Annotated in this window: 44 protein-coding genes and 2 tRNA genes (1 of these 46 running past the window's edge); 21 read left to right on the forward strand and 25 right to left on the reverse strand. The window is 37.5% G+C overall.

Annotated features, from left to right (window positions below; all coding sequences use genetic code 11):
• On the reverse strand, window positions 1-3,718 hold a 3,718-nt coding region (locus ACFQO1_RS11185; protein ID WP_380218162.1), incomplete at its 3' end, for an HYR domain-containing protein.
• A gap of 287 nt (window positions 3,719-4,005) precedes the next feature.
• Here ACFQO1_RS11185 and ACFQO1_RS11190 point away from each other — a divergent pair.
• Window positions 4,006-4,647, forward strand: a complete 642-nt coding sequence (locus ACFQO1_RS11190) for a protein-L-isoaspartate(D-aspartate) O-methyltransferase (RefSeq protein WP_380218164.1) — start codon at window positions 4,006-4,008, stop codon at window positions 4,645-4,647.
• Window positions 4,648-4,783: 136 nt separating this feature from the next.
• On the opposite strand, the gene ACFQO1_RS11195 is transcribed toward ACFQO1_RS11190, so the two are convergent.
• From ACFQO1_RS11195 to ACFQO1_RS11275, 17 genes are all read right to left on the reverse strand, one after another.
• On the reverse strand, window positions 4,784-5,419 hold the full coding sequence (locus ACFQO1_RS11195; protein WP_380218166.1) for a WbqC family protein: 636 nt from the start codon (window positions 5,417-5,419) through the stop codon (window positions 4,784-4,786).
• A 116-nt stretch (window positions 5,420-5,535) separates the two neighbouring features.
• Window positions 5,536-7,110: a signal peptidase I gene (gene lepB, locus ACFQO1_RS11200; RefSeq protein ID WP_380218168.1), complete on the reverse strand. Its 1,575-nt coding sequence runs from the start codon at window positions 7,108-7,110 to the stop codon at window positions 5,536-5,538.
• A 15-nt stretch (window positions 7,111-7,125) separates the two neighbouring features.
• The gene (gene dapB / locus ACFQO1_RS11205) at window positions 7,126-7,824 is read right to left on the reverse strand and encodes a 4-hydroxy-tetrahydrodipicolinate reductase (RefSeq protein ID WP_380218170.1); all 699 of its coding nucleotides are present in this window, start codon (window positions 7,822-7,824) and stop codon (window positions 7,126-7,128) included.
• Entirely contained in the window at window positions 7,821-8,417 is a 597-nt protein-coding gene (locus ACFQO1_RS11210) for a DUF5683 domain-containing protein (RefSeq protein WP_380218172.1), read from the reverse strand. Before ACFQO1_RS11210 ends, dapB begins: the two co-directional genes overlap by 4 nt.
• Window positions 8,407-9,306 (reverse strand): ParB/RepB/Spo0J family partition protein, encoded by a 900-nt coding sequence (locus ACFQO1_RS11215; protein ID WP_380218174.1) that lies wholly within the window; start codon window positions 9,304-9,306, stop codon window positions 8,407-8,409. Before ACFQO1_RS11215 ends, ACFQO1_RS11210 begins: the two co-directional genes overlap by 11 nt.
• A 78-nt stretch (window positions 9,307-9,384) precedes the next feature.
• Entirely contained in the window at window positions 9,385-10,152 is a 768-nt protein-coding gene (locus ACFQO1_RS11220) for a ParA family protein (RefSeq protein WP_380218176.1), read from the reverse strand.
• Between the two features lie 128 nt (window positions 10,153-10,280).
• Window positions 10,281-11,249 (reverse strand): NAD(P)H-dependent flavin oxidoreductase, encoded by a 969-nt coding sequence (locus ACFQO1_RS11225; RefSeq protein ID WP_380218177.1) that lies wholly within the window; start codon window positions 11,247-11,249, stop codon window positions 10,281-10,283.
• 79 nt (window positions 11,250-11,328) lie between these two features.
• Entirely contained in the window at window positions 11,329-11,865 is a 537-nt protein-coding gene (locus tag ACFQO1_RS11230; RefSeq protein WP_380218178.1) for a GNAT family N-acetyltransferase, read from the reverse strand.
• A 15-nt stretch (window positions 11,866-11,880) separates the two neighbouring features.
• On the reverse strand, window positions 11,881-14,016 hold the full coding sequence (gene scpA / locus ACFQO1_RS11235) for a methylmalonyl-CoA mutase (RefSeq protein WP_380218180.1): 2,136 nt from the start codon (window positions 14,014-14,016) through the stop codon (window positions 11,881-11,883).
• Entirely contained in the window at window positions 14,016-14,666 is a 651-nt protein-coding gene (locus ACFQO1_RS11240; RefSeq protein WP_380218182.1) for a hypothetical protein, read from the reverse strand. The genes scpA and ACFQO1_RS11240 overlap by 1 nt, the downstream gene beginning before the upstream one ends.
• Window positions 14,659-16,023, reverse strand: coding sequence for a methylmalonyl-CoA mutase subunit beta (locus ACFQO1_RS11245; protein WP_380218183.1), 1,365 nt, complete (start codon window positions 16,021-16,023; stop codon window positions 14,659-14,661). Before ACFQO1_RS11245 ends, ACFQO1_RS11240 begins: the two co-directional genes overlap by 8 nt.
• Window positions 16,020-16,349, reverse strand: coding sequence for an FtsB family cell division protein (locus tag ACFQO1_RS11250; RefSeq protein WP_380218184.1), 330 nt, complete (start codon window positions 16,347-16,349; stop codon window positions 16,020-16,022). The genes ACFQO1_RS11245 and ACFQO1_RS11250 overlap by 4 nt, the downstream gene beginning before the upstream one ends.
• Window positions 16,349-16,966 (reverse strand): uridine kinase, encoded by a 618-nt coding sequence (udk, locus tag ACFQO1_RS11255; protein WP_380218185.1) that lies wholly within the window; start codon window positions 16,964-16,966, stop codon window positions 16,349-16,351. The genes ACFQO1_RS11250 and udk overlap by 1 nt, the downstream gene beginning before the upstream one ends.
• Window positions 16,967-17,057: 91 nt before the next feature.
• Window positions 17,058-17,516 carry a c-type cytochrome gene (locus ACFQO1_RS11260; protein WP_380218186.1) on the reverse strand — a complete coding sequence of 153 codons (459 nt, stop codon included), beginning with the start codon at window positions 17,514-17,516 and terminating at the stop codon, window positions 17,058-17,060.
• A 6-nt stretch (window positions 17,517-17,522) separates the two neighbouring features.
• A complete protein-coding gene (locus ACFQO1_RS11265) occupies window positions 17,523-18,644 on the reverse strand; it encodes a PQQ-dependent sugar dehydrogenase (RefSeq protein ID WP_380218188.1) in 1,122 nt (373 codons plus the stop codon).
• A 380-nt stretch (window positions 18,645-19,024) separates the two neighbouring features.
• A tRNA-Pro gene (locus tag ACFQO1_RS11270) sits at window positions 19,025-19,099 on the reverse strand.
• A 52-nt stretch (window positions 19,100-19,151) separates the two neighbouring features.
• A tRNA-Pro gene (locus tag ACFQO1_RS11275) sits at window positions 19,152-19,226 on the reverse strand.
• A gap of 294 nt (window positions 19,227-19,520) precedes the next feature.
• On the opposite strand from ACFQO1_RS11275, the gene ACFQO1_RS11280 reads away from it, so the two are divergent.
• From ACFQO1_RS11280 to ACFQO1_RS11300, 5 genes are read left to right on the forward strand one after another with little or no spacing between them, the layout of a single operon-like run.
• Window positions 19,521-20,075, forward strand: a complete 555-nt coding sequence (locus ACFQO1_RS11280; RefSeq protein WP_380218190.1) for a twin-arginine translocation signal domain-containing protein — start codon at window positions 19,521-19,523, stop codon at window positions 20,073-20,075.
• Between the two features lie 12 nt (window positions 20,076-20,087).
• Window positions 20,088-20,612, forward strand: a complete 525-nt coding sequence (locus ACFQO1_RS11285) for a phage tail protein (protein WP_380218192.1) — start codon at window positions 20,088-20,090, stop codon at window positions 20,610-20,612.
• 37 nt (window positions 20,613-20,649) lie between these two features.
• Window positions 20,650-21,171, forward strand: coding sequence for a phage tail protein (locus ACFQO1_RS11290; RefSeq protein ID WP_380218194.1), 522 nt, complete (start codon window positions 20,650-20,652; stop codon window positions 21,169-21,171).
• 42 nt (window positions 21,172-21,213) lie between these two features.
• The gene (locus ACFQO1_RS11295) at window positions 21,214-21,735 is read left to right on the forward strand and encodes a phage tail protein (RefSeq protein ID WP_380218196.1); all 522 of its coding nucleotides are present in this window, start codon (window positions 21,214-21,216) and stop codon (window positions 21,733-21,735) included.
• Window positions 21,736-21,741: 6 nt separating this feature from the next.
• On the forward strand, window positions 21,742-22,878 hold the full coding sequence (locus ACFQO1_RS11300) for an ABC transporter substrate-binding protein (protein WP_380218198.1): 1,137 nt from the start codon (window positions 21,742-21,744) through the stop codon (window positions 22,876-22,878).
• 17 nt (window positions 22,879-22,895) lie between these two features.
• Here the strand turns inward: ACFQO1_RS11300 and ACFQO1_RS11305 are convergent, their stop codons facing one another.
• The gene (locus ACFQO1_RS11305; RefSeq protein ID WP_380218200.1) at window positions 22,896-23,198 is read right to left on the reverse strand and encodes a hypothetical protein; all 303 of its coding nucleotides are present in this window, start codon (window positions 23,196-23,198) and stop codon (window positions 22,896-22,898) included.
• A 232-nt stretch (window positions 23,199-23,430) separates the two neighbouring features.
• Here ACFQO1_RS11305 and trxB point away from each other — a divergent pair, with 232 nt between their 5' ends.
• Window positions 23,431-24,393, forward strand: coding sequence for a thioredoxin-disulfide reductase (gene trxB, locus ACFQO1_RS11310; protein WP_380218202.1), 963 nt, complete (start codon window positions 23,431-23,433; stop codon window positions 24,391-24,393).
• Between the two features lie 74 nt (window positions 24,394-24,467).
• Here trxB and ACFQO1_RS11315 read toward each other — a convergent pair whose 3' ends face one another.
• Window positions 24,468-24,896: an organic hydroperoxide resistance protein gene (locus ACFQO1_RS11315; protein WP_380218204.1), complete on the reverse strand. Its 429-nt coding sequence runs from the start codon at window positions 24,894-24,896 to the stop codon at window positions 24,468-24,470.
• Between the two features lie 90 nt (window positions 24,897-24,986).
• Here ACFQO1_RS11315 and meaB point away from each other — a divergent pair, with 90 nt between their 5' ends.
• Entirely contained in the window at window positions 24,987-26,066 is a 1,080-nt protein-coding gene (meaB, locus tag ACFQO1_RS11320) for a methylmalonyl Co-A mutase-associated GTPase MeaB (RefSeq protein WP_380218206.1), read from the forward strand.
• Here the strand turns inward: meaB and ACFQO1_RS11325 are convergent, their stop codons facing one another.
• Window positions 26,067-27,008 carry an NAD-dependent epimerase/dehydratase family protein gene (locus ACFQO1_RS11325; RefSeq protein WP_380218208.1) on the reverse strand — a complete coding sequence of 314 codons (942 nt, stop codon included), beginning with the start codon at window positions 27,006-27,008 and terminating at the stop codon, window positions 26,067-26,069. It lies immediately after the preceding gene.
• Window positions 27,009-27,115: 107 nt separating this feature from the next.
• On the opposite strand from ACFQO1_RS11325, the gene ACFQO1_RS11330 reads away from it, so the two are divergent.
• Genes ACFQO1_RS11330 through ACFQO1_RS11340 form a run of 3 tightly spaced genes read left to right on the forward strand, consistent with a single transcriptional unit; the run spans window position 27,116 to window position 30,079 of the window.
• The gene (locus ACFQO1_RS11330) at window positions 27,116-27,826 is read left to right on the forward strand and encodes a glycosyltransferase family 2 protein (RefSeq protein ID WP_380218210.1); all 711 of its coding nucleotides are present in this window, start codon (window positions 27,116-27,118) and stop codon (window positions 27,824-27,826) included.
• Window positions 27,823-28,455 (forward strand): lipid-A-disaccharide synthase N-terminal domain-containing protein, encoded by a 633-nt coding sequence (locus ACFQO1_RS11335; protein ID WP_380218212.1) that lies wholly within the window; start codon window positions 27,823-27,825, stop codon window positions 28,453-28,455. The genes ACFQO1_RS11330 and ACFQO1_RS11335 overlap by 4 nt, the downstream gene beginning before the upstream one ends.
• Window positions 28,442-30,079 carry an ArnT family glycosyltransferase gene (locus tag ACFQO1_RS11340; protein ID WP_380218214.1) on the forward strand — a complete coding sequence of 546 codons (1,638 nt, stop codon included), beginning with the start codon at window positions 28,442-28,444 and terminating at the stop codon, window positions 30,077-30,079. The genes ACFQO1_RS11335 and ACFQO1_RS11340 overlap by 14 nt, the downstream gene beginning before the upstream one ends.
• 19 nt (window positions 30,080-30,098) lie before the next feature.
• Here the strand turns inward: ACFQO1_RS11340 and ACFQO1_RS11345 are convergent, their stop codons facing one another.
• From ACFQO1_RS11345 to ACFQO1_RS11355, 3 genes are all read right to left on the reverse strand, one after another.
• Window positions 30,099-30,665 carry a phosphatase PAP2 family protein gene (locus ACFQO1_RS11345; protein ID WP_380218216.1) on the reverse strand — a complete coding sequence of 189 codons (567 nt, stop codon included), beginning with the start codon at window positions 30,663-30,665 and terminating at the stop codon, window positions 30,099-30,101.
• On the reverse strand, window positions 30,658-30,888 hold the full coding sequence (locus ACFQO1_RS11350; protein WP_380218218.1) for a hypothetical protein: 231 nt from the start codon (window positions 30,886-30,888) through the stop codon (window positions 30,658-30,660). Before ACFQO1_RS11350 ends, ACFQO1_RS11345 begins: the two co-directional genes overlap by 8 nt.
• Before the next feature lie 68 nt (window positions 30,889-30,956).
• Window positions 30,957-31,412, reverse strand: coding sequence for a DUF4442 domain-containing protein (locus tag ACFQO1_RS11355; RefSeq protein ID WP_380218220.1), 456 nt, complete (start codon window positions 31,410-31,412; stop codon window positions 30,957-30,959).
• A 132-nt stretch (window positions 31,413-31,544) separates the two neighbouring features.
• Here ACFQO1_RS11355 and ACFQO1_RS11360 point away from each other — a divergent pair, with 132 nt between their 5' ends.
• From ACFQO1_RS11360 to ACFQO1_RS11400, 9 genes are all read left to right on the forward strand, one after another.
• The gene (locus tag ACFQO1_RS11360; protein WP_380218222.1) at window positions 31,545-32,042 is read left to right on the forward strand and encodes a DUF4870 domain-containing protein; all 498 of its coding nucleotides are present in this window, start codon (window positions 31,545-31,547) and stop codon (window positions 32,040-32,042) included.
• 6 nt (window positions 32,043-32,048) lie between these two features.
• Entirely contained in the window at window positions 32,049-32,240 is a 192-nt protein-coding gene (locus tag ACFQO1_RS11365; protein ID WP_380218224.1) for a hypothetical protein, read from the forward strand.
• A 10-nt stretch (window positions 32,241-32,250) separates the two neighbouring features.
• Complete coding sequence (locus ACFQO1_RS11370) at window positions 32,251-32,589, forward strand: PadR family transcriptional regulator (protein ID WP_380218226.1); 339 nt, start codon at window positions 32,251-32,253, stop codon at window positions 32,587-32,589.
• The gene (locus ACFQO1_RS11375; RefSeq protein WP_380218228.1) at window positions 32,586-34,349 is read left to right on the forward strand and encodes a PspC domain-containing protein; all 1,764 of its coding nucleotides are present in this window, start codon (window positions 32,586-32,588) and stop codon (window positions 34,347-34,349) included. The genes ACFQO1_RS11370 and ACFQO1_RS11375 overlap by 4 nt, the downstream gene beginning before the upstream one ends.
• On the forward strand, window positions 34,336-35,058 hold the full coding sequence (locus ACFQO1_RS11380; protein WP_380218230.1) for a head GIN domain-containing protein: 723 nt from the start codon (window positions 34,336-34,338) through the stop codon (window positions 35,056-35,058). Before ACFQO1_RS11375 ends, ACFQO1_RS11380 begins: the two co-directional genes overlap by 14 nt.
• Window positions 35,059-35,215: 157 nt before the next feature.
• The gene (locus tag ACFQO1_RS11385; RefSeq protein ID WP_380218232.1) at window positions 35,216-38,233 is read left to right on the forward strand and encodes a sensor histidine kinase; all 3,018 of its coding nucleotides are present in this window, start codon (window positions 35,216-35,218) and stop codon (window positions 38,231-38,233) included.
• Window positions 38,230-38,871 carry a response regulator gene (locus ACFQO1_RS11390; protein ID WP_380218234.1) on the forward strand — a complete coding sequence of 214 codons (642 nt, stop codon included), beginning with the start codon at window positions 38,230-38,232 and terminating at the stop codon, window positions 38,869-38,871. The genes ACFQO1_RS11385 and ACFQO1_RS11390 overlap by 4 nt, the downstream gene beginning before the upstream one ends.
• 241 nt (window positions 38,872-39,112) lie before the next feature.
• Complete coding sequence (locus ACFQO1_RS11395) at window positions 39,113-50,251, forward strand: HYR domain-containing protein (protein WP_380218236.1); 11,139 nt, start codon at window positions 39,113-39,115, stop codon at window positions 50,249-50,251.
• 144 nt (window positions 50,252-50,395) lie between these two features.
• Window positions 50,396-50,818, forward strand: coding sequence for a hypothetical protein (locus ACFQO1_RS11400; protein ID WP_380218238.1), 423 nt, complete (start codon window positions 50,396-50,398; stop codon window positions 50,816-50,818).
• A gap of 111 nt (window positions 50,819-50,929) precedes the next feature.
• Here ACFQO1_RS11400 and ACFQO1_RS11405 read toward each other — a convergent pair whose 3' ends face one another.
• On the reverse strand, window positions 50,930-53,467 hold the full coding sequence (locus ACFQO1_RS11405; protein WP_380218240.1) for a hypothetical protein: 2,538 nt from the start codon (window positions 53,465-53,467) through the stop codon (window positions 50,930-50,932).
• Window positions 53,468-53,686: 219 nt separating this feature from the next.
• On the opposite strand from ACFQO1_RS11405, the gene ACFQO1_RS11410 reads away from it, so the two are divergent.
• Window positions 53,687-57,671 carry the 5' portion of a S8 family serine peptidase gene (locus ACFQO1_RS11410; RefSeq protein WP_380218242.1) on the forward strand. The gene runs 836 nt beyond the window's last position, so the window shows 3,985 of its 4,821 coding nt (coding positions 1-3,985); the start codon lies at window positions 53,687-53,689; the stop codon falls past the right edge of the window.

Consider the following 57,671-nt stretch of genomic DNA (forward strand, 5'->3'; position numbering starts at 1 on the left):
TTACAAAGATGTCAACCATTACTGGTGTTCCTATGTCTGCACAACTGAAGTCTGTACGAGAAGCAGTTGCTTCGTATCCACAAGCTTCTACAGTAGCATCTTCATCGATAGCATCATTAGGATCTAACGTTGCTACACCGTTGTCATCAAGCTCTAATGTAAAGTCCATACACGCTACCTCTGGAGCAGTATCATCAATTACATTAATCATGGCAGAACACGTAGAAGAGTTCCCCGCTGTATCTGTTACAGTAACATCAATCATATTTTCACCGACGTCATCACACGTAAAGTCTAACATGGTTAGAACCGCTGCTGGATCCACGCAACTTACACTGCCTGGTCCTGTTATCGAATTTGTAAAGTTTCCGAAGTTAGCTGCAGCAAAAGCCGAAGTCACTAGGAAATACTCTGTACCTGTCACAAGCGGCTGATCTACAATTTGAGAAGTACCTATTCCCCCAGGTCCATCGTCATTACCTGCTAAAAGATTGGTAAGTTGATCGGTTGGGTCAAATGCAATTTCATATAGGTGAATATAGCCATCATAATCCTGTGTACTATCAATAGTATAATTCCCATCTGAACTAACCATAAAAGGACCGTAAACGTGATAGGATACAGGGCCTAGGCCAGAGATAGTAGGACCAGTGCCAACTGGTCTGTCCCAGATAGTAGTGCTTGTTGCAGGATCTTCAATATTTGTATCAAGATCGCAGGGACCATCTTCTACCGGAGGTGCCACTGTGGTAATTGTAGTAGCTCCACAATTATCTAGGATATTTGAAGGTAAAGCGACAAGAGATTTTATATCTGCATCAAATCCATTTGGTTGTAATAACAGGTTTGTCGTTCCCATTGATACATCAATTGTGTAAATTAAATTACATCCAAAGGTAGAACTGGCTAAAATTTTATCATTACCTACATAAGCAAGTGCTTGTCCTGTACAATCATCATTTGTTCCTGGTGTTCTATAATTAAATAAAAACGTAACATCTCCAGTTGATGCATCAATTGCAGAAAGATCATTAGAACTGTCGACAGAGCCTAAATTGGTACTGTGAATAATTCTATTGTTATCATAATCAAAGGTAATACCAACACCGCCATCAGTTGGTACGTTTGCAAATGCAGTAGCTGTTTGAGTTGCGATATCATAGGTGTCTATGCTACCATCCTGAAAGCTTAAGTACATAGTGCCATCTGGCCCAAAAGTCATTGCCTGCACTCTATTGTTTCCACTTGCTGCTTCTATTGGAGATGCAATTAAAGTAGATGCTCCAGTAAGTAGATCATATTCAAATAATTCTCTTGGTGCACTTCCGCCATTACTTCTAATAAAGTAAGCAGTTTGTGTTACAGGATTATAAGCCAGATCATGGTGGCTATCAAAACCCGTACTACTTACTGCTGCGTTTTCAAGTGTTATTTCATCTGTTAGTGGATTATATGAGTACAGCCCTACATTATCAGTGTCATCAAATGCTTTTAAAGCATATACATTTAAGTTTGTATCACTTAAGATATTTAGAGTAGAAAGATCAAACGTTGCCATTCCATTAGCATCTAATACAAGATCAGTGTTTGCCTGACTACAGTCAATTACTGGTGCTTCTGTATCTTCCACAGTTACATCAAAACTACACGAAGTTGAATTACCGCCTATATCTGTATACATAAATGAAACTGTTGTTGTTCCAACAGGAAATTCTTCTCCTGAAGCAGGTCCTGCTGTTTGCTCAAGACCTCCAGGAATTTCTAAAACATATTGTCTTAAAGCTCCGGCACTATCTGGTAGGTCATTCCACATACCATTAAAACCACGTAATTCTCCATAATCTTCACCACCAACATTATTTGGTTCACCTGCATTCCAATTTGTATAGGTAGACGAGTCACCACTTTGCCACACAAAACTACCTTCTGTAGCCACATCATTGTATCCAATCCAAAAACTCGTAGGCGTGCCTTCCGCAGTATTTACAGCATCATTTAAGAAAGCATTTTGTGTAGCATCTGTTATGGTAACTACAAATCCGCCATGTGCCAATGCATCTGCATAGGCTTCAGAAGCCTGAAATGCAGTATCACTTAAATAATATGTTTTTCCATTAACTACACCCAAGGTTGTAAATCCAGCAAGTTCTCCAGGAGCTGGGCAGTTGTCCATTATTTCTGGTAAATCAAAAATTACCTCGGCACCACAGATACCCATATCATTTTCAACCATAATATCTGCTGGGCAGGTAAGTTCAGGTGCATCCACATCATTTACAACTATTGTAAAATCACAAGATACAGTATTTCCATCACTATCTGTAGCTTCAAAAGTAAGTACGGTTGTTCCTACTGGAAATTCATCATCTGAATTAAGTCCAGTCATATCTGTTCTTGTTACGGTAAGTGGTCCGTCTTCAGCATCTACTGCAGAAGCATCAGAGAAAGAGATCACAGCACCACATTGTCCTGGATCGTTATCTACAGTTAAAGTACCATCTGGTCCCATTCCTGGAACAGCTTCTGGACAAGAGATTACAGGAACAGTTCCTACTAGGCCATTGTTGGTAAATTCAAGGCAGAAACCCTGTAATGAACCACCAGAGTTTCCTCCGTTAGTAATAGTTAATGTCCAATCACCTTGAATAGAAACTCCTTCAAACGCACCGTCCACTTCACCATTTAATGGACCACCTTGTGCTTCATAAGGATCATTAAAAGTCGCATCACTAGTCCATGTCGTAATATCATTTGTACCGTCTTCAAAAGTAATGTCTTTTGCAACTGTTAAACCATCAATGCCACCTACATTACTAAATAGTGTATGAGTTACTGTTCCAGAAGGATCTGTAAGTTCAACAGTTAGTGTATTTGCTTCGTCATGTTGAAACGTGTCTAAAAATACATTGTCAAGTCTAAAATCGTTTGTGTCTTCTCCTATTTCTCCTGTACCTGCAATGTTGACAGTCGCAGTAACTACAGCACCAGGCATTGCTGGGCTTATAGTCGCCGGAGTATCATTTGCACATACTTGCCCATCTGGTTGCACTCCTGTAACACCAGTGATAACTCCACCATTTGGTGCAAACGCAAATTGTACGTTACAGTTAGCTGTTGGTGAGCTACTTCCGGCTCCTGTTGTAGAAAATACTACTTCAAAAAAGCCGGGTTCAACTGTAAATGAATAAGACACTGTAGCAGAAATACCTGAATCTCCTAAATAATTAGTACCACGATCAGATGGATCAAAAGGCATTTCATTTGCTCCTCCTGCTTCTTGATAAATATGAGCATGACCATTAACACCGCATGGAGAACTTCCTGAATTTGGATCGAAATTAATAGTTACACACTCTGAGGTACTACTTGTATTTATGAATTGAATAGCGGTATAATTATAAGTCGTAGTAGTGTTGAAGGCTCCTGGATATACTTTAGAAGGGCAGGCGCTGGCCACCCCATTTCTATTAATTCTTCCTAATTGTGTGCCTGATCTCACTGTAAAACCTGCTGGTTCTGTGTCTAGGCCGATAGCTACTTCTATAGGCTGCGTTGGATCAATTGGATCTCCAATAAATGAAGGATTTGAGAAACCATAAAATGAATTTTGATTTCCATTTACAACGTTTTCAAATCCCTCAATATCTGTTGAGTTATTTCGCTCTTGAGCAAAAATTGCGCCAGCGAATAGTATTAATAATAATGTAATTTTTTTCATGATAAAATTTATTTGTTAAATTAATTAGTAGGATAAATGTAGTTTAATAGTATATATGACAATAAATTTTTAGACTAACTACCTGAAAATTAGTTAAAATGCTGTTTCATATTTTTTTATACGTATATATACGTAGGGATTTTAAGCTAGTTTCGTGAATTGTAAAACGTGATTCGTGAATGGAGAATTCTGAAAACTAATGTAATCCTAATAGGCTTTTAATTTTTCTCTTGAAATTTTTGATGTGCATTTTCACATTTAGTACCTTGTGATCATAAAATTAATAAGTGAAAGATACATTTACTCATAAAGGAATGCGCCAAAAGCTGGTGCGAACGCTTCAGAAAAAAGGGATTAAAAATAAAGAAGTACTAGCAGCCATCAATACCATTCCCAGACATCTGTTTATGGACAGTGGATTTATTGATCATGCGTATGTAGATAAGGCTTTTCCCATAGGAGCAGAGCAGACTATTTCGCAACCCTATACTGTTGCTCGTCAAACCGAATTACTTTCCGCAGAAAAAGGGCATAAAATTCTAGAAATTGGTACGGGTAGTGGCTATCAAACTGCTGTATTACTCGAATTGGGTTGCCAGGTATACACCATTGAACGGCAAAATGTACTTTTTAAAAAAACAACAATATTTCTCCCTAAACTTGGATATCGTCCTAAGAAATTCATTTTTGGAGACGGATACATAGGTTTAGAAACTGAAGCACCTTTTGACGGTATCATTGTTACTGCGGGTGCACCTTATGTGCCTAACCCCCTTTTAGCTCAGTTAAAAATAGGAGGGAAGTTGGTAATTCCTGTGGGAGATGAAGTACAAAAAATGCATGTGTTTACGAGAACTTCAGAAACTGAGTTCGAAAAAGAAACCTATGGCGAGTTTCGTTTTGTGCCGTTGTTGGAAAAGAAAAATTAAAATTTAGTTGACAGTTGACAGTTGACAGTTGACAGTTGACAGTTGACAGTTGACAGTTAATAGAGAGATGTTAAAAATTGATTTTTATTACTCATTACTCATTACTCATTACTCACTACTCACTACTCACTACTCACTACTCACTACTCACCACTTTTAAATCAAGCTTCTCAAGATAGTTTAGCGTATTAGGCCCTTCACTAAAGAATAGATCCAATATTGAGAGATTATGAAGAAATCCGTGTTTTGCTTCAAATACCTGATGGTAATGTGGCACCTTGATTTTTTTTTCACGTTTTGCATTGGCCATATACCGAAGGTCTGTAGCTTCTGGTGTTTTTACATACCTTTCAGAATAGGAGAAATCAATATCTGCACCTAATGTCTCGAGTAAAAAATGAATGATTTTTATGTTGTGCTCCCATAAACCTGAAACACTTTCAGTAAAAAGAGGAGTCATCTCATCTTCATAGTATTCAAAAAAAGGAGAAGTGCGATAAGCAGATTGCAAGGATTTTAAATGGTGTGATTGCCAGGGAAAATCATTCTCTATAGCGACTTCCTTGTATTGTAACCGAGTACCGTCATGACTATGCTTTACAGGAATTGAAAGCAGTAATTTTCCGTTGCTATGAGCGATATAGGCTCTATTACGATAACTTTGTTTTTGGTAAGTTCCTTCTTTTTCAAAAATCACATGTGTTGCCTGAACCATCGCCGCCATTTGAGCAATGGATGGGAAATAGGTAGGATGAAGCAAAATTGTATCCAATTTTATTGATAGTTTACAATAGTTTGTTGATGGCGTTCGGTTTAATACAAGAGGCTTTAATAGAAATAATTTTTAACTTACCTTATATTCACTTTTCACCACTCACGATTCACTAACTACTTTTTCGCCGATTTCTTTCTTTTTCTGAAATAATTAAATCCGAACCAACCCACTAAAGCAATCAGGAAATATTTAAAGTACGAAACTGGTGCTCCGCTACCACCAACAGTGGTGAATAATCGTTCCCAACGGATTTTGTTTGCAAGTCCCTGCGCATTGCTGTTCCAGCTCATAAAGACAAAAACCGGTTTTCCAACGACATGATTAAAAGGGACGTACCCCCAGGTTCTAGCATCTTCACTATTATTTCGGTTGTCACCCATCATCCAGTAATAATCCATTTTAAAGGTATATTCTGAAATAGGTTCTCCATTTAAAAGTACCTGTGTTCCCGACTGCGAAATGGTATGGTCATAGCCTAATTCACTCCCTTCATACACTTCAATAATTCGTTTGTAAAATGGAATGCTTTCTGGAGTGATCGCTACAGTTTTTCCAGCTTCAGGAATATAGATAGGACCAAAGAAATCTGTGTTAAACTCATATTCTGGACTATTAGGAAACGTTCCTGGATTGTATTTCCCTTCTTCTCCTTTCAACGGGATCACTTGTGCAACTGCAGGAAGATTTTTGAAGCGATCTCGAGCCTCGTCTGTCATGTGCATCACAAAGGCAGTCATTTCATTATTTAGTGGCTGAATGTCTGTGATGTCATATCGCTCCATTACCTGACGAATATTAAGCCGTTGAGAAGTGATGACCTGATACGAAAATTGAAGCTTTGCTCTATCTGGGAGTTCATTTTTCTTTCCGTTGATATAAACATATCCATCTTTAACCGAAAGTGAGTCACCTGGTAGTCCAACACATCGTTTTACATAGTTAGACTTCTTGTCAATAGGTTTGTAGTAATACTTTCCGTCACCCCATTGCTGAAAGGCATTCACCGTATCTACCGGCCAATTAAAAACGACAATATCATTTCGTTTGATATCCTGGAAACCAGGAAATCTAAAATACGGTATTTGTGGTTTTGTAAGGTAGGATTTCGATCGTATTACCGGAATGGTATCGTGCACCATAGGAAAAGCAACTGCTGTATTGGGAGTTCTTGCACCATAATGGTATTTACTTACCAAAAGAAAATCTCCCACCAATAATGTTTTTTCTAGCGATGATGTTGGGATGGTAAACGGTTGCATAAAATAGGTATGCACTATGGTTGCCGCGACTACCGCAAATAGAATAGAACTTGTCCATTCACCTGCCGAAGTCCGTGGACGAAGACTTCTGTCTTCAATATACGTGACGTCCTGCGTATAATTGATATAATAGATATAGAGTCCGAAAGTGAGTAACACCAGAATTGTATCTGTCGTATTATTTCGGCCAAAACTGCGAATGGTTTCCACCCAAACTACTGGAAACATGATAAGGTTGACAATGGGAACAAACAGTAAGATAGTCCACCACCAAGGCCTATTAATGATCTTCATTAAAATAACCGCATTGTACACGGGTACTGCAGCTTCCCAGGGGTGTCTGCCAGCTTTAATATATAATTTCCACGTTCCTAAAAAGTGAATTACTTGCACAATGGCAATAAATAGTAACCAACCTGTCCAACTCATACTTGTAATATTTCTTTAAATTCCTAACACGTCTTTCATGGTAAAAACGCCTTTTTTTTGCTGAAGCCACTCTGCAGCGAGAATGGCTCCTTTTGCAAAACCATCTCTACTGTGCGCTTCATGTGTAATTTTTATAGTATCTATGGCTGAAGTATACGAAACTGTATGAGTTCCTTTTACATCATCGATACGCTTTGGTATAATTTTAATCGCTTCTTCGGAAGCTTCTTCCAATGTCCAACCTGTCTTATTTTGAAAAGGCACTATACCTTCAGCAATTGTAATAGCCGTCCCACTGGGAGCATCTTTCTTCTCGGTATGATGAATTTCTTCAATAGCTACCTCATATGTTTCCCACGGCTGCATTAATTTTGCCAACTCGCTATTTAGCTTAAAAAATAAATTGACACCCACACTGAAGTTGGACGCATAGATAAAGCTTCCGTTACGTCTCTTACATAATTTAATCACTTCATCGTAGTCCGAAAGCCAACCTGTAGTACCGCAAACCACAGGAATATCCTGATCAAAACATTTTGTAATATTAGAAACGGCACTTTCAGGATTAGAGAATTCTATAGCGACATCTGCTTCCGTTAGAATTCCTTCTGAAGCACTACTCATACTTTTATATACAATTGTATGCCCTTTTGAAAGTGCTAATTTTTCAATGGTTTTACCCATCTTTCCGAAGCCTAACAATGCGAGTTTCATTTTAATTTTAGTCTTAATGAGAGTCCGTAATGAGGTTGCGATTGTATGGCATTGATATCTATGCCAGTTTCAAGCGATAGATCTTCACCAATATTAAATTGCTGTAAATGAGCATCTACATTGGCATCAATAATATTTAAAACATAGACCAGCAAGGTTGCAATAATACTGTAGTCTTTATTTCTGCTTGTAGATCGTTGGGCATCAATAAGTCTTGCATTAGATACTTGGGGTGTTGCTCCGTCTCCATAGAATTCATCATCTGTAAACCCAGCAAGCCTTCGCTTGTAGGCATCACGAAATCTGTTATAATCATTGTTTTGGTCGATATAAAAGTAAATCCCTGTTGCCATTCCTGCATAAATGATAGGAATTTTCCAGTATTTTTTATTATAAGCCTGCCCTAATCCTGGTACAACCGCCGAGTAGAAGGCTGCACGCGAAGGAGCCAAAGGGTCGTATTCACCAGCAGTACTTTCTTCGACCAACAGCACGGGTTTTTTTGTTTTCTCTGCGGAAAGTGAATCGGTTTCCTGAGCAAAAAAAGGTGCTGAAATGAATAAAAATAGTATATAGAGACCCTTATTTTTCACTTGTAAGGGTATTGAGAATTCGCTCAAAATCGTCTTTGTCTGTAAACGGAATTACAAATTGCCCTTTTCCAGATTTTGAAACTTTTACATCTACTTTGCTTTCGAGTAAATCACTTAATTCCTTTCTGGCTTTATTGGCATACTGCGGAATTGACTTTTTAGCAGCTTTCTTTTTTTCGTTTGGAGCTTTCAGGTTTCGTACTATAGCTTCGGTATCCCGAACTGATAATTTTTGACCTAAGATTTTTTCATAGATTGTAAGTTGATCTTCGGTATCTTCTACATTGATCAATGCACGTCCATGACCCATAGAGATAAAACCGTCCCGCATACCTGTTTGGATAATAGGATCGAGTTTTAATAATCGTAAATAATTTGCAATGGTGGATCTGTTCTTCCCAACACGGTCACTCAATTCTTCTTGTGTAATGTCAATTTCTTCAATAAGACGCTGGTAGGATAAGGCAATTTCGATAGGATCAAGATCCTGTCGTTGGATGTTTTCAACGAGCGCCATTTCCAGTGACTCCTGGTCGTTAGCGATACGAATATATGCCGGAATGGTTTGTAAACCGATGAGTTTTGAAGCTCTAAAACGACGTTCTCCACTTACTAGTTGGTATTCGTTAAATCCTAATTTTCGAACGGTAATAGGCTGAATAACGCCCAACTCTTTAATTGACGAAGCCAGCTCTCTAAGTGATTCTTCATTAAAACTGGTTCTTGGCTGAAAAGGATTAACTTCGATTGCACCTAATTCCAATTCGACAATACTTCCTACTACTTTGTCTGCATTTTTATCTTTTGCAGATTGTATATCATTATCTGGATCTTTCAGTAGTGCTGAAAGACCTCTTCCTAACGCTTGTTTTTTTGTTGCTTTTGCCATGGTAACTTCCCGCGCATGCAGGAATTATTTTTATTTTCCACAGTTTTACTTTTGTGGACAATTCAATTTTTAGCAGAATTACTTGCTATTCTTTTCAATTAATTCTTGCGCCAAACTTAAGTAATTATTAGCTCCTTTACTATCGGCATCGTAACTAATAATACTTTCGCCATAACTGGGCGCTTCACTTAAACGAACATTTCGTTGAATGATTGTTTTAAATACCATGGTATCGAAGTGTTTTTTAACTTCTTCTACCACCTGATTTGAAAGGCGTAATCTTGAATCGTACATGGTTAATAAGAGCCCTTCGATGTCCAGTTCTTTATTGTGTATTTTCTGAACACTTTTAATGGTATTTAGTAGTTTTCCTAACCCTTCTAACGCAAAATATTCACATTGTATAGGAATCATTACCGAATGTGCTGCCGTAAGCGCATTCAATGTTAACAATCCTAAAGAAGGAGCACAGTCAATAAGAATGTAATCGTATAATGGAATAACATCTTTTAATGCTTTTTTAAGCATATACTCTCGCGAATCCTTATCAACCAATTCAATTTCTATAGCGACCAGATCAATGTGAGAAGGGATAAGATCGAGATTGGGAGAGTTGGTTTTTAAGATGGCATCTTTTGCTGAAGCACTATGTTCTAGCAACTGATACGTACCTATTTCAACAGCTTCAACATCAATTCCTAAACCAGAGGTGGCATTGGCTTGCGGATCGGCATCTATCAATAACACTTTTTTTTCTAAAACACCTAAAGAAGCCGCTAGGTTAACCGACGTTGTTGTCTTTCCAACTCCGCCTTTCTGATTTGCAATTGCAATTATTTTGCCCATTAATTTGATAAAAGATTAAGCTATAAAATTACGACTAATTCCTTTCATAGAAAATTGAATTTGTCAACATGTAGTAAACAATTCAAATACTGAAAAATAAAATTAATTCACTCAGTATCAATTTTATCCTATGAGTACTTAGTAAGAAGTTTAGTTTGTTTAGCAATCGCATCTTTGAATTCAGACTTCAACGTATTGACCAGATCTTCCGTAGGAAGTGTATTGTGGATGCTTGTGACTCCTTGACCAGCACTCCAGATCGTTTTCCAGGCTTTGGCTTCGGTATCCAGTTCTTTACCAAAATCAACTTTTTTTGTACTTTTTAGTTGTTCTTCGGTAACACCAGCTTTGTCCAGACTTTTCTGTAAAAAATTTGCGGCAACACCGCTTATCGCTGCGGTATAAGTAACATCCTTCGTTTCACTGTTAATGATCATATCTTGATATTCTTCAGGAGCCCTACTTTCAGCTGTATTTATAAATCGAGTCCCCATATAGGCAAGATCTGCTCCCATTTGCATGGCGCTGGCCACATCCTGCCCCGTACTCAAAGTGCCAGAAAGTAGAATGAATCCATTAAAAATTGATTTAATTTCATTGATAAATGGTACTGGGTTTAAAGTTCCAGCATGCCCTCCCGCTCCGGCACAGACAAGGATCAATCCGTCTACTCCAGCTTTAATGGCTTTCTCTGCATGGCGTCTTTTAATAACATCGTGAAAGATTAAACCGCCATAGCTATGTACGGCATCTACTACCATAGATATTGCACCCAGCGATGTAATGATCAATGGTACCTTATGTTTAACACACACCCTCAAATCTGCTTCCACACGTGGGTTGCTCATGTGAACAATTAAGTTTACGCCAAACGGAGCTGCTTTTTTACCGGTTTCCTTTTCCCAAGCTTCCAGTTCAGATTTGATCTGAACTACCCACTCTTCAAAACCTTCGGTGGTGCGCTGATTTAAGGCAGGGAACGTTCCAACAATACCACTTTTACAAGCAGCGATGACAAGTTCAGGCCCCGAAATTAGAAACATAGGAGCGGCTACGACCGGTAATGTTAAGTTCTCTGTAAACTGATCTTTATTCATGGGATAGGTGTTTGTAGATTTACTATTCTGATGTAAAAATACTAAAAGAGTTTGGAAGTACTATGCTTGCATAATAAAATTATAGATTTTCTATTTTATACGCAAAACAGTATGGAAATCGTGGGTCGTCTTTTATTTTAGGATGTATAAAATTACCCTGAAAAGTCATCCCGAGTTTTTTCATTACTTGTTCTGAAGCTATATTTCCTTTGGCAGCAAATGCATAGAGTTCTTTGAGTTTTAATTCTGAAAAAGCGTAGTCAATACAAGCTTTTGCAGCTTCGGTTGCAATTCCTTTTCCCCAAGCGCTTTGTTTAAGACGCCAGCCCAGATCTACACAGGGTGTAAATTCACTCTCCCAGGTTTGTTTCATCAATCCTGTAAAACCCAAAAATTCTTGATTTTCTAGGGCTTCAATAGCAAAATAAGTAAAACGATACTCTTCAAAATGATTTTGTAGACGTGAAACAAGTTGTTTTGTTTCTGTTTCTGAAAGCACAGACGGAAAATACTTCATCACCTTAGGATCTGCACACATTTCAGCAAAGGGTTCGATGTCATTTTCCTTCCAGTTTCGAAGTCCGAAACGCTTGGTGGTAATGATATAGTCACCCATCTTTCCGAAGAAATTTTAATTTACCGAATCTATCAGAACTTCCAAAATCTGAATCGCTGCGTCGCTAATTTTAGTTCCAGGACCAAAAACAGCAACCGCTCCAGCATCAAATAAAAACTGATAATCCTGAGCGGGGATCACGCCTCCAACGATGACCATAATATCCTCACGGCCCATGGCTTTCATTTCTTCGATCACTTGCGGAACCAAGGTTTTATGACCCGCCGCCAGACTTGAGATGCCTAAAATATGGACATCATTCTCTACGGCCTGTTTTGCAGCCTCTTTGGGTGTTTGAAACAACGGCCCTATATCGACATCAAATCCAACATCTGCATAGCCGGTAGCGACCACTTTAGCACCTCTATCATGACCATCTTGTCCCATTTTTGCGATCATAATACGAGGACGTCGTCCTTCCAATGTAGCAAATTGGTCTGCCAGTTGCCGTGCTTTTTCAAAGCTCGGATCTTTTTTTATCTCTTTACTATACACGCCGCTAAAGGATTTGATTTGTGCTTTATGTCTTCCAAAGGCAACTTCGAGTGCGTCACTAATTTCTCCAAGTGTTGCGCGTTCGCGAGCTGCTTCCACAGCTAAAGATAATAAGTTTCCATCGCCTGTCTTAGCGCAAGTTGTTAATTTCTCTAAACAATTTTTTACTTTATCCGAGTCTCTTTCAGCTTTAATACGTTCTAACCGTTCGATTTGGGACAAACGTACCTTCTGATTATCTACATCCAGAATTTGCAACGGATCCTCTTTTTCCAATCGGTATTCGTTTACACCCACAATAATGTCCTGCTTGCTATCAATACGCGCCTGCTTTCTTGCTGCAGCTTCTTCAATGCGGAGTTTTGGGATGCCCGATTCAATTGCTTTGGTCATACCGCCCAGTTCTTCTACTTCTTCAATTAGTTTCCAGGCTTTTTTGGCTATGTCATGCGTTAATTTTTCTACATAATAGCTTCCTGCCCATGGATCAACGGTTCGGGTGATCTGAGTTTCAGTTTGAAGGTAAATCTGCGTGTTTCTCGCTATTCTTGCTGAAAAATCGGTAGGTAGCGCAATGGCTTCATCCAACGCATTGGTATGTAGGGATTGGGTGCCGCCAAAGGCTGCTGCCGATGCTTCAATACAGGTTCTTGCTACGTTGTTAAAAGGATCCTGTTCTGTTAAACTCCAACCGCTGGTCTGGCAGTGAGTTCTTAGTGAAAGTGATTTCTGATTTTTTGGATTAAACTGCTTGACAATTTTTGCCCAAAGCATTCTGGCAGCTCTTAATTTTGCAATTTCCATAAAATGGTTCATGCCAATCGCCCAAAAAAATGAGAGACGAGGGGCAAAGGTGTCAATATCCATTCCGGCTTCAATTCCGGTGCGAATGTATTCCAATCCGTCTGCCAAAGTATATGCCAACTCAATATCACAAGTAGCGCCGGCTTCCTGCATGTGATAGCCGGAGATCGAAATACTATTAAATTTGGGCATTTTTTCCGAAGTAAACTCAAAAATATCACTAATGATCTTCATCGAAGGTGTAGGAGGGTAGATATAAGTATTTCGCACCATAAACTCCTTTAAAATGTCATTCTGAATCGTTCCTGCCAAAGCTTCTGGCGAGACTCCCTGCTCTTCTGCAGCAACGATATAAAAAGCCATAATAGGTAACACAGCACCATTCATGGTCATAGAAACACTCATCTTGTCTAACGGAATTTGATCAAACAAAATTTTCATGTCCTCCACACTGTCAATCGCAACTCCGGCCTTCCCAACATCGCCTACCACGCGTTCATGGTCACTGTCGTAACCTCTATGCGTTGCAAGGTCGAAAGCGACCGAGAGTCCTTTTTGACCTGCAGCGAGATTTCGTCTGTAAAAAGCGTTACTGTCTTCGGCAGTAGAAAAACCTGCGTACTGGCGGATGGTCCAGGGTCTTCGGACATACATTGTAGAATAGGGTCCCCGAAGGTTAGGGGAAATTCCGGCGACAAAATCGAGATGCTTCAAGGAAGAGATATCTTCAATCGCATATTGAGACTTTACTTTAATATCTTCTGCAGTTACTTCTTCAGCTACTTTAGTTGGTCGTCTATCACTCGTAGCGCTATTATTTAAAGTGATATGTTGTATATCCTTTCTAGCCATTAAAAAATTGTTTTTAATATATACGAATCGTAATCGTTTAATTGGGCTTCTGTGAATTCCAGTAAAATTGTTTTTTTATTGGAAGACATGGTATAGTTTGTTTGATACCAAGTATTCTTAGTTTTCTTTTCAGAAAATTTATAGACTGTTTTAAACACTTGCTGATTGACAGTTCCATTAAACTTCGCTGACACTTTTTCAATCTCCAATTTGTTTCTGTCGGGTAGATTTTGGTTATCGTATGATATGCTGTTTAACAATTCTTGCGCATCTTCTCTGGTAAAGGCAATATGTGGTGTTGCTTTAATAGAAACACTTGCTTTTTTATCTTGATCATAAAAAAGGTATAGTTTTCCGTCCATTTCGGTTAATTGATTGAGACGATAACTTTCCATTTTATATTCCTGTTTTGTCAATAACGAATCGATTAAAGACTGGTATTTTACGTACGAATACAGCTCGTAACGAGAAGGTAAATAGATTTTAACTCCGTTATACTCCAAAAAATGTGTGGTGGTTGCTGAAGGTTCCGAAGAAGTTTCAATAGCATCTGTCTTGTTTATGTCTTGGGTTTCATTAGCTATCTCTTTACAGGCAACTATTGAAATGATAAAAAGAGCTAGGATACTGTATGTTGTGAATTTATTCATTTTCTATTCGTTCTTTTTCAATTTTTTCTGAAAGTCTTACAGGCACAATAGGCGCTAGCAATGTTTTATGATTTTTAATTTTTACAAATGGATATAATTCAAGCTCATGCTTCATTACATCATTTTTGTTTATATGGTAATTGGTACCCACCAGTTTTAGCTTTCCTTCATCAAAAAGTGCTTGTTCTTTGGCAGCACTTTCTTTTATCTTTTTCTGAATGATCCCTTCTTTTAATTGATGTAAAAAACCTCCTCCGGCCTCTATGTTTTTAAAAAGAGCGAGTGCTTTTTCTGTAAGTTCTTGGGTCAAGCTTTCGATATAGTAGCTTCCGTCTGCCGGATTGCTTACCATGTCAAAATAACTTTCGGCTTTAAGAATAAGTAATTGGTTGCGGGAAATTCGCTCACCAAATTCATTACTTTTATGATACAACCCGTCGTAGGCAAGATTCGCGATGGTATCTGCCCCACCTAGAACGGCACTCATACATTCGGTAGTCGTGCGAAGCATATTGACATTGTAATCGTACAAAGTTTTATTGCGAAGGGAAGGAGTAGCAACAATATGGCAATCTGTTGGCATACCATATTCGCTAGCCAGCGCTGCATAAAGGATTCTGAGGGCTCTTATCTTTGCAATTTCAAAAAAGTAATTCCCGCCTACAGAAATCTTGAAAGTAATTTTTAGTTCTTTATTTTCTGAAAAATGATTTAAATATTCATTGACATGTGCGAGGGCATACGCTAATTGTTGCATACAATTCGCACCTGCATTCTGATAGGTTGAGGTGTTAATTTGTAGAATGTTTTCTGAAGGCGATTGCTTCAGAATAGTCTCCAAAATAGAATGATCTTCTTTTAAGTTATGAAACCAGTTCCCTGTCGTTCCCAAAGTACCAATGAGATCGATATTGTAGAAGACAGTAGCGTTCTTTTCTGAAAGAAATTGGTTCAATTGAAGGGAAAAAGCTTCAGCTAAAAAACTGAAATCAAAATAGACAGGAACTTTCGAAAAAGGAAAATTCTGAAACACTTTTTTGACATCAAATTCACTTTCCGAAGAAAAATAAATAGCTTCGGCACCTCTTTCAATGGCATCCAGTGCCAGCGAATTGGCTATGGTCTCATCATCTATAAAGATATGTTGCCCAATCTTCCAGTCTGTTGGCTGCCCGGGAATGGGTTTAAACGCTTCATTAAAATCATCACGATGATAAAAAGGCTTCACATGAATCCCCTCCAGCGATTGCCAAATCAACGTATCATTATAATCTGCCCCTTTTAAATCTACCTGTATTTTTTGTTTCCATTGTTTGGCAGAAACGGGTTCAAATTCATTAAATAACTGACTGCTCATTTTTTATTTAGTTTAAGGCTGTCTTCATTTTCTATAATGTAGATATCCTCATTTTCTTTTTTTAAAAAATATTTTTCACGTGCAAATTTCTCCATCTCTGTACTGTCTTTCATCTTTTCGAGAAATTTTTTGTCTTTTTCAATCTCACCTTTATAGAATTCTTTGTTTTGCTCCAGGGCATTGATATCCTCATTTAATTCTTTGTGAATCAAAAAAGAATTAGTATCGAAAAAAAGCATCCAAACTAAAAAACAGATAAGGATAATGACGTAGGTGTTTGCTACCCATTTAACCCATTTTTTATTTTTTAATTCTTTGAGCTTCACTAGTCTGTATGTTCTAATTTTTGGTGAATAATGGTGCGTATTACATCCACTGCAACAGTATTATAACGGTTGGTTGGGATTATTATGTCTGCAAATTCTTTGGTTGGTTCAATAAATTGCTGGTGCATCGGTTTTAGCGTCGTCTGATAACGGGTTAATACCTCTTCAAGATCTCTTCCTCGTTCGGCAATATCGCGTTTTAATCTGCGAATCAAACGTTCGTCACTATCGGCATGTACATAAATCTTAATATCGAACAACTCCCGAATTTCCGGATGTGTTAAAATAAGAATTCCTTCTATAATTACTACTTTTCTAGGATGCGTAGTAATGGTTTCTTTGGTTCGATTATGTGCTACAAATGAATAGACAGGTTGCTCAAAAGATACTCCTCTTCTAAGCTCGTTTATATGAGCTACTAATAGGTCAAAATCTATAGAGTTAGGGTGGTCAAAATTTATTTTTACACGTTCATCGTAAGTTAGATGACTGGTATCCTTGTAATACGAATCCTGTGAAATAATACAAACTTCATCAGGAGGTAATTCTGAAACGATTTGATCTACAACAGTTGTTTTTCCACTTCCGGTACCACCGGCAATACCAATAATGAGCATAGAATTATTGTTTTGAGCAAAGGTAGGAAATTGTTAAGAAGGGAAATAGTTGAAATGATAATTACTTAAAGGTAGGTTTTGATCCCTTGATTTATTCCTTTTCTATAGCAGTCACCTCTTCTAGCGTGGTTATTTTATCACTTTTATTGCCCCAGCTATTTGTAATATAGTTCATTACATCTACGACTTCCTGATCGCTTAATCCCATGGGAGTCATGACGCCATTATAAATTTTGCCATTCACAGTAATTTCGCCTTGTTGTCCGTATTTAATTCCACGAATACTAGCTTCTCTGTGTTCAAATAAATAATCTGAATTTGCTAATGGAGGAAAGCTTCTACCAACGCCTTTTCCGTTGGGTCTGTGGCACTGGTTGCAGAAATCTTTGTATACAATGGCACCGCGTTCGATGCTTTTTTCTAGTTCAGATTGAGGTTTTCTTATTTCGGTAGTAGTTTGACCGATTTTAATCTGTTCTTTTTCTTTTTTGTTTTCCGAACAACTACAAATTGCTACGGAAAGTATAATCAATAGGATGCTCTTTCTCATGTATGTTTATTTATTCGGAACAATTTTTACTATCCCTTTGCCTTCAATTCCAATATAGATATAGCCATCAGGACCTTGTTTCACGTTGCGAACACGACCCACATCTTCGGCTATTTTTTCACGTCCCGTTACTTTATCCCCATCCAGCTTCAGTAGTTCTAAGTAATTAAATTTTAAAGATCCAACGAGTAAACCACCTTTCCAATCTGGATACACATCTCCGGTTACGAAGGTCATTCCGCAGGGAGCTATAGAAGGAACCCAATAATAGATTGGCTGCTCCATTCCTTCTTTTTTAGTGATCTCTGTGAACTTGGTGCCGCTGTAATTGACTCCGTATGAAATGACAGGCCAGCCGTAGTTTACGCCTGGTTTTACGATATTCACCTCATCCCCACCTTTAGGGCCGTGTTCATGAATCCAAATCTTACCTGTGGTAGGATGTTTGTCCATTCCTTGTGGGTTTCTGTTTCCGTAGGTATAAATAGCTTTTTTCGCATTAGGCTCGTTTACAAACGGATTATCCTCTGGGATTCGACCATCATCATGTAAGCGATAGATTTTTCCGCCGTCACGGGTAATATCCTGCGGATTCGTATCTCGGTCACCACGCTCGCCAATAGAGAAGAACAAATAACCTTCGTTATCAAATTCGATACGCGACCCAAAATGTTGCCCTCGAGTGGTGTTGGGAGTTGCTTTATAAAGATCTTCAATGGCTACAAGCGAATCACCTTCAAGTTTTGCTCTAGAAAGTTTTGTATTTCCGCCATCGCCCTCACCTTCGGTTGACGCATAGGTAAAATAGATCCATCCATTGGTTGCATAGTCTGGATGAATTTCAATATCTAATAAGCCTCCTTGACCACGGTTGTATACTTCGGGTACATTTTTGATAAGTGTTTTAGTTCCGTCTTTAAAATGAATGAGCTCACCGCTTTTTTCAGTAATTAATAAAGTGCCATCTGGAAGCCAGGTCATTCCCCAGGGGTTATTTAATCCGTCGACCACAGTTTCAATTGTATAGGTTCTTTTTTCTGAAACTAGGGCAACATCCTTTTCTTTTTGGGGAGGAGGACAAGCCGTTAAGACTAGAAGAAAACTTGATAAAATGAGTAGTTTGTGCATGGTTTGAAAATTTAGTTAAAAGTACGAAATGTTTCAGGGACTGAATGATAAAGTTTTTATAAAGTAGGGATGAGAGGGTATATAGAATCCTAATAAACCCTTATTGCAAATGGAAAGGATGCATCTTCGATGCTACGTTTATAGTTCATCCGAATCTTTTGGAGCAAGCTCAAAATTCTTCTAAAATATAAAAGCAACGCTTTCACGTTGCTTTCTTATTCAGTCGGGATGACAGGGTTTAGAGAATCCTTCTAAACCCTTATTGCAAAAAGAAATTAAGGTTACTTTGTATTGCTTTTCAGTTTATCCAAACACGTACAAGCAAGCTTTAGTGTTTTCCTAAACTAAAAAGAAACGCAAGTGCGTTTCTTTCATTTCAGTCGGGATGACAGGATTTGAACCTGCGACCACACGGCCCCCAGCCGTGTACGCTAACCGGACTGCGCCACATCCCGAAAATTTCTAGTAAAACTAAAAAATCTTCAGCAATAACTGAAGATTTTTTAGTCGGGGTAGCAAGATTCGAACTTGCGACCTCCTGCTCCCAAAGCAGGCGCGATAACCGGGCTACGCTATACCCCGAAAAATATAAAACAGTATGGTTTTATAATTGGACTGCAAAAATATGATAAATCTATTGTATGACAAATTCAATGCAACTAAAATTTAAAAAATTTTTATGTTAAAATTCTAACGCATTAATTCAATTTAATTCATGTTTATTCGATAAAAAGAAAATTAAAAAGACAAAATGTTGTTTTTTAGTAGTTTTAACAAAAAGGTATCTAAATATCAGTATATATACTTATAGAATAATCATTATTTTATTCTTATCTTGCCTATGTATTCATTTACAACCAACTAAACTAACCCACTATGAAACAAAATACCTCACGCAGATCGTTTTTGCGTAATTCTGCAATAGCAACGACAGGTCTTGCATTACTTTCTTCTACTCAAACAGTTTCAGCATTTACAGAATTTGATTCCCCTTTTAGTGGATACAATCCTTATATAGATGAAAAGACTGATTTGAGAAGTTATTTATCAAATGAAGAATCAATAGAAATAAATGGTACTATTTATGATGTTTCTGGAGAAAACACACTTGCTGGTGCTTTGGTTGAGGTGTGGCATCTATCACCAAATTCTTTAAAATACAGGCACAGAGGTAAGACCACTACCAATGATAAGGGTAATTATCAATTTATTACAGACAAGCCAAATCGTGAAGCGGGGAAGACTCCTCGAGTTTACTTCAAGGTAACTCATGGTGATCGTTCTTATTTTACAGAGTTGCTAATAGGAATTACTGGAGCACATATTACAGGTAAACACTGGGAGGAGAATAAACTTAATGATGAGAGGCTGTTTCCTACTACCCAAAAACAATTAGATAAAACAATAATCAACTTTAATATCACTAATTAAAAAATAACAATTATGCCAAGTACTCCATTTGTAGGACAAATTATGGCAGTTGGTTTTAACTTTGCTCCAAGAGGTTGGGCATTTTGTAATGGACAACTGCTTGCAATTTCTCAGAATGACGCACTATTTTCACTTTTAGGAACCATTTATGGCGGTGATGGTCGTACCACTTTTGGTTTGCCCGATCTTAGGGGGAGGAGCGCTATAGGAATAGGGACTGGGCCAGGGTTAGATGCCATTAGTGTTGGAGATAGAGGAGGAGTAGAGAATCGCACTAACACAAATAGTAATTTAGTTTCGCATAACCATTCTGGAATTTTTCAGATAAGTACCGATCCTGGTCAAGGAAATACCGGCAATGGTCAATATATTGCGGCTCATTCAGGTGCATTTAGTAATAATAATACCTCTGGTGATCTTTTAAGTGGTGTTAGTATCAATAATTCTGGAGGGGGTCAATCCTATAGCATTAGAAACCCATATCTGGCGATGCATTATTGCATCGCTCTAGTTGGAGTTTATCCTTCAAGGAATTAATAATGATAAATAAATTAGTTAACTAAAAATCAATACTATGCCATCAGATCCATTTATCGGTGAAATTATGCCAGTTGGGTTTAATTTTGCTCCCAGATCCTGGACAACATGCGAAGGACAATTATTACCAATTGCACAAAATACAGCATTATTTTCACTTTTAGGTACTATTTATGGTGGTGACGGTAGGACCACGATGGGCTTGCCCGATCTTCGAGGACGCTCCATCATTAGTTCAGGTAATGGTCCTGGTTTAAGTACATTTAGGATAGGCCAAAAAGGAGGTTCTGAAACTCATACAAATACAGTCACAGAGATGACCTCCCATAGTCATGCAAGTGCAGTACAAATAAGTACTGCTACAGGTGATGAGGATACTGGAAACGGAAAATATATAGCATCTCACGCAAATGCATTTAATGAAAGTTCAAGTACTGGAAGCGTAAATGGAATTGCTTTGAACAATACTGGTGGGGCTCAGCCTTATAACATTAGAAACCCTTATGTAGGAATAGTGTACTGTATTTGTTTACAGGGTATCTATCCTTCAAGAAGTTAATTTTTTTAATTTAAGCTAAACTATATTTAAAAAATATAAATTATGGAACCACTTTTAGGAGAAATTATGTTGGTAGGTTTTAACTTTGCTCCCAGAGGATGGGCAATGTGTGAGGGTCAGATATTGTCAATTAATCAGAATCAATCTTTATACTCTTTATTAGGCACAACCTATGGCGGAGATGGGAGAACTACGTTTGCATTACCAGATTTGCGTAGTAGAGTGATGGTTGGTGTCGGTAATGGTCCAGGATTGGATTCTGTGACTCTAGGAGAAAAAGCAGGTGCCATTACACATACAGATACCTTAGCTGAAATGGCAAGTCATAATCATGGTGGCGTTTTACAAATTAGTAGTGAAGATGGCTTGCAACCCAGTGGGAATGAAAATTATATTGCTTCTCATCCTGCTGCATTTCATACAGCTCCTACATCTGGCGCTAGTTTAGGTGGATTAGCTACTGGAAATCAAGGAGGAAATAACCAACCGTATTCTATTCGGAATCCTTATTTAGGAATTAATCATTGTATTGCACTTACAGGATTATTTCCTTCAAGAAACTAAGTTTTAATGACAAAAAAAATTGCTGTATTACTTCCTAGGTCAGATATGTTCCCAAGACTGGCGTTAGATTTTTTAAACGGATTAAAACTATCATTACAACAAAAAGTCGCACAAGATGAGATTGAATTTATTATAGAAAGTATTGGTACAGCCACAGATGCAAGTGTACTCAAAACAACAGAAAAACTACTACTACAAAATCACATCGATTTAACGATTGGTTTCTGTGGATCAAATATATTACCCGAATTTACTACTCTTTTTAAAAATTATAAAAAACCTTTAATACACGTTGGGTTAGGGGCATCTGTTTTAAAAGACGAAAACGTAAATCCCTATGTATTACACCACACTTTAAATGTATGGCAATCTGCCTACACAGCAGCATCCTTTGCTGTACGTAAATTTGGTAAGAAAGTAGCGATTTTATCTTCAGCGTATGATGGGGGCTATCATATATCTGCTTCTTTTGTAGAAGGTCTTACTGCCGAAGGAGGTGAGGTTGTAGGTTATTTTGTAAACCCTATGGATTACAAACAAATGAACTTTTCCGAAAGAATTTCTGAAATTGAAAAAGTAGAACCCGATGTAATTTTAGCTGCTTTTAGTTATAAAGAAGGGGGTACAATGTTTAAAGCTCTTTCAAAAAGTAGCCTTAATGGGAATGTTCCAATATTAACCATTCCTTTAATGACGGATGAAAGCTTTAATACTGAAAATTACAATATCCAATTAGTACAATCTTTTGCAACTTGGTCTTTTGCAGATGAAACAGAAGAAATGCAATATTTTAATTCAGAGTATTATACTTCCTATGACGAGCAACCTACTGTTATTTCATTATTAGGTTTTGAAGTTGGACTCACAATACTTAAAGTGTTAGAGGACGAAGAAAAAATTCCTAGAAACCTTTCCGAAGCTTTAAAAAATAAAAAAATAAAAACACCCAGAGGTCAAATTCAGTATGATGAGATGAATCAGGCAATTGCACCAAATATGCTACTTCGTGATTTTAAGTATGAAAACTCTAAATATGTAAATAAAGTTTCTAAAAAAGTAGAATTCTCGATTCCTAAAGAGGTTATTCACAAATTTAAAACACTACCTGATCCAGGTTGGCATAATCCATATATCTGCACTTAATTGTATAAGGGCTAGTTTTAGAAATTAACGCTCACAGATGCATCGTATGTATCTTTTTTAATAACTTTAGAAGCTTTAATTGTAAAAGTTGAACCTACATAATCGCCCTCTCTTAATTTTGAAGCTTTAATTGGGAGTTCATCTCTTTCAGTTAACTGAATGGCCTTAAAATTTTTATCACTAAAAAAATAATACTCTCCTTCATAGCCATCAAAAGTAACAGTAATGGTATCTTTTTCTGAAAGTGAGCCAGATTTAGGAAGCAATATGCCTACAGTAAGGGCTATACCCAATAGAATTAAAGATAGTATCGTTTTCATCTTTTCTAGATTTTAAATACACACTATGTGTGGTAAGTTTTAATTGTTATTTAAAAATACGAAAGAATAGTGCTGGTCATATTGTAATTAGCAATACTTTGTGACGAACTAAAAACAGTATGTTAAAATCAATTGCAGGTGTTGATAGAAGCATTAGAAAACTTAATAACTTTTTTACATTGCTTCGATTCAAAGTTCCTATTTTTACAATTTAATATTTACACTAGTTATTATGTCTGAAACCATCGAAAGAATAAAATGTTTAATTATAGGTTCTGGTCCCGCAGGATATACGGCGGCTATATACGCAGCAAGAGCAGATCTTAAGCCTATTATGTATACGGGAATGGAACCAGGGGGACAATTGACAACGACTACAGAAGTCGATAATTTTCCAGGGTATCCTGAAGGAATTGACGGTCCAACAATGATGATTCAGTTGCAACAACAAGCCGAACGTTTTGGAACGGAGGTAAGAATTGGAATGGTCACCGCAGTAGATTTTAGTGATGAAGTAGGAGGGCTCCACAAAATAACGGTAGATAATAATACACAGTTGGAAGCTGAAACGGTAATCATTTCAACAGGGGCAACAGCAAAATATTTGGGATTACCGAGTGAGCAAAAATTACGTGGTGGCGGAGTATCAGCATGTGCTGTTTGTGATGGGTTTTTTTACAAAGGTCAGGATGTCGCAATTGTTGGTGGAGGAGATACTGCAGCCGAAGAAGCTACTTACCTTGCCAATATCTGTAATAAAGTAACTATGTTGGTTCGAAAAGATGAAATGAAAGCTTCTAAAGCAATGCAACATCGCGTTACTGGTACAAAAAATATTGATCTACGCTACAATACCGAAGTTGATGAAGTATTAGGTGATATGGTGGTAGAAGGCCTTAGAATGAAGAATAATCAGACGGGAGAGAAAGAAGAAATTGAAATCACCGGACTTTTTATTGCCATTGGTCATAAACCCAATACGGATATTTTTAAAGGTCAATTAAAAATGGATGCTACCGGATATTTAATAACCGAAGGTAAATCTACTAAAACAAACAAACCAGGTGTTTTCGCAAGCGGAGATGTACAGGATAAAGAATACCGTCAGGCTGTAACTGCTGCAGGTACAGGTTGTATGGCTGCACTGGATGCAGAGCGTTATTTGGCGACCATAGAAACTGAAGTAGAAGCGTAATTTTCACTATAAATCTTCAATTAAAAAAGGGTCTTATTTAAATAAGACCCTTTTTTAATAGTTAAATTGACCGATTATTCATCCAATAATAAATTGAGTGTTACAGTAATGTTGTCTCGGGTTGCTTTACTGAAAGGGCAAACTTCATGCGCCTTTTCAACAAGGTCTTCACCTGTTTCAAGATCAACTCCAGGAATATAACAATCCAATGTGGCTTCTAGGCAAAATCCTTCATCATCTTTACAAAAACCAATAGTTGCAGTCACACTAATATCTTTAGTATCAATCTTAATTTTTTCTGCTTTTGCTACAGCTTCAATAGCACTTCCAAAACATGCTGCATAGGCGCATCCAAATAATTGCTCCGGATTGGTTCCATCACCACCTTCGCCTCCCATAGATTTTGGCGTAGATAAGTTCATATCTATAGGACCATCTGGCGTATGTACGTGTCCTTTTCTAGCTCCTTCTGCAACACAGGTTGCTTCATATAACGTTTTCATTTTCTGTTTTTTTAAGTTGAGAGATTAAAGATACTAGGATTAACAAGCAATCTAAAACCTAGATTCATAAATTTGTCATAAATTCACATAGTGGGAAAACAATCAAAACATAAAAGTGCCTTGCAGAATAAAGAAGGCGTTGATGCTCCAGATACCATAAGTAAAACTGCGGCTTCTCATCTCAAGGAACAACGAAAAAAATCAATTGATATTAATACTTTAATTGCTGCGGTTCTTGAGGGTAACAAAGTAGCGCTTAGTCGCGCCATTACCATTATTGAAAGTATGGCTTCGAAACATCAAGAACAGGCTAAACAACTTATTAAAGGCTGCTTGCCTAAAGCCAATCAAAGTATTCGCATAGGGATTACAGGAGTTCCTGGTGTAGGAAAAAGTACGTTTATTGAAAGTTTTGGAACCCTTCTTATTAAGCGAGGTAAAAAAGTGGCTGTACTGGCAGTAGACCCAAGTAGCACGCTAAGTAAAGGGAGTATTCTGGGAGATAAAACCAGAATGGAATCGCTTGTAAAAGAAGAAAATGCCTTTATTAGGCCTTCGGCTTCTGGTGATTCTCTTGGCGGTGTAGCGCGTAAGACCCGCGAAGCAATAATTTTGTGCGAAGCTGCAGGCTTTGATACCATTTTAATCGAAACGGTAGGCGTTGGACAAAGTGAAACTGCAGTGCATTCGATGACCGATTTCTTTTTATTGCTGAAACTAGCCGGAGCAGGTGATGAGTTACAAGGAATTAAACGTGGTATTATGGAAATGGCAGATGCTATTGTGATCAATAAAGCCGATGGCGAAAACCTAAAAGCTGCAAAAATCGCCAAAACAGAATTTAACAGAGCGCTGCATCTCTATCCACCTAAAGATGGCGGATGGGTACCAAAAACACTGCTGTGTTCTGCTATTCAAAATGAAGGTATCGATAAAATACAAGAGTTAATTTCTGATTTTATTGCTGAAGGAACTACAAAAGGAAATTTTCAGAAAAAGAGAAATGACCAGAATAAATTTTGGTTGCTTCAGACGATCGAAAACCGATTAAAAAGTGATTTTTTTTCTTCCGAAGTTATTCAGAAGGAATTAAAAATTCAGGTAGCAAAAATCGAATCCCAAGAGACAACTCCATTTGAAGCTGCAGAAACTATTTTAGAGCTTCGATAATTATTTAAAAGTATCTTGAAACCAAGCTACCTGAGCTTTAAGACCTTCTTCCAAGGTGGTTTGAGGACTATACCCTAGCAATTTTCTAGCTTTATCAATATTTGCTTTTGTTCTGGACTGGTCGCCAGGTCTTGCTGGTTTTCGCTCCATTGTTATTTTGGTTTGTAGAATAGTTTCTACTACTTCAATACCTTTTTGCGTGGTGTTTTCAGTTTCGGAACCAAGGTTAAAGATCTCACCGTTGCAAATGGTTTCTTTTCCAATCACACTAACTACACCATCCACAATGTCTTGTACGTAGGTAAAACTGCGAAGATGTGTGGTGCTTCCTTCAAAAAGAGGGAAAGGTTTATTATTAATGCCACAATCTATTAAACGCGTATATAATTTATCTGGACGCTCCCGTGGGCCATATACAGAATACAATCGTAAGGAGGTTCCTTTTAAAAACCCACGGCGTACATAAGCCAATACTAATTGTTCTGCCGCTAATTTTGTAACTCCATACCAAGAAGCTGGCTTAGGCGGTTCGGTTTCTGGAAATGTAGCTTCCAGACCATAAATGGAGGAAGTGGCAATATTCACAAAAAACGGCTTGTTGTCAAGAGTCTCTATTACATCCAGCATTCGCTGGGTGCCTATAAAATTATTGGTAAAATAATCCTCAAACGTGCTTTTAACAGCAATTCCGGGTTGTGCAGCGAAGTGAAATATATAGTCGATATCTTCCGTAATATGGATGGAAAGATCGTCGTTCCGAAGGTCTAGATTTGCTACTACAACACCCACATCCTGCAATGCTTTGGCATTTAACTGTTTTAAATATACATCGTAATAAGAAGAAAAATTATCTACCCCTACTACCTCGTGTCCCATCTTTGCTAAACGTTCACATGTGTGTGAGCCAATGAAACCTGCAGCTCCTGTGATAAGAATTTTCATACATCTAATTTGCGACTACAAAGTAACATCTTTTTAAGTGATTTTTTAAATTGGGTTTCATTGATAAAAAAAGAAATACTTTTGCAGCAGAAACCTATACCAACTTTATGTACGATTTCACCATTATAGTTCCCGTGTACAACGAAGAGGAAAATCTAGAACGTGTTGAAAAAGAATTACTTGCCTATATTGCTATTGCAACTAAGAAAACTTCGATTCTTTTTGTCAATGATGGCTCCAAAGATAAAAGTCAGGAATTGATCGAAGCAATTTGTCAGCGTAATGAAGCATTTAATTTTATAAATTTTGAAGCAAATAGAGGGCTAAGTGCAGCTATAAAAGCAGGATTTGATCATGTAGAAGCTCCATTAGTTGGGTATATTGATAGTGATCTTCAAACGGCTCCCGAAGACTTCAATTTATTGCTACAGCATATAGGGGAATACGATCTGGTTACAGGAGTTCGTGCCAATAGAAAAGATAGTTTTGTAAAAAATATATCATCTACTATCGCCAACGGAATTCGTCGTGCTTTTACCAGTGATGGAATGGACGATACAGGTTGCCCGCTAAAAGTAATTAAGTCCGACTATGCAAAGCGCATCCCAATGTTTAAGGGGTTGCATCGGTTTTTACCAGCGATGATCTTATTACAGGAAGGAAAAGTGTTACAAGTGCCAGTACAGCATTTTCCACGGGTGGCAGGCACTGCAAAGTTTGGAGTCTGGAACCGATTGTTAGGCCCTTTGATGGATTGTTTTGCGTACCTCTGGATGAAAAAAAAATATATTAACTATACTGTGAAAAGTAAAGGATGAGTGACTGGATGGTCTATAGTATTGGGTTCTTAGCTCAAATTCTGTTTTCCGGGAGATTGTTATTACAGTGGATTCTTTCAGAAAAAAATAAACGGGTCATTACCCCTAGTGTTTTTTGGAAATTAAGTCTGCTGGCTTCATTTTTGTTGTTTGTGTATGGATACCTTAGAGATGATTTTGCCATAATGTTAGGGCAGGCATTGACCTATTATATCTACATTAGGAATTTACAGTTACAGGGAGAGTGGCAAAAAGCACATAAAATCATACAGGTATTCTTATTGGTTTTCCCAGTGATCATTGTGATTTACGGATTTAATAACGGTGCCTACGATGCTCAAGAACTTTTTAACAATGCGAGTATTCCTATGTGGCTATTTTTGTTGGGAATAATCTCACAGGTACTTTTTACGCTTCGGTTTATCTACCAATGGATGTATTCTGAAAAAACAAAAACCTCTCAATTGCCTGTCGGTTTCTGGCGGATGAGCGTATTAGGAGCCTCATTGATCTTGACCTATGCTATCTTTAGAGAAGATCCTGTGTTGTTCATAGGGCACGTTTCTGGACTCATTATTTATATCCGGAATATCTTTATCTGGAAAAAACAACACAATGCAGGCACTTAAACATAATCATTGGTTCTGGCTAATCCTGGCATGCATCGCAATCTTTTGTATGCATTTAGATGTGTTGCACGTAAACATCATGGAAGCACGTAATTTTATAACTGCCCGTGAAATGCTACAGGACGATCACTGGTTGTTGACAACTATGAACGGCGAGCCGCGCTATAACAAACCACCACTTCCAACCTGGATAACAGCAATTTCGGGGATGCTTTTCGGGCTAAACTCTATAGCGGGCTTACGACTTCCTGCTGCTCTTATGGGAATGCTACTTGTACTTACAACCTATAGGTTTGCTAAAAAAGTTTTTAATAATGCAAAACTTGCTTTTGTAGGTGGCTTAATTCTGGCAACTTCTTTTTATGTTGTTTCGGCAAGTAGGGATGCCAATTGGGACATATTTACGCATGCTTTTATGATGGTGTGTATTTATCAATTGTTTCTTTTTTTTACCGAAGATGCTAAAAAATACCTACGGGCTCTTATCGCCGGACTGTTTTTTGGTCTTGCGTTTATGAGTAAAGGACCAGTTTCGTTATATGCATTATTACTACCCTTTATAATCGCTTTTGGAGTGGTTTTTAAGTACACGAATTTAAAATCACGCCTACTTCCATTGCTTTTATTTTTGGTCGTTGGAAGTATAGTATCAGGCTGGTGGTATGGGTATACCTATTTGTATGATGCCGAAACGGTAGCAGCTATCAATGCCAAAGAAGCAGCTAACTGGACGGGGTATAATGTACGACCCTTTTACTATTACTGGAGTTTCTTTACACAAAGTGGAATCTGGACAATTCCAGCTTTTGTCAGTTTACTATATCCGTATCTCAAAAACAGAGTGAGTGATAAAAAAGGATATCTTTTTACGTTTTTATGGACTATGGCTTCGGTTGTGTTATTGTCTTTAATTCCTGAAAAAAAATCAAGATACTTATTGCCAGTGCTCATTCCGTTGGCTTTAAATACAGCCTATTATATGGATTATATATTCCGAAGATTTTCTGAAATAACTAATAAAAAAGAAACTGTTCCTATCTATATTCACTTCGGAATTGTTGCTGCTATCGGGATTGGTTTTCCTGTAGGAGGTTACTTTTTTCTAAAAGAACATCTTGCTGGAAATATTATTTGGTTCGTCTTACTATGCGCTAGTTTGCTGATTATTGGTAGTTATATTCTGATCTATTTACGTCGAAAACAAATAGAGCCTGTCTTCTATTTGACCATCTGTTTTATTGCGGCTATTGTCACTTTTGGAATGCCTATGGCGAGAGCTTTTACGGTAAATCCTGAGTACACCTCATTTTCAGCATTAAGTACTTGGCAAACCGCAGAAGCAGTTAAGGTTTTTGAATTTACAGATATGTCGCCAGAGTTGGTGTGGGAATATGGGAAACCACTTCCTATAATAAAAAATGACGTCACTCAAGTGCTAGAAATACCTTCAGAAAATAGGTTTGGCGTATTAGTAGCCGAACGGGATCAAGAACTATTTGAAGAAACATTTAAAGAATTTTCCGTAGAAAAAATAAGGCGCTACGATATGAATCCACAGCCGGCTTCAAGCAATTCACATAAAACTAGATTGTGGCGGGACTTGTTTCTGGTCGAAAGGAAATAGGTTCCATATAAAGGAAACCTTAGCCAATAAACTTTCGTTGTGCCCAACGATTTAGAAGAAAAACCAGAAAACCAAAAATGGCTCCAAAAAACATTCCTGTGATGACATCCAACGGATAATGAACCCCTAAGTAAATACGACTGTATCCGATTACTACAGCCCAGAAAAGGAGTAGGAAAGGGAGATATTTATACCTGGATTTTAAAAGTAAACCTATAAAAACGGCTGCTGCCATCGAACTTGCGGCATGTGCAGAAAAATAACCGAAACGTCCGCAACGCTCAGCTACAAAACGGATTGTAGTCTGTAAACTTTCTACTCTGCAAGGGCGCGGTCTTGCGATACCGTATTTAAATAGATTGGCTAGCTGATCTGTAGCTGTAATCATAAAGGCAGCTACAACCATAACAATAAGAGTTCCTTTTACTCCAAATTTTTTATACACCAGATAAAGTAACATAGCATATAGTGGAATAGAAGAGAGTTTGTGGGTCACTACGTTCCAAAATCCGTCCCAGGATGTGTTTCCTAATCCGTTGAGGAATAAAAAAAGTTGTTCGTCATATTTGAGTAATTCCTCAATCATCTTCGTAGCGTGCTACTTCTCTGTCGTAAAAATCTGTGGCTTCCTTGATATAATTTTCGGTCTCACTTTCCAGTTCTTTCTGGTCGTGATTGTCAAATTCTTCCAACCATTCTACTTCATCATTTTGAAGATTAATAATAAAACGAGGAAATTCGGTATGAATCACAAAAACCGCATCTGGGAAATCTGTATTGTCGCCTAATAAATATTTTGGAAAATCCATTAAAGAAGTTTAAAATTTAAAGGTTGTAAGTTACAAGTTAATTTGTAATATTTTTCACGTTTCACGTTTCACGACTTTTTCTTCACCGTCCACTCAAACTCAAATGTGGAAACCACATCACCTTGCTCATCGACTCCTTGAGATTTCATCCAGCAAGTTTGTCCGTCGCCGGTCTCAATGGTCCTGTCAATAGCTTCTTTAATTGCAAGTCCGTCATGACAACTAAAAGTAATCCTACCTGTTGCTTTTTTAGAAAAATTAGCTTTATTATTGGCAACCAACATAGAAACTTTCGCATTCTTTTCTTTTATACAAGACATGACCAGAGCCCCTGTAGATAGTTCTGCAGCCATCGCTTGTACAGCAAAATATAAGGAATTAAATGGATTTTGATTGATCCATTTGTGTTTTACGGAAGTAGTGCAAGTAATTTCAGAAATGGTTTTTACCCGTACTCCAGAAAAATAACAAGAGGGTAACTTAAATAATAGAAAACTATTGATTTTGCTTACTGGTATTGGCATAAGAGCGATTTTTTGGCGAAGATACATCAAGATAGAACACCATCCAATTCTTAAATAAATGTTAAATTTTAGTACTATGCGTAACATAATACCTTTTAAAAGACATATATTTGTATAAGCAATTAATCAATCATGGAAAACCAATCAATCAAAACACCCTTAGAGATTTCAGAAAATGAAAAGAATGTGAGTGCCTTTATTCATCTTTCTACTTTTTTAAAATATTTTATTCCCTTAGGGAATTTTATGGGTCCAATCATTCTTTGGCAAGTAAATAAGGATAAAGATTTTATAGATACCAATGGACGTGCAGCGATTAATTTTCAGCTAAGCATTTTTGTATATACACTTATTATATGCTTTTTGTGTTTGCCGTTCTTCGCTATTTTCGTTACAGACTTTGTTTCACTTATTGAATCAATAGAACACCATACGGATGCTATTAGAGTAAATGAGATCGAAAATTTGGCAGGATATATTATGGTAGCAGTAGTTGTCGCCTTGTTGTTCTTCGGGCTTTTTCTTTTAGAACTCTATGCTGTTATTAATGCTGCAATGCACGCCTCAAAAGGAAAAGAATATCGCTATCCTTTTTGTATCAACTTTTTTAAACGAGCCACATTAAATTAATTAACTATGACCACCATTATAAAATTTATTATTGCTACGGTTCTTGGCATCCTTGGAAAAGAAGTGCCTCCAGACTATCACACTGAGCAGTCTTCAGAGATAGTGAATTGCATACAGCAAACAGAACATGCGTACCTTATCAATACGCTGGATTTTATCAATCAATCAAAAAGCGAACATGACGTTCAAAAAAATTAATACACACTAAATGAAAATTGAAAACACAAAAGCGCAAATGCGTAAAGGGGTGCTGGAGTACTGTATTCTTTCTATTTTAAAAGATGGAGAGGCCTATACTAGTGATATCCTAGACACTTTAAAGGACGCAAAAATGCTTGTCGTAGAAGGAACTATATATCCGCTATTGACCCGCTTAAAAAATGCTGGATTACTATCTTATAGATGGGAAGAAAGCACTAGCGGGCCGCCACGCAAGTATTATGACCTTACCGAAACCGGAAAACTATTTTTAAAAGAATTAGACACTACCTGGAGTGATTTGCAAAAGGCAGTAAACAGAGTAACAAGCGAAACAACTAAAAAATGAAAAAGACAGTAAATATAAATCTGGCAGGGACATTTTTCCACATCGATGAAGATGCCTTCGGAAAATTACAAAGGTACCTTCAAGCCATCAAACGATCCTTAACCGAACCTCAGGGAAGTGATGAGATTATGCGGGATATAGAAGCTCGTATTGCAGAACTTTTTTCAGAGAAGGTAGAAACAACATCACAGGTGATTAGTCTTAAAGAACTGGATGAAGTGATTGCAGTCATGGGACAACCTGAAGACTATTCGGTAGATGAAGAATTATTTGAAGAAACTCCTCCGGCAGCATCGCATCATAGAAGATATGATACTTCGTATAAGCAACTCTTCAGAGACGTTGACAATAAGTTCATCTCAGGAGTATCATCAGGATTAGCACACTATTTACGTATTGATGCTTTATGGGTACGATTAATCTGGATCCTCTTAACTTTTATTACGAGCGGTCTAGCTATACCAGTCTATATCCTTATGTGGATTTTAGTGCCAGCAGCGGTAACGACCTCAGATAAGTTAAAAATGACAGGAGAACCAATTAATATCTCTAACATTGAAAAAAAGTTTAAAGAAGGATATGAAAGTGTTGCAGACAAGGTAAAGAATGCAGACTATGACAAATACGGGCAAAAAGTAAAAAGCGGAGCATCTGGTTTTTTTAGTGGGCTTGGTAATGTCCTTCTAGTAGTATTAAAAATATTTGTCAAATTATTTGGACTCTTTTTAATTTTCGTAGCAATTAGCGTCTTACTTGGTCTTGTAGTTGGTCTATTTACACTAGGATCGTTAGATTTATGGGGAAGTGGCGAAGTGATGGATTATGTTTCAGCCGTTATAGAAACGAGCACGACTCCTGTCTGGCTCATCTCACTATTAGCCTTTCTTGCTATAAGTATTCCGTTTTTTGCACTCTTAATTCTGGGATTAAAAATTATGTTCAATAATTTAAAATCTATTGGGACACCTGCTAAAATAATATTGGCTGTGCTTTGGTTCTTAAGTATCATAGGGATCCTCATTTTTGGAGTGAGAATGACCACAGAGAAAGCGTATGATAATTCGGTAATTTCAGAAAGAACGCTAAATATAAAAGCAGGTGATACGCTTACCTTGTATATGAATGCTAATAAATTGTATGACAATGAGGTATATCGCAATAGCGGATTCGAAATTAAATACAATGATGCTGAAGATAAAGTCATTTACTCAAACGATATTAGGCTAATTGTAAAATCAACACGTGATAGCATTGCAAAACTTTCCGTAGAGAAATTAGCCGAAGGCAACAGCTTTTTAAATGCTAAGAAGAGAGCCGAAGCTATTGATTATACCTATAGTTTTGAGAATAATTCCTTACGTCTTGACGGCTACTTTATTACCGATCTGGAAAATAGATTTCGCGATCAAGAAGTTGAAATAATAGTGTACTTGCCTATTGGGACGGTTCTATTTGCCGACAGTACTACAAAGTCCTTTCATAGAAATTACAGTAGTTCTGGAGATATTTTAAATGTGGGCGATGAAGAGTACCATTTATTAATTCTCGATAAGGAAACTCAGTGTCTGGATTGCCCCGAATCTGAAGAAGTTGAAGAGAATACAGAGGCTTCGGAAAGCGATGCAGACCCTGAAAATACAACTCAAAATCAAACCTGGGAGCAAGAAGTAGAATCTAGCTTTGACGATGACACTACTTCGGAAGCTTCCGCAGTAAAAGATACCTTAACCATAAAAACTGAAACCAATGAGAACATATAGCATCCTTATTGCCTTTGTAGCTATTGCTACGTTAAGTAGTTGCAACTTTGATATAAATTTGGGAAGTGTAGATGGCGACGGAAACGTTACCACAGAAACCAGAATCCAAGGAGAAGCATTTGACGAAATAAAATCCGCAGCCGGCATAGAAGTTTTTCTTGTAGAAGGAACTGAAACCAAAGTGGAAATAGAGGCAGATCAGAATCTGCAAGAAATTATTTCTACCCGAATAGAAAACGGAAAACTTACGATTAAAGCCGAAGAAAACATAGGAAGATCAAAAGCTAAAAAGGCGTATGTAACGTTTACTTCCTTACGAGGTATTTATGCCTCTAGCGGAAGTGAAATTTCCAGCAATAGTGTCATGAAAGCTGAAACACTAGATATTGACGCTTCCAGTGGAGCCGACATTGAACTGGAAGTATTTTCTAAAACGATACGTGCAGAAGCGAGTAGTGGTGCAGACATAGTTCTAACAGGGAAAGCTAGTGACCTCGATGCAGACGCGTCCAGTGGCAGTGATATCGATGCAAAAGAATTAGTTGTCATTTCCTGCGTGGCTGAAGCTTCTAGCGGAGCAGACATTACTGTTAACGTAAAAGATAAATTAAATGCCAGAGCCAGTAGTGGTGGGGATATTAATTACTACGGAAACCCAACTGCGGTTACTAATAATAGCAGTAGGTCTGGCAATGTAGAAAAGATGTAAAAAGAGTACAACGAAGCTATCGGCTAACCAACCTTTACAACCCAAAACATTTGTTTTGGGTTTTTTATTACATAATTTTAAATAAAAAAGTTGCTTTACCATTTAATCCTAAGATTTTTTGATGCCGACTTTTCATGCTGTATCTTTCTAGCATCTTATGAACAAATTTTTACTTTGTAACAGAGTTGTCCTACCCATTTTCTTACTGATGATGATTTTTTCGTATGCTCAAAACAATAAAATTTATCATGAAAGTATCACAAGCCGTGACGGTCTGGAGATAGATATTGTTCGGAGTATGGAATTTGATAACGATGGCTTTCTCTGGCTAGGAGGGGAGAGTTTAGCGGTACGAACGATTATTAATTCGACAAAGAAAAATAGGCTGCAACGCTATAATGGAAATACTTTTCATACGATAGATTTTCCAGCCGAATATGAAAGAATAAGAAAAGTAAATCATTTTTTTAAAAGAAGCGATGGTAAATTTTATATTCACACAAATGAAGCTATAAATTTTTTATTTGATCCGGTTACGACAAAATTTACTAAGATTAGTTTCACTGGATTTAATAAAAAAGTGACCGGAAGCTCCTTAGTTTTTGCCTATAAAGGAAACAATTATCTACTGCTTCAGAGTGATAGAGAAATTTATATGTGTGTACTAAAGGATGACCTCAGTGTAGAAATACTGTATAGTTTTAATAGCGACGTGACTAATTATTTGGTAGGGCCTAAAACGGCTATTATTCCCTTTAGGGATTTTTGCCTTATTTCAGACACGAGTTTTCCAATTCACTATATTGACTGGAACGGCAGGGTTTTAAAAAAATTTTCAGGAGAGAAATTTATTAAAAAAATTGGCAACACTTATGAAAAATATTTTATTGACTCGTACTTCAAAAACAATGATCAGCATTATGTGTTTTTAGGTAATAATCCTACCTTACATTATGTCGATTCTATAGCTATGGAGGTTCGGCCAGCTCCTTTTCGAAACAATAGGTTGTTGCATCAAAATCTTTCAAATTTTGTGGACAAGTTTGATAACGAAATGATCCTAACTGCGACAAACGAAGATTTAGAGATAGCAACGATAGAAAACAATACAATCAATTCTAAAACCTATGCTGGTGTTTTTTCAAAAAGTTCGCCCATGCGGATTGCTTCAAAAAACTGTACAGAAGAAGTATGGGTGGGAACTGGTACAGGCGAATTGCATTATTTTAAATTTCCTTCTACAACAGTACAAACATTTTTGAAAGATCATAGCATTCGCACCATTTTCAGAAAACAAAAAAACACATACCTCATTGCTACAGAAACCAAAGGTTGGTTTGAATTCGACACAAAATCAAAAACGGTAAAACCTTATACGATACTCAGGGACAGAGAAAATTTTAAACCTGCCTCTGCACGAAATATTTTTTCGATAAAAGATAAACTATGGAGCAATAGTTCTGGAAGAATCATTGAGATTGATACGATAACGAGAGCCACAAATCTATACAGATATTATCCGGTAATTTCTTTGGAAAAATTAAATGATTCGATTCTAATTTACGGCACCCACAATTTTAATGTTGTCAAATTTAATACACATACAAAAAGGCATACTCCTTTTATAAGTTCAGATTCTCTAAACGTCTACGATCTTGCAATCCATAAAAATAAATTGGTAGGCGCAACAGATAAAGGGATTTTGAAATATGACTTTAAAAGTAAACAAACTCGTTTTATAAATGATTCTACAACACTTTTTAAGGATCCATTTTTTTTAATGGTAGATTACAATGAGGATCATGGCTTTATGTTGGGAAGTCGTACGGGTAATATAATTACACATAATTTTGATACAGAGAGCTTTGAGCTCTTTTATGAGGATTCTTTTAAGGCAGGGATTGCTACAATTTTACCTACTTCTACATCATGGTGGATTAACACCTTTAACGGGTTTGTGTCTTACAATCCTGAAACAAAAGAAGCGCAACGCTTTTCTGTCGAAGACGGATTTAGCGATAATGAATCAAATAGGTATAGTGCAATAAATACCGAAGATGGCATGCTAGTGGGAACTCTTAACGGGCTCAACTATTTTAATGGCCAAGCATTGCAACGTGACATTAGCGAAACATCATTAGTTCTCTTAAAAAGAAAATCCTATAATACAAAGCTCGATAAAATAGAAACCGTATATGATCGAACTCTTTTAGCCAAAAATACTACCATTACTTTACCAGCAGAATTTAAAGATTTAGAAGTAGAGTTTTCACTCACAGATATGGTGACCAAGAATGAGAATTCATATTATTATAAACTCAATAATGCTTCATGGATTTCATTAAACAAAAGACCTCAAATCCGTTTTCAAAATTTAGCTCCTGGAACCTATACACTTACCATTGAAGCTAGAGATTTTTCAGAAAGAGTAGTTGGTAAACCACTTCAATTAAAAATTATTTCTAACAACTTTTTTTATAAAACCTGGTGGTTCATTTGCCTGGTCGTTTTAGGTTTGATCTTATTCACGGCCTATTTAATAAAACAAACACGTTTACGAATTAAGTTGCAAGAGCATTTTTCTGAAGGCCTACTAGACTCTCAAGAAGAAGAGCGCACACGAATCGCAAAAGAGTTGCACGACAGTTTAGGACAGCAACTAACACTGATTAAAAAGACGGCTCAAAAAAATCAACAAGAAGATATTTCAACCCTTTCAAATCTCGCTCTTGAAGAAGTACGTAGCATTTCTCGTGGTTTATATCCTTCAGTTTTAAAACAATTAGGTTTAACCGAAAGTATTGAACAATTGGTGTATGATATTGACGAACAAACTAATCTAAATTTTTATACTGAAATTGCCGATATAGATTCGTATTTTTCAGAAAAAGAAACACTTAGTTACTATCGATTTATACAAGAGAGTTTACATAATATTGTAAAACATGCCGAAGCTTCTTCGGTTTCTATTTTCATTACGAAAAGCAATAGAATGCTTACAACTTTGATTAAAGATAATGGCAAAGGTTTTGAAGTTTCAGAAAAAATAAAACAAAACAGTCTTGGTTTAAAAACAATGACAGAACGAATACGAATTTTGAACGGTACCTTAGCCATCGACTCCAAATTAGGTAAAGGAACAGTTTTATTGGCAGAAATCTCTATAAAAAAATGATACCAGATTCGATACTAGTTGCAGACGATCACCCAATGCTTTTAAAAGGCCTGTGTGATGAACTGAAGGGAAAAAATTATAATGTTATTGGTGCTGCTATTGATGGTGGACAAGCAATAGAATTTATAATAAAAGATGAACCTAATATTGCTATCATTGATATTGAAATGCCTGTGCTTTCTGGTTTTGAGGTTATAAGTGAATCTGTAGCTCACGGAGTTTGTACAAAATTTATCATTCTTACCTCCCATAAAGAAAAAGCTTTTGTATTAAAAGCTAAAAAATTCAATATACAGGGTTATTTGTTAAAGGATGAGCCTTTTACTGAAATTGAAAAATGTATTAAAAGGGTAGCCTCTGGAGCTAGTTATTTTAGCAATTCGTTTGATCATATTTTGAAAACTCAAATTCATCCTGAAATGGAGCGTATACGAAATCTATCACCTTCAGAACGAACGATCACAAAGTTGATAGCGAATGGAAAAACATCAAAAGAAATTTCTGAAGAATTATCGATTTCAATTAGAACGGTCCAAAAACATAGAGCTAATATCATAAAAAAGCTAGAGCTTCCTCCTTCTTCAGATTCGCTACATCAATGGGCCAAAGAAAATATAGAACTTCTTTTTTCTATATAAGAATCTCTATAATTAGCGCTGAAAATCAATAAATTACGTAGGGGTACGTATGTTTTTTTCTCTAAAAACTAACAAAAATCACCTTTTTATAAAGCAGATAAAAAAATATAAAATTCTGTATTTCAGCTTATTAAATATTGCGTTTTTAAATATTGTTCATTAGAGATATTATCTTTCAGGATTTCTTGTTTTTAATTTGTGCCTATGGTAACTTAATAGACCTCAACCAAAACAAGTATCCATGAAAAATTTTACACTTCGAATTGTTTCCTTTTTTTCTTTCTTTTTATTTTTTGTGATTACAAGTCATTCACAAGCAAATTTTACGGCAGATGAGTCTTTTGGAGATACAATTTTACAGATTACAAATATAGATGCGAACATAACTGTTGATAGAGATTCTCCCCCCGGAGGACCTTTATCTCACGTATTTACATTATCGAGTGGCGTTTGGAATGGAACCGATAATGGAACAGTAACAGGTGGTGGGACTGCAACTCTTAAAGTTGAGGCTGCAAATACCTCTCGAATTACCATTAATGATGGTTCGGACTACACCTCTGATCTCACAATGGTTAATACTATTGCAATGTTCAATACTAGGTTTATAATTGATGGAATGAACGATGTCTCATCTACTGCAGCTGCTTCGAATCTAGCATTTAATAATCTTGTAGTAGATGCGACATCAATAAACTTTGTTACAGATATGAATATTGGTTGTTTTATGACCAGTTTTACTGCAACAGGAAATATATCGTTAGCTGGGGTAAATGGAAGTAATAGTTCTATGGGAAACGGGTGTGCTTTTTTGATAATTGATACACCCGCAACAACGACCTTGACAGGAAAAATTGAAGGATTTGGAGGCATAGGATTACTACGCATACAAGGAGGAGGAAATACAATACTAGATATTAATGACCCTAATGCTATTACAGCATTTAGAGAGGTTTCTTTTGGTTTTGGTGAAACTGTTGAGTTGAGAAGAGACACTAAAATCGAATCTTCTATTGATAATATTACGTTTACAGGAGACGTAAACGGTAATTTTAGACTAGATCCAAGAGTTAACAATAACCAATCTGTTTTATTTACAAACGTAGGAAACAGTGTTCCTCTTCAAAAAATAGAAAACCAATCATTCGGAAGTTTTTCATTCACTACTGGAATTGTGAGAACACAACAATCGTTAGAGTTTGATATACCTATATCTATAATAAATGCGGCCACTACTACTACAAGGTTAGAGTCTATTGGTGGTAATATTGTTTTTAACAATGCTTTACGAGGTTTTGGTGCCGAATCTGATTTGGTACTTAATGCTGCAAACATTAATTTCAATGCCACTGCAAATCCTTATACAGGCTTAAGAAATGTTACCGTAAATAATGCACCAGCAACGGTTTCAGCTGTAACATTTAATAATCCTTTTACTGTATTAGGTAATTTTTTAGTAACAGCTACTCAAGTAAATGTAAATGAAAGCTTAATAACAACTTCAAATGGGAATCAGGTTTTTTCAGCATTAGGCGGTGGAAATATCACATTTGGAACAAACGGCAAAATACAATCTGGAGCTACCGGTTCAGTCAACTTAAATGCTACTAGTGGTAGTATTATAAATATTGGTACGAATGCAAAAGTGCAATCACTTACCTTGAATATGGTTGCTTCAGCAGGTATTGGTGCTATCGATCCATTACGAACGCAAGTTTCTAATATAAGATTTAATAACACATTTGACCAAACAAATATAACAAATAATGGACTAGTATTTATTTCAGGTAATTCTAACCTTGGGCAAGGAGGACAACTAGAAGCTGCAGGTAATATAGGTGTAAACGCCAGTGTTTCAGCATCAGAGGATTTTACAATTAATTCTACAAATGGATCACTCACTGTAAATAGTAATGTAACACATTTTGGAATTGGCTTTCCTAGAAACATGTCTTTATTGGCAGACGGAGATATTATTTTTTCAGCAGGTCTGGTTTCATTTAATACTCCTCAAACAGCAGATGAATTAGTGATTACAGCATCAAATGGAATTATAGATAAAACTTCAACAGGAAATTCACCAGTGATTAGTGCTTTTATAGTAAAGCCTACTGCTCAAAATGGAATAGGTGTTACCAACCCGATTACCACGGGTGTAAGCAATATTGTTTTTATTAATACGAATAATGCTGTACAAGTTACAGAGGCAAATGATATAAGCATTGCAGGTCAAAATGGCACAGGACAAACAAATTTCACAACGCTTGCTGGTAACATCGCTTTTAACAATTTTAATAGCATTAGCGGTATTGAAACTAACGGCCCCATCACATTAAATGCTTCAGGTTTTATTAGAGGAAACGTCCCGTCAGGACTTAATGTTTCTGGAACAAATCTAAGCATGACCGCTGCCAACGGTATAGGAAACAATAATCCAATTGAAACCAATGTTGATGCAATAACATATTTAAATACAACGAGTAACAGAGTACAAATTATCGAAGCAGATGGAGCAACAATTACTGGATCAGATACGGCATCTGGTGCTTTTGATGATGTTAGAGCAACGACAGGTAACATTGATGTGATTGCACCGGGTATAAGCTCAGCATCTCTTCTTTTTCTAGGTGTTGCATCTGGTAACAATGTTACTACACCATTGGGAATACCTACGAGTGCAATTTTTTCGGCAACCAATGAAACACAACTAGGAGGAGGATTGCAACCTGGAGGGAATGCAATTGGTGTAACAAATGTTCAAGGAAATTTAAGACTTAATGCGATTCCTGTTGCGATTGCTATAAACGATAATGATGCTAGCGGTAGTTCGGCGGGTATAGATTATGATGCTATTACATCTACAGGTACTGTAACTTTAGGAACATCACCCACTCAAGCTACATTAACAGTAACAGATTTAGGGTCCACAGCGCTGGGTTCCGAAATTTTAACTATTATTTCGGCGGCTTCAGTTTCTGGAACGTTTGCAGGTTTGCCAGATGGTGCAACGATTTCAGTGGGAAGCAATACCTTTGTAATCAACTACACAGCAAATACTGTTACGCTTACGTTACAAGAAAATATATTCGTTTCTGGTGGCAACCTGATCATTCAAGATATTGGCAATATAGATGATGATTTAACCATAGTAATCGATGATACGAACTATCGTATTAGTGATGCCAATAATTCGCTGGTTGGAGGTAATGGTACGACCATAGATGGTTCAGATATTCTAGTTCCTATTGCTTCGATTACAGGGAATACTATTTTGGTAGATACAAAAGGTGGAGACGACAATTTTACAGTTGATTTTTCTGGCGGAAACTTTAACGATGCAATTACCTACAATGGAGGCACACAAGTTAATGGCGATGCGATGGCACTAATAGGAGGTGGAACTTTTGCTAGCCAGATTTTTACGTTTACTAATGAGAATGATGGAAACGTATCTGTTTCAGGAAATCAAGATATAACTTATACGGGACTAGAACCAATTACCTCAACGATTAATGCTCAACAAGTTAGATTAGACTATAGCAACACATCTGAAACAATTACAATAACAGATGCTGGAGCAGGACAAACAACAGTAGATAGTGATGTAGGTGGAGAAATAGTTACGTTCAATAATCCAACGATGTTTTTCAGAATAGAAGCTGGTGATGTAGGTGTAAATACATTTAATTTTAATTCGTTAGCTGCTAATTTTCCTGCAAATATTGCTTTTGTAGGAGGGGATGGCGGTGATATCATAAACATGAATGGTGCGATGGATCTTTCCGCAGACAAGGTATTAAACCTAAACGCACGGACCATAAATTTCCCTAATGCAACTTCTACTATTACAGCTCGAGGTACAGGATCTCTAACGATTGTAGCTACAGATAATATTACAATGCCTAATGGCTTTATTACTTCGGAAAATGGAGATATTTCAATTCGCGGGAATGGTAACGATGCTGCAACCATAGGAAACTTTACAGGAATAGCAATGAGTAACTCTATTACTACAACAGGGAGTGGAAGTATTTTTCTTAGAGGAAGAGGACTTAGTGATGACGGTTCACATTCAAGTAGGTTTGGAATCCTAATACAGCCAGGATCTACAATTGAGGCCACTGGAACTGGTGGAATAAATGTAAGCGGTTTGGGCGGAATTGGAATGAATGCCAACAGAGGTATTGAAGTTAGAGGACCAAATACCACAATTCGAACCGTAGATGGAACACTTGAATTTTTTGCGAGGGGTAGAGGAACTGGTAATAATAATTATGGAATGCGTCTTTTAAATGCTACAGCTGATACTACTGGAGACGGCTTACTCTTTATTAATGCAGCAGGTGCAGACGGAGATTCTGTAAATAATGGGTTACAGATAAATAATACAACACTTCAATCTGTACATGGAAACATGAGTATTACAGCCAATGGCGGTGATGGAACTGGATTTCAAAATCGTGGTTTATTTGCTTTCAATTCTTCTATTATTAGGACGACAGGAACTGGCACTATAACCATTGATGCTATTGGAGGTACAGGAACAAACTTAAATTATGGCCTTCACCTTGCAAATGGAACCACAGTGAGCACTACAAATAGTTCACTAACTATTAATGCGACAGGCGGTAACGGTATGACTGGAAATAGTGGAATTTTTATAGTAGATCCAAATTCTGAGGTGAGTACTGTAAATGGAGCCATAAGTTTAAATGGAATAGGAGGTAATGGTTCTGGAAATGAAAATAATGGAATTAGAATACAAAATGCAGCGGTAGTTAAAGCGTCTGGAACAGGTACAGTCAGTTTTATTGGTAATGCAGGAACTGGAGTAAATGAAAACAAAGGAGTTTATCTTACAGGAACGGGAACTGAAGTAACAACGGCCTCTGGAACACTAGAGATTACGGGAACTGGTAATACTGCCACTACTGGAAATGCAAATTTTGGAATTCATCTTTTTAATAATGCAATCGCAGAAGCAGTAACAAGTGGAGAGATTACTATGAATGGTACTGCTGGATCTGGTACAAATAATAATGAGGGCATAAGAGTTCAAAATATAGGTTCAGTTATTAGAACCAATGGAGGAGGTTTAAATTTAACGGGTACTGGTGGTAATGGATCCACTCAAGCTAATATTGGAGTTTTTCTTCTTAATGGTGGACTAATAGAAGATACAGCAAATGGAGCAATTAACATTACTGGATATGGAGGGGATGGCTCTAATGAAAACAAAGGAATTGTACTTTTTGGAAATTCTTCAATCCTTAGAACCAATGGAGGCGGATTGACCTTAAACGGATTTGCAAGTACTACAGCAATTGGAATTAATAATTCTGGGGTGAGTATTGAGCAAGGAACTGTAACAGATCTTGATGGGGGCGCAATTTTAGTTAATGGTGCTGGAGGTCAAGGTGCTTCAGATAATAATGGAGTTATCTTAATTGGAACAGCATCAAACATTACTTCGACAGATTCAGGAACAATAACTATAAATGGTACAGGAGGAAATGGAACTGGAAATAGTAATACAGGAATTTCAATACAGAGTAGTGCCGTCATAAAAGCCACTGGCTCTGGATCTTTAACTTTAGTAGGAAATGGAGGTACAGGAACCAGTCAGAATAAAGGTGTAGAAATAAATGGTTCAAATACGCAGGTATCTACTACAACAGGAGCCCTAAATATTACTGGGTCAGGTGACATTACTACGACAGGAAGTGCCAACTTTGGTATTCATATTAATAATACCGCATTAGTTGAAACAATAAATACGGGTATAATTACAATGAATGGTACTGGGGGTGCTGGGACTAATAATAACGAAGGGGTAAGGTTTGAAGGTGCAGGGACTATTATTCGATCTAATGGAGGTGGTATGAATCTTACTGGAACAGGGGGTGATGGATCAACTCAAGATAATATAGGTTTATTTCTTTTAAATGGATCCTTGGTTGAAGATACTGCAACTGGTACTTTAAACATAACTGGAACAGGAGGCAACGGAACAAATCAAAATAAAGGAATTGTTCTATTTGGAAACACATCCACCCTAAGAACTAATGGTGGAGGTATGAACCTTAACGGATTTGCAAGCACAACAGCAACAGGGCTTAACAACTCCGGAGTAAGTAATGAAAGAGGAACTATCACAGATTTAAATGGCGGAACGATAACTATTAGTGGCACAGGTGGAGCAGGATCTGGAGAGAATAACGGAATTATTCTTACAGGAAATGCAGGTAATATTACTGCAACTGGAGCAATTAACCTTACCGGAACAGCAGGTACAGGAAGTAGTAGAGGAGTTGGTATTTTAAATAATAATACCACAAAAATTTCAACAGTAGGTGATGTTTTTCTTACTACGGTTTCAGGACCATTTACGACACCTGCAGGAACTTCTACGAACAATTTGATTACTGCAACTAATTTAATTATTAACGGAGAGACACGAACTGGTTTTAATGCAAACGGAATTTTAGCAATAACAGCAGCTACGTTTTTATCTTCTACAGATCAATTAACAATCGATATTAGTGGAAGCACAATCCCAGGGACAGATTATGACCAACTGCAAATTACAGGAGTGGTTGATGTTACAGGTGCTACTTTGAACTTAGTAGACAATATAGCGGGTACTATTCCCGATAATACTGAAATTATAATTATTACAAATGATGGTTCAGACTCCGTAATAGGTCAATTTGTGTCTTCAAACGCAGATGGCTTTAACGGGCAGCGACTACGTATCATTTATGATGCCGGTGATGGTAACGATATAGCAATAATTGTTGGTATCCCTAATGTTGAGGTAGTTGCTGGAGATTTAATCATCAAGGATAATTTAGAAAGAGATGATAATATTACTATTACAATAAATGGTGCGAATTATAGAGTTACAGACCCCGATAATGAGTTGATTGCAGGAGACATGGCAACGCAAGTAGATGCCAATACGGTTGATGTTGCAATAGCTTCAGTCACGGGAGAAATTTTAACAACAACATTAGGAGGAAATGATGATTTTACTCCAGATTTTTCTGGCGGAAACTTTAACGTTCCTATTAATTATGACGGTGGAACAGAATTCGATACCATGGGATTAACAGGAGTGAGCCCAGGCGGAACTTTTGATACTGTAGAACATACATTTGTAAATAATAACGACGGAAGCATCTCAATTTCAGGAAATAGTTTGATAAGCTATGAAGGTTTGGAACCCATTACAGACAATCTCGATGTAGATAATAGAGTATTTACGTTCACAAGCGCTTTAGATGAAAACATTGTCTTAAATGCTGCTGGAACACTAGACAACAGAATAAACTCTAGTGTTGGAGGAGAATTGGTAGACTTTACGAACCCAAATAACTCACTTACCATCAATACTGAAACTGCAGGAGGAGCCGGATTAGATGTTTTGAGTGTTCAAGGATTAAATATTGGTTTTGATGCAAATCTTACTATTAATTCTGGAGATGATGATATCACTGCTTTTGAAGTCAATGATACCAATGTGGGTTCTGGAAATGTGACTGTATTTTCAGATGTTATCTCTGCTTTTGCAACACTTTCGACCACTGGAAATATTGATTTTACTTCACAAGAGGGAATTGGGGTGACTACAGACGGAGTAATTGAGTCTACCAATGGAAACATTACATTTAATGCCGGAATAGCTCCAGAAGTTGGTGACACCTTCAGAGCTATTGTAATTAGTGGAGGTGGGATAGTGCAAACCACAGGTTCAGGTAATATAAATTTGACGGGTACTAGTTTTGGGATAGGAGACTTTTTTAGTGGAATAGAAATGGGCAATGCAGGAACTGTTCAGGCAACTGGAAGTGGTTCAATTTCTCTAGTTGGAAACGGTGCAAATAATGGCACCATAGTCAATGCTGGAATTACAATATTGGACAACTCCACTATAAGGAGTAATGGTGGAGGTATCACGATGAATGGCACTGGTGGAGGAACGCCTGTTGGTGAATTTAATGATGGAATCGCTGCTTTTGATAATGTAATTATTGAAGATATAAATGGTGGTGGTATTTCAATTTCGGGTCAGGCAGGTGACGGCACAGGCATTAAAGCTGGGATTTATTTGGCAGGTCCTAATACATTTGTTAGATCAACAGATGGAACTATTTTATTTAACGGTACAAGTAGTGCTGGTACAGACGATTTAAACGACGGTGTATTAATTGAAGCTGGCGCTGTAGTAGAAGCTACAGGTCTCGGAATGATCACAATAGACGGTATGGGAGGAGCAGGAGTTTCTGAAAACTCTGGTGTTTCCGTTTTTGGTACAGCTACTGTGGTAAGATCAAATGAAGGTACTATTATTATAGACGGCACAGCAGGTGGTAATGAAACTGGTACTCAAAATTACGGAGTATTAATATCTAACGGAGCGCTGGTTCAGAAAAACAATACTGGTGAAATAAGTATTACTGGAACAGGCGGAGCTGGGGTTGCTGAAAATCATGGGATACAAATTAGTGACAGTAGTATTTCTTCTAACACAGGAAATATTTCATTAGATGGTACAGCAGCAACTGCAGATGATATAGGGATTAATTTTTTTACTGAAAATTCTATAGTTAATACCGGCGGTGATGTCACATTAGATGCAACTACGGGTCCTATCGTTACACCAGCTGGCATACCAACAAATACTTTAGTGAGTGGAACAAATGTTATTATAAACGGAGAAGTTTCTTCTGGAAACGATGCTACGGAAGGCTCATTCGCCATAAGCGGAAATACGGCCTTATCTTCAGGTGATGAACTTTCAATAAGTGTCAACGATTTTAATAACTTCGGAAGCGATTACGATCAAATTGCTGTAACAGGAATGGTTGATGTTACAGGTGCAACTTTAACTTTAGTTGATAACACTTCGGAAACAGGTGAGCTCTGTGATGAGATGACCATCATCGTTAATGATGGAGCTGATGCGATTGTCGGAGAATTTGCAGGAGCTGCTGAAGGAACCGACTTAAACTTTAATGGTGAACTTTGGAGAATAAGCTATGTTGGTGGTGATGGAAACGATGTGGTACTAGCATTCAATTCAGGCATGGTAGCCGAGCCTATTTGTATGAATATAACCTTACAATTAGACGCCAATGGTACGCCAATTACAATCACGCCAGCCGATGTGGATGGAGGTACACCTATGGGTTGTGATTTTGACAACCTTAGTATTGATATGGATACCTTTGATTGTTCAAATGTGGGACCAAACAATGTGGTTCTTACTGTGACAGATATCTTCGGAAACACCAATAGTTGCACCGCCATAGTAACTGTTGAAGATAACCTTGCTCCAGTGATCACATGTGCTTCAAGTGATGCTCGCGATACAGATCCAGGGGTTTGTACGTATGATGTTGTAGGGACTGAGTTTGATGCCACTGCAACCGATAACTGTTCAACCTTTACCATCACGAACAACATAAATGGGACAAATACCCTAGCGGGAACAACATTGCCATTGGGAGCTACGGTTATAACTTGGACGGTAGATGATGGCAATGGGCAGATGGATAGTTGTACAACAACTGTTACAGTTGAAGACAATGAAGCACCCACAATTACATGCGCAGATTACTCTCGCAGTACAGACCCTAATGTATGTCAGTACACAGTTGCTGGAACTGAATTTGATTCTACATTTAGTGATAATTGTACTACGGCAATTATTACCAATGATTATAACAATGCTGCCAGTTTAGATGGAGCTGTATTCCCTCAGGGAGACACAGTAGTTACTTGGACGGTAGATGATGGTAATGGTCAAACAGCCACGTGTGTGTCGACAGTTACCATAAACGACATCCAGGCACCAACCATTGGTTGCGTTGGTGACTTTACTGTAAGTACGGGTTCAGATAGTTGTAGTGCGGTGGTTACTTTTGCCACTCCTTCGGTGATTGATAACTGTAGTTCTTTTGGCGATATTACGATTGTTCAAACTGTTGGTATTATGAGTGGAGGTAGTTTTCCAAGAGGGAACAATCTTGTTGGCTTTACAGCGACAGATGCTGCAGGGAACAGTAGTTTTTGTAGTTTTACTGTGATGGTGGTAGATAACACCGCCCCTATTGCTATGTGTCAGGATGCCACTGTGACTCTTGATTCCAATGGAATGGCAACCATTACTGCCGGAACGATTAACAATGGTAGTAGTGACAACTGTAATATTGCCAGTAGTAGCATCGATATTACAAGTTTTACCTGTGATGATATAGGAGCTAATACAGTTACTTTAACGGTAACAGATACAGATGGAAACACAGCTACCTGTAGTGCGATTGTCACAGTGGTAGACAGCACAGCACCAACGGCTATTTGTCAGGACATCACAGTAGCACTAGGAGCTGATGGTACAGTAACCTTAGATGGAAGTTTGATTGATAATGGTAGTAGTGATGTCTGTGGAACAGGCGCATTAACCTTTACCACAGATCCTGCGGTATTAACGTGTACAGACTTAGGACAAAACTTTGTAGATCTGATTGTCACCGATGACAATGGAAATAGTTCAACATGTACTGCAGTGGTAACTGTAGAAGACAACACAGACCCAATTTTAGTGTGTCAGGATACGACTATCGAATTGGGAGCAGATGGAACAGCGACAATTGATCCTATGCAATTGTTAGATATGACCAATCCGTTGGATAACTGTACTCTTGATACGCTCACAGTAGACATTGCCGAAGTAACATGTAATGATGTGGGTGGCAGTATCGATATAACAGTCTTTGCTGCCGATGGCAGTGGAAACTTTTCCTCTTGCGTGGCAACAATTACAGTGGTAGATACGAGCGGACCTGTGTTTGATCAGGCGAGCTTACCGCAGGGACCTCTTACCCGAATGATAGATCCTGCTACAGGCTTCTACAGGCTGGAAGACTTCACTATAGGAGTAAATTCTACAGACAATTGTAGTTTGGGGTTATTGCCAATAGAAGTAAATCAGTTTCCATTTATTGGTACTCCATTAGATGAAGGGACTTATGATATAACTCTTACGGCAATGGATGAGCAGGGCAATGAGACGGACTATGTGTTTGCCCTTATTGTAGAGCCAGCATTGGGAGTGGAAGATACTGCTATAAACCTTTCAACCATAACTATGTATCCTAACCCTGCAAGTGATAGAGTGTTTTTGAGCAATCCTCAGAACATACCGCTAAGGGATGTACAGATCTTTGATTTAACAGGAAGGCTGGTACAGAAGGTAGATCTTTCCGAAGCACTTTCAGAAACGATCATTGATTTGAGCAACCTGCAAAGTGCGACCTACATGTTTATTATCTCAACAGATAAGGTAAGTAGGACAAAGCAGATGATTAAAGAGTAGATTTAGTTAATTTAATTGATAAAGCCTCCGTTCTTTAGCAGAATGGAGGCTTTTTTATTGATTTTAATACTTAGCTAACACTTTTTAGTACTTATTTGGGAGTAAAAGTTTTAAAGGTTTTGTTATTTACGAAAAAAGATAGCTATGAAAAATTTATGTATTGCAATTGCAGTTTTATTCCTTGTTTCTTGTAGTGGGGATGATGATACAAATACTACAAATTATCTTCAGTTTGAATCTATTGAGTCTGATATTCTAGCAGGCACTTGGCAGGTTAACAATTATACCGATGAAGAAGGAAATCGAACAGATTTATTTGAGTCCTTCGTATTTACATTTCAGGCATCTGGAACGGTAGTTGCTCAAAACGATATATTATCTCAGCCAGGTGACTGGCTCTACGATACATCCAGTGATGTTGAGGAGTTCGAGTTAGATTTTGGAATGCAACAACCCTTTGGTCGACTCTCGGAAGACTGGGAAATTGTTTCGGCTAGTGCAACCCAAGTGGTCCTCACCGATGTTGAAGGGAACGAGACTAAAAATCTTACATTTATCAAAATATGATTTATAAAAATTATCATGGTTTAAGTATCCTATAAACTCTTTTATTTTTTTAAAAATTAAAGATGTATAAGGTTTGAATAAAATTGAAAGGCTGTATTTATTAGTCGTTCACTAGTTTTTTAATTCTCCATTAACCCAATTTCCTTCTTGAATACTTCCTGTTGAAGAAGTGTAGATTCCGTAGCCATGCTTGGTGCCATTAGCCCAGTTTCCGTTGTAATGTCCTCCGTCTTTCCAAAAGTAAAATCCAAAGCCAGATCGCTTGCCATTAGAATCAAAATTTCCGTAGTATGAATCACCATTTGAATAATAATAGGCTCCCATTGGGCTGTAAGTCCCATTTTTCCAGTAGCCAAAGTAACTATCATTGGATGTATATTTAATAGATCCATATCCATTTTTACAATCCCCTGTACATCCTTGTTGTGTAGAAGTACCATCTAAGTAGGCTTTTCCGACAGGTGTTTTTACTTTTCCATTTTCATAAATAGCAACTGTAACCACTTTATTATCTTTCACATAATACCCATATCCGTCATAGTTTCCATTTTTCCAATATCCTACATAGTAATTGTTATCTCCTTCAAAATTATACTTTCCGAAGCCATCTCTTACGTTATTTTTAAACTCACCTCTGTAGTTTCCAGTACCATAATCTCGATATCCAGGTCCATTTAATGTTCCATTTACAAATCTTCCTGAATATGATTGTCCGTTACTCGTCTTGGCACTGCCGTATCCGTTTGTACAATCACCAGTTGTACAGGTATCCTCTTCTGAAGGTGCAATAGGTTTACTATTCCCTTTACCAGCAAAAAGCAGAACATGGTCTACATCCTCGGGAGCTAGGGTAGTCCCTGTAAAATAGGTATTGGTAGCCTTTAAGAAAATAGTAGCAGTTCTATCTTCATTGGGAGTGTAAACATAATCGTTTTGTTCCAGCAAACCTTGAGGGGTCATATAGGAAAACCCACCGTTAAGGTCAAAAAGAGCAATCACGGAAATATTATCACCTACTTTAAACATCGTGTCTTCCCCATTAACGGGCTTTGAGTCGATAGCAGTGCTATATAAGATTGTATTTGTATCGGGAAAACCAACATAAACAGACCGAGTATCTGTAACAAGAACAGGTCGTATGTCACTTATCTTTTGTCCCTCTTGAGAAACCGAATATTTGCCTTCTCCCTCATTTTTTATCAGAGCAGGTTTATTTGGATTATAAACAACTTTAGTAGTACTTGGATCTTTTTTAGTGGTTTCCTTTATTTTTTCTGAAGTATACTTCTTTGCCTGCATCACAGCGTTATTTTTAGCATCATAATATCCTGAAAGGATATAAGTAGGTTTTCCATCAACAGATATTACGGGATCTCCATTTTCCAAAAATCTCCAATTTCCATCAATTTTTGAATAGTCTACAAAGTTTCCATTTTCTACAAGATGGTATTTATCTGAAGCGACATCTCGAAGATAAAAAAGACTAGGGCCTTTTTTTAAGTAACCAGGAACACCTCTTTTAGTTTCATCACTATATTCTGGGATTATATAAGTTGTATCGGTTCCTTCCAGGTGATAAATCAACGTGCCGTATGCATTTGAATAGTTTTTTTCACCAGATACAAGTTTGCCATTTTCTATCAAATTAAAATAGCCATTGTTTCTAAATAAAACGACTTCAGAATTTGAGGCTAATTTTATTACATCATGTTTGTAATTTAATGTATTCTTTGATTTGCTATAAGCATCTACCGCTGCGTAATGAGTCTTTGTTTGTGGCACGTAAAATATAAATGTGTCTCCTGTAGCTTTATCGGTTGGAATTATAATTTTTTCACCATTTAAAAAGACATACGGTGCTGTCATGTCTCCATAATCTGGACTAATTATTTTACTTATGACCTCAAATTTTGCATTTGGATTTGTAATCTCATCCCAATAGGTAATGGTGCGGTCGATTTTCCCAGTATATGTTCCAGGATTGGCATCATATTGATGTGTAATCCAGTTTCCTCTATCGTCATAAGTATAAATATGAGTAAAACCAGGACTATTCTTATCCTTCTTTGTAAATACTTGTAATCCGTCTTTGTAATGGGATTCATAATAAGGTTGAAAATATCCCGTTCCTGTAGTTTCTTCAATAACTTTTAAAAGACCTCCTTCTTTTTTATACGTGTACGTTTTGATGGATGTCTCATTGCGATCGAAATTGGTAAAAACGTATTTAGAAACTCGTCCTTGAGAATCGTATTCATAATCATAATTATAAGTAGGACTCTTTTGATTGGTAAGTAATCCTTTTGAATTATACGTATAAGTAGTTATCTTTTCGGTATCACCCCAATAGGTTCTCATTTCTATTAATTGCCCTTTTGAATCCAGCTTTTTAAAGATACTTTTCTTAGCTTTTGCTTCTTCTAAGGTATAGGGATCATGAATTTTGCCTGAATTGGTTCCCCATTTACTCCCATCTTCATTGTAAATATCATAACTTATAATAGCGTACTTTCCTTTGACAAGCTTAGAATTATAATCCGATTCTACGGAAGGATTTACGGGTGCAATTTCCCAGTTATTGCCAGTTTGAGCTGTTATACTACAAATAGAAAGTAGTACGAGAGCAATCGTGTTGAGTCGTGTTTTCATAATACGTAGAGTTATAGTACAAATCTACCAATCAACAGGATAGAATAAAATAGGGCAATTGACGTATTCTTGGATAGGGGAGAGTCGATGAGTTAAAAGAAGCAATATTTTGATACCACCCCTAAAACACAAATGTTAATTTTAACATAATAAATTTTTATAAATTGCTGGTATTAACGTTTTTTGTCGATCCCCTTAATCTTTTAAACCAAGAAATAAATGAAAAGAACTACTTACCTTCTAGTATTTGCATGTTTAATTTTATGCAATATTATCGTAGCACAACAAAAAAATACAGTCGATGTACAGGGCAAATCAATTATACTGCCCGAAAATATTCAAGATTTTACATGGCGAAATTTTCCGAAGGAATCAGCTTCAGAAACAGGCTATTATGGTTGGGTTCAATTTTATGAAACGCCTGCACAAAGCGTTCAGGATTATTTTAAACAAAACAACCTTGAATTATTAGAATACATTTCTAACAGTACGTACCTTTTTTACTTTCCGAAGGGAACAAATCCATCCCTATTAAGAAATAAGAATGTACGTTCTATCGTGCCGGTGTCGTGGGAGGTGAAAGTACAAGAAGATCTTAGAAACGGAGATATTCCGCAGTATGCGAAAGACGGCGCTAACATTTTAGTGACCCTACAGCTTTATGACAATGTAGAGCCTTCACAAGTGACAGCAGACTTAACCGCGCAAAAGATCATCTTACTCCATACCTACAAGGGCTATAATATAGTAGAAGTAAGTATTCCAGATAATTGTTTGGAAGCATTAGCGAGCCAACCGTATGTGAAATGGATTGAGCTTATTTCGGCTCCACCCGTCAAAGAAGATATTAGAGGAAGAAGTCTTCACAGGTCTAATACTCTGGATACACAAACGTCTGCTGGCAATAATTTTACAGGGGATGGAATTGGCGTATTGGTACGTGACGATGGTATTGTAGGACCTCATATCGATTTTCAGGGGAGAATTGACAATTCAAATGCTAGTGGAACAGGGCAAAGTCACGGAGACGGAGTAGCAGGAATTATGGCAGGAGCTGGAAATCTGGACCCAACAAAACGTGGAATGGCAGCAGGAGCTAATGTTTTTGTAAGTAATTATGCCCCCAGTTTTTTAGATGGTGCTACGACTGGTTTAATTAATAGCGGACAAGTACAAATTACCAACTCCTCTTATGGAGATGGGTGTAATGGAGGTTACACAACAAACTCTCGAAATGTTGATACTCAGGCAAACAACAATCTATCTTTATTACACGTTTTTTCAGCTGGAAATTCAGGTACTTCAGATTGTGGCTACGGAGCAGGTTCTGGTTGGGGAAATATTACAGGGGGACATAAGCAGGGAAAAAATGTAATTGCAACTGCAAATACAATCTATAATGGTACACTAGCAACCTCAAGTAGTAAAGGGCCGGCAAGAGATGGTAGAATTAAGCCAGACATTACAGCCCATGGAAATGGGCATCAGTCTACAAACGAAAATAATACGTACCAAGGATTTAGTGGTACATCTGGAGCTGCTCCTGGAATTGCAGGAGTTTCTGCACAGTTATATCAATTGTATAGTGAAGCCAATGGAGGGACACTTCCACAGGCAGCATTAATTAAAGCTGCTTTGCTTAATACGGCAAGTGACTACGGAAACGTAGGTCCAGATTTCAACTATGGCTGGGGATTGGTCAATGGAGGTAGAGCGGGAAAATTATTAGAGGACAACAGGTTTTTATCTGATGATATTACGCAAGGAAATGCGAATGCACATACCATTTCGGTACCTTCGGGAATTACACAGCTACGTTTTATGGTCTATTGGAATGATCCTGCAGCTGCTTCGGGAGCTACAACAGCATTGATCAACGATTTGGATTTAACGGTCACAACTCCTTCAAGCGGCACATTATTACCATATGTTTTAGACCCAACTCCTAATGCTGCCAATTTAAATGCACCTGCAACTAATGGTGTAGATCGATTAAACAACATGGAACAAGTTGTGATCAATACACCAGCAGCAGGAAACTATGTGGTCAATGTGACCGGATTTGATGTTCCAATGGGACCACAGGAGTATTTTGTAGTGTATGAAATGATTGAAGAAGAATTAACGCTTACCTATCCTAATGGAGGCGAAAAGTTTGTCCCTGGAACTACCGAAACCATCCATTGGGACGCTATAAACACATCTTCTAATTTTACACTAGAATATTCGGTAAATAATGGCGGTTCATGGAATACGATTGGTACAGTTTCAGGAACTACAACAAATACAGACTGGAATGTACCTTCACAAATTACAGGGGATGCATTGGTTAGAATTACCAGCGGAAGTTTTCAGGATGTAAGTGATGGGAACTTTTCAATTGCAAGTCAGCCAACAGGCTTTCAGTATACCATTGTATGTCCCGAAAATGCAAATTTTTCATGGAATGCAGTTGCAAATGCAGAAACCTATGATGTCTATCTATTAGGAGCAGAGACCATGGAAATAGCCGGAACTACATCAGATACATTCTTAAATGTGCCTATTGTGAATGGAGAAGCAACGCTTTGGGCGGCAATTGTAGCAAAGAATTCGACACTGGGCTGGGAGAGTAGAAGAACAATTGCCATTACTAATACTGGACTTCTTAATTGTGATATAGCAAACGATGTTGGGATTGAGATCCTTAACTCACCGTCGGACTTTTTATTGGCATGTTCTGGAGGATCTGAGGTAACCATTTCGGTACGACTTCAAAACTTTGGAACACAGCCTCAAAGTAATTTTACGTATTCATATCAGTTAGATAGCGGAGCAGTGGTCGAAGAAACCTATACGGCAACGCTCTCAAGTGGGCAAAATGTAACGATTGATTTCGGTTCGCCTTTACCGTTGTCCTCAAACGGCAATTATACCTTGAATGCGGCAGTCAATTTAGCTGGAGATGAAAATGGGCTTAATGATACAGATGCTTTATCATTTGAAGCTACTTTAGAACCTACGCCCTTAGATCTTGAACAAGATTTTGATACCGATGGCTTTCTGCCTCCAGGCTGGTTACTAGATAATCCAGATGCAGGAAGAACATGGGTGCAAAGTGATAATGTACTTGGTAGTGATGGAAATCCAACCACCGCAGTTTTCGTGGATGGTGCGAACTATACGACTCGTGGACAGTTAGATACGTTTACCATGGAATACGTTGACTTAAATGGAGCTACTGGGACCTCGCTTAGTTTTGACTTGGCAAAGGCCCAATGGTCTGCAAGTTATAATGACCGATTAGAAATAGAGATTTCTACAGATTGTGGAACTTCCTTTACAACTATATATTCTAAGGATGGACTAAATCTTGCTACCGTACCGTATACAAGTAGCACCTGGACGCCAACTTCGGCAGCGAACTGGAGAAATGAAACCGTAAGTTTAGCTGCCTATGAAGATGAAATTGTCCTTATTAGATTTATCAACATAAATGATTATAGCAACAGTACCTTTATCGATAATATAAAAGTTGAAGGCACCGTGGGATCTAATCAGCCGCCAGTTGCAGTTTGTCAGTCTGTTACAGTTGATGCCGGCAGCAATTGTGCTACCGATGTCGCGAACTTTGAATTTGATGGAGGATCTTCAGACCCTGATGGGGATACACTTACCTTTAGTGTAAGTCCTGCAGGACCTTATCCTATTGGTGATACAACCGTTACGTTAACTGTAAGTGATGGATCTTTGACCAGCCAATGTACAACAACAGTAACAGTCACTGAAGCTGTTGCTCCAGTGGTGATCTGTCAGGATATTAGTGTAAACATAGCATCCAATGGATTTGCCGTTATTACTGCGGAAGCTATCGATAACGGAAGTAATGATGCTTGTGGCGATGTCATGTTGTCGTTAGATAGCACAAGCTTTGATTGTAACGATCTGGGAGCTAATACAGTGACCTTGACAGTGACAGACGAAAGCGGAAATATGGCTTCTTGTACTGCTATAGTGACTGTTACAGATACTAATACCTTTTGTGCCAATGTACCTACGGCTGTATGTCAGCCTGTACTATTAGATGCAGGGACTGCTTGTGAAGCAGATGCAGATGCTTCCGATTTTGATGGAGGTTCAACAGATCCTAATGGAGATCCGTTGACCTTTAGTGTAAGCCCTGAAGGTCCATACGCTATTGGTGAAACCACAGTTGTATTAACTG

Source organism: Jejudonia soesokkakensis (genome assembly GCF_042664795.1).
Classification (GTDB): domain Bacteria; phylum Bacteroidota; class Bacteroidia; order Flavobacteriales; family Flavobacteriaceae; genus Jejudonia; species Jejudonia soesokkakensis.

Coding starts and splice junctions, on each gene's coding strand:
- lepB (WP_380218168.1), bottom strand. CDS start 7,110: ATGAGTTGGACAGGTTGGTTACTATTTATTGCCATTGTGCAAGTAATT.
- dapB (WP_380218170.1), bottom strand. CDS start 7,824: ATGAAACTCGCATTGTTAGGCTTCGGAAAGATGGGTAAAACCATTGAA.
- ACFQO1_RS11215 (WP_380218174.1), bottom strand. CDS start 9,306: ATGGCAAAAGCAACAAAAAAACAAGCGTTAGGAAGAGGTCTTTCAGCA.
- ACFQO1_RS11220 (WP_380218176.1), bottom strand. CDS start 10,152: ATGGGCAAAATAATTGCAATTGCAAATCAGAAAGGCGGAGTTGGAAAG.
- ACFQO1_RS11225 (WP_380218177.1), bottom strand. CDS start 11,249: ATGAATAAAGATCAGTTTACAGAGAACTTAACATTACCGGTCGTAGCC.
- ACFQO1_RS11230 (WP_380218178.1), bottom strand. CDS start 11,865: ATGGGTGACTATATCATTACCACCAAGCGTTTCGGACTTCGAAACTGG.
- scpA (WP_380218180.1), bottom strand. CDS start 14,016: ATGGCTAGAAAGGATATACAACATATCACTTTAAATAATAGCGCTACG.
- ACFQO1_RS11240 (WP_380218182.1), bottom strand. CDS start 14,666: ATGAATAAATTCACAACATACAGTATCCTAGCTCTTTTTATCATTTCA.
- ACFQO1_RS11245 (WP_380218183.1), bottom strand. CDS start 16,023: ATGAGCAGTCAGTTATTTAATGAATTTGAACCCGTTTCTGCCAAACAA.
- udk (WP_380218185.1), bottom strand. CDS start 16,966: ATGCTCATTATTGGTATTGCCGGTGGTACCGGAAGTGGAAAAACAACT.
- ACFQO1_RS11260 (WP_380218186.1), bottom strand. CDS start 17,516: ATGAGAAAGAGCATCCTATTGATTATACTTTCCGTAGCAATTTGTAGT.
- ACFQO1_RS11265 (WP_380218188.1), bottom strand. CDS start 18,644: ATGCACAAACTACTCATTTTATCAAGTTTTCTTCTAGTCTTAACGGCT.
- ACFQO1_RS11280 (WP_380218190.1), top strand. CDS start 19,521: ATGAAACAAAATACCTCACGCAGATCGTTTTTGCGTAATTCTGCAATA.
- ACFQO1_RS11285 (WP_380218192.1), top strand. CDS start 20,088: ATGCCAAGTACTCCATTTGTAGGACAAATTATGGCAGTTGGTTTTAAC.
- ACFQO1_RS11290 (WP_380218194.1), top strand. CDS start 20,650: ATGCCATCAGATCCATTTATCGGTGAAATTATGCCAGTTGGGTTTAAT.
- ACFQO1_RS11295 (WP_380218196.1), top strand. CDS start 21,214: ATGGAACCACTTTTAGGAGAAATTATGTTGGTAGGTTTTAACTTTGCT.
- ACFQO1_RS11300 (WP_380218198.1), top strand. CDS start 21,742: ATGACAAAAAAAATTGCTGTATTACTTCCTAGGTCAGATATGTTCCCA.
- ACFQO1_RS11305 (WP_380218200.1), bottom strand. CDS start 23,198: ATGAAAACGATACTATCTTTAATTCTATTGGGTATAGCCCTTACTGTA.
- trxB (WP_380218202.1), top strand. CDS start 23,431: ATGTCTGAAACCATCGAAAGAATAAAATGTTTAATTATAGGTTCTGGT.
- ACFQO1_RS11315 (WP_380218204.1), bottom strand. CDS start 24,896: ATGAAAACGTTATATGAAGCAACCTGTGTTGCAGAAGGAGCTAGAAAA.
- ACFQO1_RS11325 (WP_380218208.1), bottom strand. CDS start 27,008: ATGAAAATTCTTATCACAGGAGCTGCAGGTTTCATTGGCTCACACACA.
- ACFQO1_RS11330 (WP_380218210.1), top strand. CDS start 27,116: ATGTACGATTTCACCATTATAGTTCCCGTGTACAACGAAGAGGAAAAT.
- ACFQO1_RS11335 (WP_380218212.1), top strand. CDS start 27,823: ATGAGTGACTGGATGGTCTATAGTATTGGGTTCTTAGCTCAAATTCTG.
- ACFQO1_RS11340 (WP_380218214.1), top strand. CDS start 28,442: ATGCAGGCACTTAAACATAATCATTGGTTCTGGCTAATCCTGGCATGC.
- ACFQO1_RS11345 (WP_380218216.1), bottom strand. CDS start 30,665: ATGATTGAGGAATTACTCAAATATGACGAACAACTTTTTTTATTCCTC.
- ACFQO1_RS11350 (WP_380218218.1), bottom strand. CDS start 30,888: ATGGATTTTCCAAAATATTTATTAGGCGACAATACAGATTTCCCAGAT.
- ACFQO1_RS11355 (WP_380218220.1), bottom strand. CDS start 31,412: ATGCCAATACCAGTAAGCAAAATCAATAGTTTTCTATTATTTAAGTTA.
- ACFQO1_RS11360 (WP_380218222.1), top strand. CDS start 31,545: ATGGAAAACCAATCAATCAAAACACCCTTAGAGATTTCAGAAAATGAA.
- ACFQO1_RS11365 (WP_380218224.1), top strand. CDS start 32,049: ATGACCACCATTATAAAATTTATTATTGCTACGGTTCTTGGCATCCTT.
- ACFQO1_RS11370 (WP_380218226.1), top strand. CDS start 32,251: ATGAAAATTGAAAACACAAAAGCGCAAATGCGTAAAGGGGTGCTGGAG.
- ACFQO1_RS11375 (WP_380218228.1), top strand. CDS start 32,586: ATGAAAAAGACAGTAAATATAAATCTGGCAGGGACATTTTTCCACATC.
- ACFQO1_RS11380 (WP_380218230.1), top strand. CDS start 34,336: ATGAGAACATATAGCATCCTTATTGCCTTTGTAGCTATTGCTACGTTA.
- ACFQO1_RS11385 (WP_380218232.1), top strand. CDS start 35,216: ATGAACAAATTTTTACTTTGTAACAGAGTTGTCCTACCCATTTTCTTA.
- ACFQO1_RS11390 (WP_380218234.1), top strand. CDS start 38,230: ATGATACCAGATTCGATACTAGTTGCAGACGATCACCCAATGCTTTTA.
- ACFQO1_RS11395 (WP_380218236.1), top strand. CDS start 39,113: ATGAAAAATTTTACACTTCGAATTGTTTCCTTTTTTTCTTTCTTTTTA.
- ACFQO1_RS11400 (WP_380218238.1), top strand. CDS start 50,396: ATGAAAAATTTATGTATTGCAATTGCAGTTTTATTCCTTGTTTCTTGT.
- ACFQO1_RS11405 (WP_380218240.1), bottom strand. CDS start 53,467: ATGAAAACACGACTCAACACGATTGCTCTCGTACTACTTTCTATTTGT.